Origin of the sequence: Micromonospora sp. NPDC006431 (assembly GCF_042870725.1) — a bacterium.
GTDB lineage: Bacteria > Actinomycetota > Actinomycetes > Mycobacteriales > Micromonosporaceae > Micromonospora.
The window spans coordinates 111,061-165,484 of the sequence record NZ_JBIAHQ010000016.1 but is presented as its reverse complement, the minus strand read 5'-3'; the positions used below and the strand labels follow the sequence as shown (position 1 = coordinate 165,484).

Sequence of the window (54,424 nt, the reverse complement as noted above, 5' to 3'; positions counted from 1 at the left end):
GCAGGGTGATCCGGGCGGTCACAGGGTGATCTCCTCGATCTCCACCCGGCGGCCCTCGCGCGCCGACAGCAGGCCGGCCTCGGCGAGCTGCACGCCGCGGGCGCCGGCCAGGAAGTCCCACGGGAACGGCTCGTCGTCGCAGACGTGGCGCAGGAACGCCTCCCACTGGACCTTGAACCCGTTGTCGAAGTCCTCGTTGTCGGGGACGGTCTGCCACTGGCCGCGGAAGTTCTCGGTGACCGGCAGGTCCGGGTTCCACACCGGCATGGGGGTGGCGCCGCGGTGCTGGATGCGGCACTCGCGCAGCCCGGCCACGGCGCTGCCGTGGGTGCCGTCGACCTGGAACTCGACCAGCTCGTCGCGGTAGACCCGCACGGCCCAGGAGGAGTTGATCTGGGCGGTGATGCCGCCGGCCAGCTCGAAGATGCCGTACGCGGCGTCGTCGGCGGTGGCCCGGTAGGTCTGGCCGGTCTCGTCGACCCGCTCGGGGATGTGGGTGGCGATGTGCGCGGTCACCGCGGTGACCGGGGCGAAGATCTGCTCCAGCACGTAGTGCCAGTGCGGGAACATGTCGACGACGATGCCGCCGCCGTCCTCGGCCCGGTAGTTCCAGCTCGGCCGCTGGGCGTCCTGCCAGTCGCCCTCGAACACCCAGTAGCCGAACTCGCCGCGTACCGACAGGATCCGGCCGAAGAACCCGCCGTCGACGAGCCGCTTGAGCTTGCGCAGGCCGGGCAGGAACAGCTTGTCCTGCACGACGCCGTTCTTGATGCCCTTGGCGGCGGCGAGCCGGGCCAGTTCCAGGGAACCGGTCAGCCCCTCGGCGAGCGGCTTCTCGGTGTAGACGTGCTTGCCCGCGTCGATCGCCGCCCGGATGGCCTTCTCCCGCTGGGCGGTGACCTGCGCGTCGAAGTAGATCTGGTGGGAGTCGTCGGCGAGCGCGGCGTCCAGGTCCGTCGTGTACGACGTCAGCCCGTGCCGGGCGGCGATCTCGGCGAGCTTGGCCTCGTTGCGGCCCACCAGGGTCAGCTCCGGCCAGATGCGGCTGCCGTCGCGGGCCGGCAGTCCGCCCTGCTCGCGGATGGCGAGCAGGGACCGGACGAGATGTTGGCGGTAGCCCATCCGTCCGGTCACGCCGTTGAGGATGATCCCGATAGACGTGCGCTCCACTGTGTTTCCTTCCCAGGTCCGGTGGTTATTCGGCGGTCGTCGTCGCACCCAGGAGGTCCCGGATGCGTCCCGTGGCGCGCGCGAACTCCGGCTCCGACATCGTCTGGCCGTAGTCGCGCTCGACGGGGAGGTCGACGTCGATGACCTCGGCGACGGTGCCGGGTCGAGGGGTCATGACGATCACCCGGTTGGCCAGGTAGACCGCCTCGGCGATGGAGTGGGTGACGAGCAGGACGGTGGTGCCGGTCTCCCGCCAGATGCGCCGCAGCTCGACGTTCATCTGCTCGCGGGTGAGGGCGTCCAGCGCCCCGAAGGGCTCGTCCATGAGCAGGACCGGGGGGCGGTGCAGCAGCGCGCGGCACAGGGCCACCCGCTGCTGCATCCCGCCGGACAGTTCGTTCGGGTACGCGTCCTCGAAGCCGGTCAGGCCGGTCATCGCGATCAGCTCGTCGACGCGCTGGCGTACCTGCGCCTTGGGCAGGCGCCGCATCTCGGCCTGGAGCAGGATGTTCTTCCGGGCCGTACGCCACTCCAGCAGGGCGGCGCGCTGGAAGACGTACCCGATGTCGCGCCGCGGCCCCCGCACGTCCTCGCCGTGCAGGCGGACCTCACCGGACGAGGGCCGCAGCAGGCCGGACACCAGCTTCAGCAGCGTCGACTTGCCGCAGCCGGAGGCGCCGACGATCGAGACGAACTCGCCGGGCTCGATCCGCAGCGAGACGTCGCGCAGCGCGGTGACGTCCTTCTTCTTGGTACGGAAGCGGACCGCGACCTGGTCGATCTCGACCGCGGCGCCGGTCGCCGTGGCGTCAGCGGGCCGCTTCGTGGTGGTGTTGCCGACCGTCATCTCGGGTTCATCCCTTCGGCGCGAAGCTCGCGTCCCAGTAGGTCGCCGGGGAATCGGCCTTGTTGATCACGCCGGCGTCGGCGAACACCTTGATCGTCTTCGTCCAGTCGGCTTCGTCGTTGATGCCGGGCGCCTGACCCTTGGTGGCGTCGGTGTGCAGCAGCTGCAGGGTGGCGTTGAACTGGTCGGTGAGCACCTTCTCCGACGGCAGCTGCTGGGAGGCGCCGGCCATCGCCGTGACGGCGCCGGCCGCGTCCTTCTCGGCGGCGGCCCAGGCCTCGCTGCTGGCCGCGACCATCCGCTTGACGAGGTCCTGCTTGTTCTTGATGGTGTCGGTGGAGGCGATCAGGCCGTTGCTGTAGAAGGTCAGGCCGTGCTCGGCGAACTTGAGGTAGGAGACCGGCTTGCCGGCCTTCTCCTGCATGGTCGGGCCCTGGTCGGTGGCGAAGCCGAGCAGCGCGTCGGTCTTGCCCGACATGACGGCGGCCATCTTGCCGGCCGGGTCGGTGTTCTGCAGGGTCACGTCGGAGGCGGCCAGGCCGTTGGCCTTGAGGAAGGCCGGGAAGGTCTTGCTCAGCGCGTCGCCGGCGGTGGAGGCGATGGTCTTGCCCTTGAGGTCGGCGGGGGAGCTGATGTTCTTGTCGCTGAAGAACTGCACCGACGACGGGGTGGTCTGCAGGAAGACGCCGACGCTCTTGACGTCCATCCCCTGGCCCACTGCGGAGAGCAGGGCGGGGGTGTCGGCCCAGCCGAAGTCGGTCTGCCCGGCGGCGGTGGCCTGGACGGTCTTCTGTGAGCCCTGGCCGGCCTGGATGGTCAGGTCGATGCCGTGCTTGGCGAAGATGCCCTGCTTCTGACCGTAGTAGAACGGGGCGTGCTCGCCGTACGGGTACCAGTTGAGGGTCAGGGTGACCTTGTCGTGGCCCTGGGCGGTCTTGGCCTGCTCGTCGGAGGACGAGCCGCAGCCGGCGGTGGCGGCCAGTATGAGGGCCGGCACGAGCGCGGCGGCGAGGGTGCGCAACTTCATGGGACGGGTCTCCTATTCAGAGCGACGTCGTAGCGGCGTCGGTACGGCGGCTGGCGTGCCATGGAAGGACGAAGTACTCGAGCAGTTCCACGACCACGAACAGGACCACGCCGAGCAGCGACATGATGAGCAGCCCGGCGAACAGCATCGGGGTGTCGAGGTTGCCGTTGGCCTGCAGGATCACGTAGCCGAGGCCCTCGTTGGCGCCAACGAACTCGCCCACCACGGCGCCGGTGACGGCCATCGTGGCGGCGACCTTGAGGCCGGAGAACAGGTGCGGCAGGGCGGCCGGGAAGCGGATCTTCCGGAAGGTCTGGCCGGGGCCTGCGCCCATGGTCGCCGACAGTTGCAGCATCTCCGGGTCGATCGACTTGAGGCCGGTGACCGTGGAGATGACGATCGGGAAGAAGGCCATCAGGACCGCGACGACGACCTTCGGGGTGAGCCCGAAGCCGAGCCACACGACGAACAGCGGCGCGATCGCGATCTTCGGGATGACCTGGGCGAACAGCAGCAGCGGGTAGAGGCTCTTCTCGACCGTCGGGGAGTACACCATCACGACGGCGGAGAGCACGCCGACCACGATGGCGATGGCGAAGCCGAGGATCGTCTCGTAGGCGGTGATCCAGGTGTGGTGGGCGAAGTAGCCGGTCTGGGCGAGGACGACGTCCAGCGTGGTGCCCGGCGCGGGAACCAGGTACGGCTTGACCAGGTCCGCCGCGGTGACCGCCCACCAGACGACGAAGATGGCCGCGAGGACCGCGGCGGGGCGCCAGGTGCTCCGGACGAACCGGAGCAGGCCGCCGCCGGCCCGACCCCGGCGGCGTGCGGCCCGCGCGGGGGTGCGGGCGGGAGCGGTCGGCTCCCGTTGCTCGATGGTGCTCTGCGCGGCCATGACCCTCCGTTCTCCCTGGCTGTCCGGCGGTTCCGGGTACTCAGCCGCTGGGTAGGCGCGTGCCGTCGGTAGGGCCGAGGACGTCCGGAAACTCCAGGTCTCGGCCCTGAATGCGCTTTCAGTAAGCGCTTTCAGGGTGCTACGGTAACCACGCCGAAATAATCCGGTCAAGAACTTCCGCAGGGGGAAAGTCCATGCAGCCACGGACGCACGTGACCCTGGAAGACGTGGCCAGAGCCGCCGACGTCTCGCTGGCCACGGCCTCCCGGGCACTCAACGGCATGCGGGTGACCCCGCAACTGCGGGACCGGGTGCTGGCGGCGGCGGAGCAGTTGGCGTACACGCCGAACGCGCACGCCCGCGCCCTGGCCGGCGCCTCCCACCGCACGGTCGGCGTGATCTGCCACGACGTCAGCGACCCCTACTTCGCCGCGGTCGCCGGCGGCGTCATGCGCATCGCCGGCAACAACGACCTGCTGGTGATGCTGGCCAGCACGTTCCGGGACCCGGAACGGGAGATCGCGTACGTGTCGATGCTGCGCGCCGAGCGGGCGCCGGCCATCCTGCTCATCGGTTCCGGGTTCGAGGACCCGCGCTGGGAGCGGGCCCTGGACGCCGAGCTCAAGCCCTACCTGGAGGGTGGCGGGCGGGTCGCCGTGGTCAGCCGGCACCGCAGCCTGAAGGTCGACAGTGTGCTGCCGGAGAACCGGGCCGGTGCGTCCGCCATGGCCCGCGCCCTGCTCGACCTGGGGCACCGCCGGTTCGCGGTGCTCGCCGGGCCGCCGGCGCTGACCACGGTCGCCGACCGGCTGGGCGGCTTCCGCGACGAGCTGAAGAAGGCCGGCGTGTCGCTGGACCCGGCCGACATCGTGGAAGGCCCGTTCACCCGCGACGGCGGGTACGGCGCCATGACCGAACTGCTGGCCCGCGGGTCGACCGCCACCTGCGTGTTCGCGCTGACCGACGTGATGGCCATCGGCGCCTGCGCGGCGCTGCGCGACCACGGCCTGTCCGTGCCGGACGACGTCTCCGTCGCCGGCTTCGACGACATCCCGATCGTCCGCGACCTCACCCCGCCCCTGACCACCGTCGCGCTGCCGTTGCAGCAGCTCGGGGAGAAGGCGATGGAGGTGGCGCTGACCGAGAACACCGGGCGGCGCCGGCGGATCCTGCGGATGGGCGGCGAGGTGGTCGTGCGGGCCAGCACCGCCAAGCTGACCTGATCCCACCCGTACGAAAGGCCCACCCGTGACCCCTCTTGCCACTGCCCTGGCCGGACTGACCATCGACTCGGTCGAGACGTACGCCGTCGCGCTGCCCACCGTGCGCTCGTTCGGAGTGTCCGGCGGGTCGGTCGCCGTCGCCGGCACGCCCAGCATCCGCGTCCTGGTCAAGGTCAGCGCCGACGGTGTCGCCGGCTGGGGCGAGGCGACCCCGATCCCGGCCTGGACGTACGAGACCGCCGAATCCATCGTCACCACCATCGACCGGTACCTCGCCCCGGCGGTGCTCGGCCGCCCGGCCTGGGACCTCGACGGGGTGACCGCCGCGTTCGACCGGGCCGTCAACCGGGGCTTCACCATCGGCGCGCCGCTGGCCAAGTGCGCCGTCGACGTCGCGCTGCACGACCTGCTCGGCCGGGCGCTCGGCGTGTCGGTCGGGGTGCTGTGGGGGCAGCGCCGCCGGGAGACCATCGAGCTGGGCTGGATCGTCTCCGGGCAGACCGCCGGCGAGGTGGCCGACGCGGTGGCGGAGGGACACGCCCTCGGCTACCGGGCGTTCAAGGTGAAGGTCGGCCTGCACCGCGAGGCCGAGGACGCCGCGGTGGTGCGGGCGGTCCGCGAGGCCGCGCCCGAGGCCGCGCTGTGGGTGGACGCCAATCAGGCGTACACCGTGGACGCGGCGTTGCGGATGGCCCGCCGGCTGGCCGACCTCGACGTCACCGCGTTCGAGCAGCCGCTGCCGGCCAACGACGTCGCCGGGCTGCGCCGGCTGCGGGAGGCCTCGCCGCTGCCGGTGGCGCTCGACGAGAGCCTGCGCCACCCCAGCGACCTGGCCACCTTCGTGAAGCTCGACGCGGTGGACGTGGCCATCGCCAAGGTGCAGCGCAGCGGCGGGTTGACGCTGTCGCGGCGGCTGTGCGCCCTGGCCGAGGACTCCGGCGTGCGGCTGATGGGCTCCGGGCTCACCGACTCCGACCTGGGTCTGGCCGCCTCGGTGCACCTGTTCGCGGCGTACGGCATCGACACGCCGGTGGACCTCAACGGGCGGCAGTTCCTGGAGTCGTCGTACGCCACCGGGACGACCGTGCAGGTGCGCGACGGTGTCGCCCAGGTGCCGACCGGGCCGGGGCTCGGCGTGGACGTCGACGAGTCGGTGGTGAAGGAACTCGCCGTCGACGTCCTGGCCAGGTAGCCGCCGGCCAGCCCCGGCTCAGCCGCGGGCGGCGCCGAGGCCCAGCAGGACGGCCAGCCCGAGGGCGCTGCGCGGGGCGTACGGCACCCGCCAGAGCCCGCCGTGCGCCGCCCCGTACGCCTCGTCCCGCCACGGGTGGTCCTGCGCCGGGCCGCCGCCGGTGCGCAGATCGTGCACGAGCAGCGCGGCCATCAGGGTGTTGCTGGTGGCCGGGTCGAACACCTCGATGCCGAACCGGTGCGCGCCCGCGTACGCGGCGGCGAGCGCCCGGTTGCGCAGCACCGAGCGGGTACGCGTCGGCGGCGCCACCGTGAACGACACCGTCGCTCCGGCGTCGCGTGCCACCGCCGCCCGCCACCGTTGCAGCCGCTTCGCGAGGGCGTAGTTCGGGCCCTGCTGCGGCACGAGGCTGTCGTTGATGCCCGGGTCGGCGCCGGGCGGGTAGTTGCGGTGCAGCAGCCGCCCGCCGGAGAGCAGCCGCAGCGACCGGCGGGCCAGGCCGCGGGCCGCGTACCCCCGCTCGGCGTACGCGACCGCGTCGGCGGGGACGGCGTACACGTCGGTGGGGGTGGCGAGGAAGGCCAGCGCCAGGTCGTCGCGGCGCTGCTGCAGGTGCCGGGTGAGCGAGTCGACGGCCATGGCGACCCGCACGTTGGTGGCGCCGTCGGCGTAGACGTAGTTGCCGAGCACGAGCCGGCCGTCCACGCCGAGCAGCCACTGCGCGGCCTGCGGCAGCCGGTGCAGCAGGTCCGCGCCGGCGCCCGCGGCGAGGGCCTCGTCGTCGTCGCCGGTGCCGGGGCGCACCGGCAGGTGCAGCCGGCCGCCGTACCGGTGGGCGGTGCGCAGCAGCCGCCGCCAGATGTCCGGCCGCGGCAGGTCGACCGCCACGACGTCGCCGCCCCAACGCAGCACCGACGGCAGGGGGCCCATCTCGGCGCCGGCGCCGAGCACCACGATCCGCTGGTCGCGCAGGTCGAGCCAGTCCGGGTTGGCGATGACCGCGCGGACCGCCTCGGCGCAGGACGGCTCGATCACGCCGGCGGCGACCCAGGCGTCGAGCCGGTGGTGCAGCCGATCGCCGCGCAGCCGTTGCCCGCGGTACGGCAGCGACAGTTCCCGCTCGGGCTCGCCGGTGCCGGTGACGGTGGCGGTGTCCAGCGGCGGCTGCCCGGCACCGGTGGCGAACACCTCGTCCAGCGGCAGCTCCGCGCCGCCCTCCGCGACGACCCGCATCCGGGCGTGCAGGGCGGCCAGGCCGTCGCGGGCGATGGTTACCGCGGCGTCGCGGGAGAGCAGGCCGGCCTCGACGAGCCGCCGGAAATGGACCAGATAGCCGTGCCGCCAGTTCGTCTCGTGTTCGGCCGAACGCGCGCCGACCGGGTCGACCGCGCGCAGCGCGTCGGCGACGACCGCTCGGCCGAGCGCCGTCGTGCTGCGGGTGCCGTCGGTCAGGGGGAACACCACCCCGGTCGGGCCCTCCACCGGCCACCGCCTTTCTGGCTCCGGCCGTACGCCGGCCGCCGGTGTCACTGTGCCCCATGCGCCGCCGGCCCGCAGCGGGCGGTCGTCGTGGTGGCGGCCGTCCGCGCCCGCGCGGTGCTCAGCGTGACAGGACGGCGACGATCTGGTCGTACCCGCGGTCGCGGGCGTGCCGCAGCGCGTCGACGCCGTCCTTGTCGGGCAGGTGGACGTCCGCGCCGGCGGCCACGAGGATCTCCGCGATCTGCTGGTAGGGCTTCGTCCCGTCGCCGAGGAGGACGCATTCCAGCAGGGCGGTCCACCCGAGGTTGTTGACGTGGTTGACGTTGATGCCGGTACCGACGACGCGGCGGACGTAGTCGACGTGGCCACGCTCGCTCGCCGGGATGATCGAGATGCCGCCGTAGCGGTTCACGATCGTGAGGTCCGGCCCCGCGGGCAGCAGAACCTCGAGCATCGGCACGCTGCCGGTCACGCCCGTCACCAGCCACGGGGTGTCGTGCTGGTCGTCGAGCGCGTTCGGGTCCGCGCCCGCGTCAACGAGCACCCGGGCGGCTTCGACGTGGTCGTTCGCGGCGGCCAGCAGCAGCGGCGTACGCTGCCGCGCGTCGCGGGCCTCGCGGTCCGCGCCGGCCGCCAGCGCGGCGCGTACGCCGGCCGCGTCGTCGGCGCTCGCCGCGGCGAGCAGAGCCTTGTCGGCGGGGGTGGTCATGGGGTCCTCCCAGGGGCGGGTCGGGCCGGGCCGCGGGCAACCGCCGGCGGCCACGGTGAGGGTGAGCAGGGCCCGCCGGCTCATCATGGACGGGCAGCTGCCCGAGCGGACCGCGGTGCGGCCCGAGGAGTTCGTGAACTCGTTCCGGCAGGACTACCCCGAGCCGGCCGGCGACGGCTTCGCCGTACACGTCGACGGCGCGCGGCTGCCGGAGTCCCACGAGGCGGGCGGGGAGGTCCGGTTGATGCGGGTCGGCCTGCAGACCCGCGCGGAGGACGCGGAGAGCCGTCCCGACGCCGCCCTCACCTTCGTCGTCGACGTCTCCGGATCGATGCGCGAGCCCGGGCGCCTCGATCTGGTGAAGGACGCGCTGCATACCCTTGTGGACCAGTTGCGCCGTACCGACTCGATCGCCGTCGTGGCGTTCAGCGACGAGGCCCGGGTAGTGCGGGAGATGACCCGGCTGTCCGACGCCGACGAACTGCACGACGCCATCGGTTCGCTGCGTACCCAGGACAGCACGAACCTCGAAGCCGGCCTGGTGCTCGGCTACCGGGTGGCCCGTGAGGGATTCCGACCCGGCGCGACGAACCGGGTGATCGTGCTCTCCGACGGGCTCGCCAACGTCGGCCGGACCGAGGCGGAGCCGATCCTGCGCCGGGTACGTGACGAGGCCGAGAAGGAGATCGCCCTGCTCGGCGTGGGGGTCGGCAGCGAGTACGGCGACGAGTTGATGGAGCAACTCGCCGACAAGGGCGACGGCTTCGTGGTGTACGCCAGCGAGCGCGACCAGGCCCGGAAGGTGTTCGTCCGGCAGTTGCCGGCGACGTTGAGCGTCCGGGCGCTCGACGCCAAGGTGCAGGTCAGCTTCGAACCGGCCGCCGTGCGGTCCTACCGGCTCATCGGGTACGACAACCGGGCGATCAGCGACGAGGACTTCCGCGACGACCGCGTCGACGGCGGCGAGGTCGGTCCCGGGCACAGCGTCACGGCGCTCTACGCCGTCCGGCTGGCCGACGGGCCGCCCCCGTCGGCCCGGGTCGCCCGTGTGCAGGTGCGCTGGACCGACCCGACGAACCGGGCGCCCGCCGAGGCGTACGAGTCGGTGACCGTCAGCGACCTGAGGCGGGCGTTCGGCGAGGCGTCGCCACAGCTGCGGACCTGCTACGCGGCGGCCTATTTCGCGCAGTCGCTGCAGGGCGGCCCGTACGGCCGGGAGGTGCGCCTGGGCGACCTGGCGACGATCGCGGAGCGGGCGGCCGCCGCCAGCGAGGACGCGGAGGTGGAGGAGTTGGCGCGGGTGATCCGGCTCGCCGGGAAAATCCGCTGATCCCCACACCGCATCCCCGTGCCCGCCAAGGTCAGGCGTCGTCCACGGGGATGTGATGGACCAGTTCGGGAGCGATCACCGCGGGAACCAGGTGCGGCTCGCAGGTCAGGAAGTACGCGTCGTGCCGCAGTGCCGCCCACACGGCGTGGGCACGGGCCAGGTCGCCCTTGGTCAGGCGCACCGTGGTGGCGGCCTGGGCCGCATCGGGAGCGGACAGCGGCAGCACCGCCACGCCCGGCAGGGTGGCCAGCACGCCGAGCCGGGCGGCCGCCGGTCGTTCGCTGGTCTGCGCGTACGCCTCGAGCAGCGCGACGGTGGGCAGGCCCACGTAGGCACCCTCGTCGGCGATGTCGACCAGCAGCTCACCGACGTGCACGTGGCCGCGGGAGTAGGACAGTATGGCGGAGGCGTCCAGGATCGCCCGGATCTCGATGTCGTCGGTGGGCATCAGGCAGCAGCCGCGGAGTCGGCCTCGGGCCAGGTGCCGTCCCGGAGCATGTCGCGGCGTCGCGCGTTCTCCGCCCGCTGCTCGGGGGTGAGGGGAGGCAGTTTTCCGTGTACCCGGGCCACGCCGTCGTCCGTCACGTCGATGCCGACGGCACGCAGCATCGCGGCCGTCGCAGCGGCCCGGTCCATACGGGCGCGCAGCGCGTCGGCGACCGCCGCCGAGGCGTTCTCCTCCCGCTCCAGGTAGGCCGCTACGTCGTCCGGCAGGCTGACCGTCACCCGCTTCGTCATACTCAGATCATACTGCCGTGCAGGCGAGCCGGAAGGCGCCACGCGCGTCCTGTCGCGGCCGGGTCAGCGCGCGGTCTTCGCGTACTCCCGCGGCCGGGTGCGCTCGGCGTCGACCCCGACCAGCTCGGCGAAGCGCGGGTCGACGGCGAGCAGCGGGCGCGGCCCGAACACCGCCATCGCGGTCAGCAGCTCGTCGGTGCCCCGCTCGCTCCACGCGGGCCGCCGCTCCGGTGCCAGCTCCGCGTACATGCGGCGCTGCCGGCGCAGCAGCCGCCGCGCGGCCGCACCGGTCTCCGGCACCTCGCACAGCCACCAGCCGCCGAGCACGGTGGCCAGGCAGCACAGCAGCAGCCCCACCACGGAGGCCGGGCCGCCGGCCATGCGCCCCTCGACCGCGCTGTCCACCAGCCGGGTCACCCCGACCGCGGCGACCGCGAACAGCGGCAGGGTGCCCAGCGCCAGGCGCCGCCGCTGGACCGGGGTGAGCAGCCAGCCGTCGCGGACCAGCCGGCCCACCAGCCGACGCAGCGCACGGCCCACGCCCGGATCGGCGAGCACGGCGGCCCAGGTCTGCGGCCGGCGCAGCGCGGCGTGCAGGGCGCGCACCAGCGGGGCGGACCCGGGCGGCGGTGGCCCGCCCACCGACAGGGTGGCCAGCTCACCGAGCTGCACCACCCCGGCCCGACGCAGCGCGGCCACACCCACCTGGCAGGCCAGTCCGGCCCGATCCGTGAGGTACGCCAGCTCGACGGTCGACAGCGGCTCGCCCCGGGTCCGCCATCCGACCAGCGCCCGCACGGACAGGGCTATCGCGAGGGCCCCGGCCACCCCCGCGACGTAGTCGAGGAGGAAGATCGGACCACTGACGCCCCAGAGCATGCCGACAAGTATTCACGGTGCCCGAGCATGCTCAGCCGGCGTGGCGTACCTCGGTGTCCCAGAGCTGCGACCACGGTCGCCGCAGCCCACGGCAGACGTAGACGGGCAGGCCGTTCTCGTCGTTGTCGACGTCGACCCGCTGGTCGATCCGGCCGGCCTCGGTGACCTCGGTGAACCAGCCCCGCAGCTGGTCGGGGCGGGCCCAGCCGACCGCGATCACCACATCGGCGTCCTCCGGCGGGCGGCCGAATCCGGCCATGCTGTTGTGCCCGGAGTACGCCCGCGGCAGGCCCCGTTGCGGCCCGTAGCGGGCCACCGCGCCCGCCTCGCCGTAGTTGCCGGTGAGGATCACCGCGCGGGTCCGCTGCTCCGGCGGCAGGCCGCGGTGCACGGCGGCGAGCGAGTCGGCGAACGCCGGCCAGCCGATGGTCTCGCCGGCGTCGTAGTTGACGTCGACCACGAAGCCGGGCAGCCGGTCGGCCGGCAGGGTGGGCAGCAGCAGGACGGCGCTGCCGGCAACCGCCACGGCCGCGCCGGCGGCGAGCAGCGCCCGCCGGGCGAGCACCACGCCCCGGCCGGCCCACTCGGCGGTGACGACCGCGCCGGCGGCGGTGACCACCAACAGCAGCGGCGCGTCGTAGTAGCCCTTGCCGCCGGCGAGCAGCACGATCGCGAACACCACCAGCCAGGCCCAGCCGATCGCCCGGTACGCCCGCCAGGCCGGCCGGCGCAGCAGCGCCACCAGCCCGGCGACCCAGATCGGCACCGCGTACGGGCTGATGATGACCAGTTGCAGCTGCAACGCGTCCAGCCGGCCGCTGTACGAGCTGTCGCCACCGGCGATCGAGGACGCCACGGACAGCTGGGGGAAGCCGTGCGCGGCCTGCCAGAGCAGGTAGGGAGCGGCGAGCACGGCGACGATGCCGGCGGCGGCGTACACCCACCGGTCGCGCAGCAGCCGGCGTGGCCCGCCGATCGCCACCCCGGCCAGCAGGCCCACGGCAAGCAGGGCGGGCAGCAGCTTGTTCAGCATGCCGACGCCGAGCGCCAGGCCGACGCCGAGGGCCCAGCGGGTGCCGCCGGTGCGCAGCATCCGCGCCGCGCACCAGGCGGCGACGAGCCAGACCAGCAGGTCGACGGTGGTGGTGCTGAGCAGATGCCCGGGGGCGAGCACGATGCCCGCCACCGCGGCGAGGAACGCGGCGAACAGTTGCGCGCCCCGGCCGCCGCCGAACTCCCGGGCGATCGCCGCGACCACCACGACCGCCGCCCCGGCGATCAGCGCCGACGGTGTACGCAGCACCACCAGGTTGCCGGGCGCGAGGGTGTCCAGCAGCCGGGCCAGGGCCGGCACCAGCGGACCCTGGTCGACGTACCCCCAGTCGAGGTGCCGGCCGCAGAGCAGGAAGTACAACTCGTCGCGGTGGTAGCCGTACCGGCCGGCGAGCAGCAGCAGCACGGCACTGACCGCACCGCCGACCAGCCACGGCCCGACGGTGCGGGGACCGGCCGGCGGTGGTGCGGCCACCTCGGGCGGCGCCTCGCTACGGTCCAGGTCGGTGGCGGGTTCGACCATGTGCCCATGATGGTGCAGGCTGCCGACGCGTGCGGCCCCGTCCACTGGCCGGCGGATCACAGTTCGAGCACGGGCGCCAGAAAACCGAGTCGCTGCGCGGCGGGCGGGCTCACTAGCGTGCCCGGCATGCTGATCCGGGAGTTCACCGAGGTCGACTGGGCGCAGGTCTGGCCCATCGTCGAGGACGTCATCACCGCCGGGGAGACCTTCACGTACGACCCTGCGTGGCCCGCGGAGGTCGCCTACGACGTGTGGGTGGAGCGGCCGCCCGGTCACACGGTGGTCGCCGAGGCGGACGGCACGGTGCTGGGCACCGCGAAGATGGGCACCAACCGGCCCGGCCCCGGCGCGCACGTGGCCACCGCCAGTTTCATGGTGGCCGCGCACGCCCGGGGCCGCGGCGTCGGCCGGGCCCTGACCGAGTACGCCCTGGCCTGGGCCCGCCGCCGGGGCTACGCCGCGATGCAGTTCAACGCCGTGGTGGAGAGCAACGTGCCGGCCGTTGAGCTGTACCGGCGGCTCGGCTTCACGGTGATCGGCACGGTGCCCGAGGCGTTCGCGCATCCGAGCCTGGGCCGGGTCGGGTTGCACGTGATGCACCGTCCCCTGTGATCGTGGGCGACGATGGGTGGATGAGAGCTGAACCGATCGAGCTGGCAGCCGCCCTGGGGCGCTTCGACCAGCTGTGGAGTCCGCGCATCGTGACCACCGTCAACGACTACGACATCCGGATCGCGAAGGTGGCCGGCGAGCACGTCTGGCATTCCCACGAGCACACCGACGAGTTCTTCCTGGTGCTCGACGGGGAGTTGCGGATCGCCCTGCGAGACGGCCGGGACGGCGCCGAGCGGGAGGTGGTGCTGCCGCGCGGCGCGGTGTTCGTGGTGCCGCGTGGGGTGGAGCACCGGCCGTCCGCGCCGGACGGCGCGTCGATCCTCATGTTCGAGCCGTCCGGGACGTCCAGCGTGGGGGACCGGCACGACGAGGTGCCCGACCACGTGGACGCGACCACCGGGCACCGGCTCTGACCGGTCCGGTCAGCGCCCCGCCGGCACCTGCGCCACGGGCGCGGGCGGGGCGTCGACCGGCCAGCGCATCCGGCGTACGCCGGGGACGGCGGCGGTGCCGGCGCAGGCGAGCAGCACCAGCACGCCGGCCACGGCGAGGGGCGTCGACGGGCCCCAGGCGCGGGCGGCGAGCGGGGCGAGGGCGTACCCGACCGGCATGGCGCCCAGCGACATCAGCCAGTCGTACGAGGTGACCCGGGCCAGTACGTCGGGCCGGAACTGGCCCTGCACCACGGTCTCCCAGACCGGGTTGAGGAAGCCGAGCGCGACCAGCGCGAGGCAGTACGCGGCGATGCTCACCGGGGCGGGCGCGGCGACGGCGAGCAGGAGCAGCGGCGCCGCGTACGTGGCCAGGGCCAGGTTGCCGAGCAGCACCGGCCGGGCGGGGCGTACCCGGGCGGCGAGCAGTGACCCGAGCAGCAGGCCGACCGCGCCGCCCTGCTGCAGCAGCACCCAGATCCCCTCCCCGCCGAGGCGGTCCACGGCGACCACCGGGCCGACGGTGAGCAGCACCGCCGCGGCGCCGTTCCACACGCCGTGCGCGAGCAGGCTGCTCCAGTACCAGTCGCGGGAGCGGACCTCCCGCCAGCCGAGCACCAGGTCGGCGCGGAGCGACCGGTGTGGGACGGCGACGTGCCGGACCTGGATGACCGACAGCAGGGCGGCGCTGACCGCGAACGAGGCGGCGTCCAGCACGAACGCCCAGCCCGGGCCGGCGGTCCAGACCAGCAGGCCGGCCAGGGCGGGGCCGGCGAGCCGGCTGGCGTTGGCGGTGACGCCCATCAGCGCGTTGGCCCGCTGCCGCCCTTCGGCGTCGACGGTGCCGGCGACGAGTGGGGACGCGGTGGGCATGGCGAAGGCCGAGGCCGCGCCGCCGACGGCGGAGGCGACCGCGATGTGGAGCAGCGCGGGGGCGTCGCCGAGCAGTTCGACACCGACGACCAGTTGGGCGGCGCAGCGCACCAGGTCGGTTACGAGGGCCACCCGGCGGGCGTCGAACCGGTCGGCGACCACGCCGCCGAGGGGGAGCAGCAGCAGTCGCGGCACCATGGCGCAGCCCAGCACCACCGCGAGGGCGCTGGTCGAGCCGGTGGCGCGGAGCACGGCCAGGGCGAGGGCGGTGGGGACGACGGCGTCGCCGAGGGCGGAGGCGGTACGGCCGAGGAAGAGCAGGCGGAAGGCGCGGAGCCGGAGGGGGTGTGTCACCCCCGTAGGATACTTCGACGTCGAACATTTCGACAACGAATATTTCGGCGACGGCGTACCGTGGGGCGGGTGACCGACCGCGACCGCACCGACCAGCACGTGGCGCGCTGGCTGCCCGTCCTGCCCGACCTCGACCCCGACGTGGAGGGCGCGGTCACCCGGATGTCGGTCCTCACCCGGCACCTGCGCGAGGTGAAGGACCGGGCCCTCGCCGACCTGGACCTCCAGGAGAAGGAGTACGGCACCCTGCACGCCCTGGCTGGACGCGGTGGCCGGGCCGCCCCCTCGGAGATCGCCGGTGACCTGCGCATGGCGCCCGCCTCGATCACCGCCCGGGTGGACGCGCTGGTCCACCGCGGGTTCGTCCGGCGGATCCCCTCGCCGCTGGACCGGCGGCGGATCGACGTCGAACTGACCGAGGCCGGCCGGACGGCCTGGCGGCGCGCGCTCGGGGTGGTCGGCGACGAGGAGCACCGGGTGCTCGGCGCGCTCACCCCGCAGGAGCGGCGGCTGCTGTCGGACCTGCTGCGCCGGGTCGCCCTCGCCGCAGAGCGCCCGCCGGCTCACCCCTGACCGGCGCATCCTGTCGGCGGGGCAACTCCCTGAGTCGAGGCGCGCGCAGCGGTCGAGGCGACGGCCCGCGACCGCACCATGCCGGTCCGTCAGAACGCCGGCCGCGCCTCCGCGGGCCGGTCGGCGGCCTGCGGTTCGCCCGCCCCATCCGCGGTGGGCGGGCGAAAGGCGTTTGACGGTGCGGTGAGGATCGAGCGGTGACGACCTGGACGACCAGTCCCACTCCACCCCACACTCCCGAGGCGGCGATCCTGCTGCGTGAGTACATGGCGGAGATGGTCCGCCGCTGGCACGGCCGGCCGGAACGGCCGGCCGAGGTGACCGAGGCGCTGGCCGAGATGCCCAGCGACGACCTCGCGCCGCCCACCGGGCTGCTCGTGCTGGCCCGCCGCGACGGGCGGCTCGCCGGCTGCGCCGGCCTGCGCTGGCGTCCCCGCTGGGCGGAACTCACCCGGGTCTACGTCCGCCCCGCGCACCGCGGCACCGGCGGCGGGGTTGCCCTGCTGGCCGCCGTCGAGGCGTACGCCCGGTCGAGCGGGGCGGACCGGCTCCGGCTGGACACCCGCGCCGACCTGGTCGAGGCCCGCGCCCTGTACGCCCGCCACGGCTACCGCGAGATCCCCGCGTTCAACGACGGCCCGTACGCCCAGCACTGGTTCGAGAAGCTGCTGCCGGCCCGGGTCGACGACCCGGTCGCCCCGCGCTGAACGGGGGTCAATCCGACTCACCGGTTGAGGCGTCCGGGGCGGAGGCGCCCACCGGTGTCTGCACCGGATAGAGCCGGGCCAGGGCGTGGGCGGTGGCGGCCAGCCGCTCCCGCAGCTCGGCCGGCGCCAGCACCTCCACCTCCGCGCCCAGCTTGAGCAGTTCGGTGTGGCCGTGCTTCACCGACTCGATCGGCACGCTGGTCTCCAGCCAGCCGTGCTCGTCCGGCTCGCCGGCCGCCGCCCGGGCCGCCCGGCTCATCTCGGGCGGGAAGACGTACTGCGCGAACTCCAGCGCGGCCACCGTCATCCGCACCCGGGCCTGCCCGCGGTAGACGTCCCGCTCGTACCGCGCGGTCCACTCCTGCCAGTACCCGGCCAGGTCGAAGTCCGCCGGCCGCGCGTACCGCTCGTCGCGCACCACCAGGTCGAGCACCGCGCCGACCCGGTAGGTGCGCAGCTGCTCGCCGCACCGGGCCACCAGATACCAGCGGCCCGCCTTGAGCACCACGCCCAGCGGGGCCACCACCCGGGTCACCTCGCGCGGGGCCCGCCAGCGCCGGTAACGGATCTCCACCAGCCGGTCCTCCCACACCGCCCGGGCCAGGGTGGCCAAATGCGGGGTGGGCTCGGGCTGGCGGAACCAGCCAGGCGCGTCCAGGTGGAACCGCTGCCGCACCTGACCGCTCCGGTCGGCCAGCTCGTCGGGGAGCGCGGCGAGCACTTTCAGCTCGGCCGCGGCCACCACTTGACCGAGGCCCAGCTCGGCGGCCGGGCCGGGCATCCCGGCCAGGAACAGCGCCTCCGCCTCCGGCGCGGTCAGCCCGGTCAGCCGGGTCCGGTAGCCCTCCAACAGCCGGTACCCGCCGGCCGGGCCGCGGTCGGCGTACACCGGGACGCCGGCGGCGCCGAGCGACTCGACGTCGCGGTAGACGGTCCGGACGGAGACCTCCAGGGCGTCGGCGAGCTCCTGGGCGGTCATCCGCCCGCGGGTCTGCAGGAGCAGCAGCAGGGACACCAGGCGGCTGGCACGCACCCGGTGACGGTATCCCGGACCGGAAAACCGCTGGTGGCCCGCCCAGGCGGCCGGCAGGCGGCGGAACGGTGTGATCTTCGTCGGATTCCGGTCGGGCGCGCCTCGTCGCGATTCCGCCCGCCGGCTGAGAGTCTTTCTCGCATGCTGCGTCCCGAGGTGCTGCCCCGCGGGTCGGTGCGGCCCGCCCTGACCGGCGGGCCGGCCGACTTCACCGAGGCGTGGCTGCGGAACCGGCGGCTGTCGGAGCACACCCGGGACGCGTACCGGCGCGACGTGGCCGGCTGGCTGAGCTGGTGCGCCGGCCGGGGCCTCGACCCGCTGCGGGCCAGCTTCCTCGACGTCAACGCCTACGGCCGGGAGTTGGAGGCCACGCTGGGCGTGCGCAGCGGCCGGCCGCTCACCCCGGCGACCGTCGCCCGCCGCCTGTCCGCGCTGTCCAGCTGGTTCGACTTCCTGGTCAAGCTGCGCGCGGTCGACGCCAACCCGGTCACCGCCGCCGACCGCCCGCGGGTCGACCGGGACCACTCCGCCACGGTTGGCCTGACCCCGGAGGAGGTCGACGCGCTGCTCGCGGCCGCCGAGGCGGACACCGGCCCGACCGCCGCTCGCAACCGGGCCGCCATCGCCCTGCTGGCCGACCTGGGCCTGCGGGTCGGTGAGCTGATCTCGCTGGACCTGACCGACCTGGGCGCGGAGCGCGGGCACCGCAGCCTCCGGTTCGTCGGCAAGGGGGGCAAGGTCCGCCGCCGCGCGCTCACCCCCGGCACCGCGTACGCGGTGGACGCCTACCTGGCCGCCCGGGCCGCCGCGCAGGGGGTGACCGTGCCCGAGCTGACCGGGCCGCTGCTGGTCACCGCCAGCGGCGCCCGGCTGGACCGGCACTCGGTGTTCCGGCTGGTGCGCCGGCTCGCCCGGGCCGCCGGGATCCCCGCCTGGGCGAAGCTGTCCCCGCACTCGCTGCGGCACGCGTTCGCCACCACCGCCCGCGCCGAGGGCGTGCCGCTGGAGGACGTGCAGGACGCCATGGGGCACGCCGACCCGCGCACCACCCGCCGCTACGACCGGGACCGGCACAACCTGGACCGGGATCCCGCGTACGTCATCTGGGCGGCCCGGTCCCGACGGCGGGGATAATCCCGTTGACGGAGTGAGTACTCACTCCGCACGCTGGATGCCATGACGGACCCTGAGACACCCCGGCGCCGCGCGCCGGGACTGAGCCCCGACGAGCGTCGTGCCATGATCGTGCGGGCCGCGTTGCCGCTGCTCGCCACGCACGGCGCCACGGTCACCACCGCCCAGGTCGCCCGCGCCGCCGGCATCGGCGAGGCGACCGTCTTCCGCGCCTTCCCCGACAAGGACGCCCTGCTCGACGCCTGCGTCGCCGAGGCGCTGCGCCCCGACACGGCCCTCAGCGAGGTGGCCGCGATCCCGCTCGATCAGCCTCTCGGCGACCGGCTCGCCGCCGCCGCCACGGCCCTGCGCGCGCACCTCGACCGGATCGGCGCGGTGCTCGCCGCCGCCCACGCCGCCGGCCGCCCCGGCCGCGGGCAGCGCGACGTCCCGCCGGTCCGCGACCGCGCATCGGCCCGGGAGGAGTCGGCCGACGCGGTCCGGGCCGCCGTCGCCGCGCTGCTCGCGCCCGAGGGGGACCGGCTGCGGCTGCCCGCCGACCAACTCGCCGCCCTGTTCCTGGCCGTCCTGGTGCCCAGCCGCACCCCGCTGGCCGGCGCAACGCCGACCCCGGCCGAACTGGTCGACCTGTTCCTGCACGGCGCGCTAGCGCCAGCCGAACCGGAGAAGGACCGATGAGCGTCACCCTCAACCACACGATCGTCCCGGCTCGGGACCACCGGGCGGCGGCGGGCTTCTTCGCCGACATCATGGGCTGCCGGTGCTTCCGCCGGCCGGGCGCAACGGCCACTTCGCCCCGGTACGGGTCAACGATCAGCTCACCCTGGACTTCATGAGCGTGCCCGCGCCCGAGGGCCACCACCTGGCGTTCGACGTGGACCCGGACACCTTCGACGCGATCCTGGCCCGGCTACGCGACGGTGGGGTGCCGTACGGCAGCGAGCCCGGCGTACCCGACAACGGACGGACCGACCATCCACTGTGCGCTCGGGGGCTGTTCTTCCGCGACGATTCCGGCAACCTCTACGAGGTGATGTCCCCGGCGTAGTGGGGGTGGCCAACCTGGCGGTCCGCGGTGAGCGACGCCACCGCCCAAGGGCCAGGTCACCCCCCGGCAGCTGGCCTCACGTGCTCGGCACCGCGGTGTCCGGTCCCGATCGCGGCGGCCTTGCGGTCGGTGTGCCCGCCCGGGTATCGGCTGACGAGCTCGGCGCCGATGCGGGCGAGCTCGTCCTGGACGGAGCGGGGTTCGATGACTTCGATCAGCGTGCCCCAGCCGGCGAGGTGTCGGGCGATGTCCAGCGGGGTCGGGGCGGCGAGGCGGACGCGGACCCGCCCCCGGTCGGGTTCGCCGTCGGTGTGGCAGTGCCGGCCGAACTGGTCACGCAGGATCGGCACGAACCGTTCCTGGACGAGCACGGTCGCCCAGGTCCTCGAACGCCGCTGTTCGATCTCGTCGACGACCTCCTGCCAGGCGGCGGTGAGGACGAAGTCGTCCGGGCGTTCGGCGGGCTGATCGGTCGGTGCGGCCTGGATGATCCGGTCGATGCGGAAGGTCCGTCGTCCTCGGTCGGTTCCCGCCAGCAGGTACCAGGTGTCGTCCTTGTCGACCAGGCCCCACGGATCGACCAGCCGCTCCGCCGGTTTCCGATCGCGGCCGGCGTAGGTCAGGCGGACCTTGCGGCGCCGGACCACGGTGGTCTGCAGCAGGTCGACCATCGCGGGCCTGGGACGGTCCCGCTCGCCCCAGCCTGCGGGGTCGGTCATCGTCGCGGCGGTGGCGGCCTCGGCGTCGGCCCGGAAGGTCCGCGGCAGCGCGCCCAGGAGTTTGCGCAGCGCCGCTCTGGCCTCGGGCGAGACGGCGGCGGGGCCGACGAGCAGGAACAGTGCCTGCGCCTCGGCCACCGTCAGGCCGCTGAGGTCGGTGCGGGCGCCACCGACCAGCGACCAGCCGCCACCGCGGCCGGGCTGCGGATAGACCGGGACGCCCGCCGCCGCGAGCGCCTCCAGGTCCCGGCGGGCGGTGGCGACCGACACCTCGAGGTCGGCGGCCAGCTCGGCCGCGGTCACGCGGCCACGGGTCTGCATCAGCAGCAGGACGGCCACGAGACGATCGGCGCGCATGATCCAGGATCCTCCCACAAAGTGCTCAGAAGGTGAGCACTTTGAAGCGGAGGATGGCTGGTGTCACCGACCAGGAAGGGAACCCTCCGATGCTGCGAGGCCTCACCACCGTCAGCTTCTTCGCCGACGACGTCACCGCTGCCGCCCGCTGGTACGCCGAACTGCTCGGCATCGAGCCGTACTTCACCCGTCCGATCCAGGGGACGCCCGCCTATGTCGAGTTCCGCATCGGCGGCCAGCAGCACGAGCTCGGCATCATCGACCGCCGTTTCGCCCCTCACCCGCGCCCGGGGGAGGCCGGCGGCGCGGTGATCTACTGGCACGTGGACGACGTCGAGGCCGCATTCGAGCGGCTGCTGTCCCTGGGCGCCACGGCGTACGAGAAGCCGGTCCAGCGCGGTCCCGGCTTCGTCACCGCCTCTGTGGTCGACCCGTTCGGCAACATCCTCGCCGTCATGTACAACGAGCACTACCTGCAGATGGCGGGCCGATGACGCACCTCGCGGCGACCGCCGGAGGTCAGCGCCGGCCGGTGCCTCGCTGCCGGGCGTCGTAGTCGCGGCGGGCCTGGTCGACCTGGTCGAGGTTGACGGCCGACCACTCGGCGAGGGTGGCGAACAGCGGCGCGAGGCTGCGCCCCAGCTCACTGATCTCGTATTCGACGCGCGGCGGGACCTCGGGGTGGTAGGTGCGTACGACCAGGCCGTCGCGCTCCAACTGCCGCAACCGTTGGGTGAGCACCTTCGGGGTGATGGTGGTCAGGCGGCGTTCCAGTTCCACGAACCGTTGCCGCCCGTACTCGTGCAGCGCCCAGAGGATCGGGGTGGTCCAGCGGCTGAACACGATGTCGACCACCGGCGCGATCGGGCAGACCTGCTCGGGGTCGAGCGCCACCGGGGGCACCGGCGTGGTGGTGCTGCTCACAATCGCCTCCCAGGCCATTACTTTCCTCTAGGTACCTACTATATCCAGGCAACTAGCGTCCTGAGGTGTCAAGAGAGCACACCGAAAGGAAGCAATCATGATCGTGGTGACGGGAGCGACGGGGAACGTCGGGCGGCCGCTGGTGCAGGCGTTGGCCGCAGCCGGGGAGCCGGTGACGGCGGTGTCGCGGCAGGTCACGGCGGCCGCCCTGCCGGCCGGCGTGCGGGCCGTGCCCGCTGACCTGGCCGCGCCGGCCGACCTGAAGCCGGCGCTGCACGGCGCGGAGGCGCTGTTTCTGCTGCTCACCGGAGAGTTGCTGGCGGCCGACCCGAGCGAGATCCTCGCCGCCGCCCGCGACGCCGGGGTGCGCCGGGTGGTCCTGCTCTCCTCCCAGGGGGTGGGCAGCCACCGCTACCCGCCGCAGATCGAGGAGGCGGTGACGGCGTCCGGCCTGGAGTGGACGGTGCTGCGGCCCAGCGGCTACCACACCAACGCCTTTGCCTGGGCGGAGACGGTGCGCCGCACCCGGGCCGTCACCGCGCCCTTCGGTGACGTCGGTCTGCCGTTCGTGGACCCGGCCGACGTCGCCGAGGTCGCCGCGGTGACCCTGCGGCACAACGGCCACGACGGCGCCACGTACGAGCTGACCGGCCCGGAGCTGGTCACGCCCCGCCGGCAGGCGGCGGCGATCGGCGACGCGCTCGGTGAGCCGGTGCGGTTCGCCGAGCTGAGCCCGGCGCAGGCCCGCGCGCAGATGCTGCAGTTCATGCCCGAACCGGCCGTGACCGCCACGCTCGGCATCCTGGGCGCCCCCACACCGGCCGAGCAGCGGGTCAGCCCCGACGTCGAGCGGTTGCTCGGCCGGGCGCCGCGCACCTTCGCCGACTGGGCGGCGCGCCACGCGGCCGCCTTCCGGTGACCGGCCCACCGGCTCGCCGGGCGGTGGTCGCCCGACGAGCCGGCCCACGGCTCAGCCCTGCGGGCGCGGGCAGATGCAGAACGGCTGGCCGATCGGGTCGATCAGCACGGTCCACCGCTCGCCGCCCGGCTGGAACTCCGGCCTGGTCGCGCCGGCCGCCACGAACTCCTTCTCGGCGACGGTCAGGTCGTCGACGTACACGTCCAGGTGGTAGCGCTTGTCGGCGGTTTCGTCCGGCCAGGCCGGCGGCGTGTATCCGTCGACCAGGCCGAAGCCGATCGACGTCCCGTCCTTGCTGATCATGGCGTATTCGGCCTGGCTATGGGTGACCTCCCAGCCCAGGACGCGGGAGTAAAACCCGGCGTGGGCGGCCGGGTCGGAGCTGTCGAGGTTGACCATCGCGAGGTCGGCGTGCACTGTCATGCCGGCCATCCTGTCGGCAGATCCTGACATCCTCTGGCAGGTACCGGTCAACTCTTTCAGCAGAGCAGCTCCAGGTGCCGATGGGCGTCGGCGGCGATGTCCTCGTGCCGCAGTCGGCGCCGGGCCCAGAGCCAGGCCGCCGTCTCGGCCTGCTCGTCGCCCCACGCGGCGTGCTCGACAAGCAGCGCGGCGGTGAGCGCGTACGCGGTGCGCAGCGCCAGCCCGCGCGCCCCGGCGACCACCTCGACGGCCGCCGGGTCGGCGGTCGCCTCGGCGAGCCGGGTGCGCAGCTCCTCGGTGACCGCCGCCAGGGTGTCGGCCAGGGCGGGGGAGAGCGGGCGGGCCAGGTCGACGGCGGCGGTCAGCCGGCGCAGCAGCGGCGCGCCGGCGTCCTCCCGGGCGACCGCGCGCAGCACGTCCAGGGCGAGCACGTCGGTGGTGCCCTCCCAGATCGGCAGCACCTGCGCGTCGCGCAGCAGCCGCGGCACTCCGGTGTCCTCGACGTAGCCGGCGCCGCCGAACGCCTCGACGTACTCGCTGGCGGAGGCCACGGCGAGCCGCCCGGTGGCGAGCTTGGCCAGCGGCGCGACCACCCGCAGCTCGGCGGCCGCATCCGGGTCGCCGCCGACCTCGACCCGCCCGAGCAGCGCGAACGCGTGCCCGGCGAGGACGAACGCGCCGGCCGCGTCCACGGCGAGGGCGCCGAGGGTGGCCCGGTGCAGCGGCGACTCGATGAGCCGCCCGCCGGCCACCTGCCGGCCCTCGGCGTACGCGCGGGCGTACGCCAGGCCGCGGCGCATGCCGGAGGCGGCGGCGGAGGCGTTGTGCACCCGGGTGACCACGACCAGGGTCATCGCCCGGACCAGCCCGGGCACGGCCGGGTCACCGAGCGGCAGCGCGTACGCGTCGCGCAGCCCGATCTCGGCGGTGGGCAGCGCCCAGGTGCCGAGCTTGTCCTTGAGCCGGTGCACGGTCACCCCGGGCGCCGGCGCGTCGGGGGCGGCGGAGGCGCCGGCCAGCGGCGAGTCGGCGGCGTAGCGGGGCACCAGGAACGGCGCGAGGACCCGACTGCCCCGACCGGCGCCGTCGGGCCGGGCCAGGGCCACCGCCATCGGCGAGTCGGCGGCGGAGCAGAACCATTTCTCCCCGGTCAGCCGCCACGACCCGTCGGCGGCGGGCCGGCCGATGGTGCTGGACCGGGACAGGTCGGAGCCGCCCTGCGACTCGGTCATCCACTGCCCGCTGACGATCGCGGTGTCCGGGTCGGTGGAGATGAGCCGGGGCAGCCAGGCCTCGCGCACGGCCCCGTCGACCTCGGGGAGGCTGAGCAGCGCGGCGGCGCCGTCGGCCATGGCGACCGGGCAGGAGAAGGTGGCCGACTCCGGGGCGTACAGGTGCAGCAGGGCATGCTGGACGACGCGGGCGGCGGCCCCCCAGGTGCCCCGCGCGGACTCCAGATAGGGCAGCGCGACCACGGCGTGCCGGGCGGCGGCGGCGCGCTGGGCCTGCCAGCCGGCCGAGGTGTCGATCCGGTCGACGCGGGCGCCCCACGGGTCGTACCGGACCAGGGTGGGCGGGTGCGCCTCGGCGTCGGCGTGCGCGGCCCGCAGCGGCCCGGCGACGTCGGCGGCCAGGTCGGCCAGCCGGCCCTTCGCCGCGGCGTGCCCGTCCGGGCCGAGGTGCCGCTCCAGCCAGGACCGCAGCAGCGGGTCCCCGCTGTACGGGTCGTCGGGGGTCGGTGCCGGCTGCACGTAGCGGGTCATGCTCACTCCTTCGAGGGGTGTGGGCCGACGGTAGACGATGCCGCCACCGACGCGACAGGGTCAATGTGGCTGCGCGGTGACGTAACGGGCACATACGGTCGATCCCGATGGGCAATGAGCAGGCGTGGAGCCGGCCGGCCCGGCCCCGCCGGCCGGTCCGCAGCGGTCTGGTGCTGGGCGGCCTCGGACTGGGCCTGTGCCTGATCGGCGTGGCCGGTCTGGGCGTCTGGAACGTGCAGATGATGCTGCAGGCCAACGGCCCGGTGCGGGACACCGCCGACGCGTTCCTGCGGGAGGTGGCGTCGGGGGACACCGACAAGGCCTACCAGAAGCTGTGCCGGGACGCGCGCAGCCGGTGGAGCGCGGTCGGCTTCGGCAGCTGGGTGCGCACCCCGCCGCAGGTCAGCGGCTACGAGATCACCGACGTGTCGGTGGCCACCGAGCGCGGCATCCCGCGCGCCACGGTGAAGGCGCGGCTGACCCGCGACGGCGGCGCCAGTGAGGAGCGCAGCCTGCGGGTGGTGCAGGAGGACGGCAAGTGGCGGGTGTGCGGGGACCCGTTCTGACGCCGCAGCCGGGGACGACACGGTGGGCGGCGGTGCCCTATCCGGGGCGCTCAGCCGCGGGGGCCGAGATCCCCGGAGCGGTAGTGCCGGCGGCAGAGCACCTGGTAGCGCACGTCGGCGTCGTCCACGGTGTCGCCGATGACGACCTGCTCGCCCTCGCGGACCACCCGCCCGTGCACGACCCGGGCGTTGAGCAGCCCTTCCCGGCCGCACCAGCAGAGCACCTCGACCTGGATGCGGGCCACCTCGTCGGCGAGTTCGAACAGCCGCTGCGCGGCCGGGAAGAGGCAGGAGCGGAAGTCGGTGGCCAGGCCGAACGCGTACACGTCGACGTCGTACTCGTCGACCAGCTCGGCCATCTGCTCGACGTGCTCCAGGTTGTAGAAGGAGGCCTCGTCGCAGATCAGGTAGTCGACGCGTACCCCGTCGGCGAGCGCGTCGCGGACCAGGTCGCGCAGGTCGAGCTTGTCGGTGACCTCGACGGCGGCGTGCGCCAGGCCGATGCGGGTGGTGACCTGCGGGCCGAGCGACCGGTCGATGCGGGTGGTGACCAGGCCGCGGCGGCCCTGCCGGGCGTGGTTGTAGTTCATCTGCAGGGCCATCGTGGACTTGCCGCAGTCCATCGGCCCCCAGAAGAACTTCAGCGCGGCGGCGTGCAGCGGCCGCCCGTCGCCGCCACGGGCGGCGGCGCAGCCGCCGGCACGGTCGGTGCCCGGGCCGGAGAGGGGCCGGGCCAGGCAGATCGGGGCGGCGGCGTTGTCGGTCACGTCGGGGCAGCCTAGTCCATCGACGCGAGAGGATCTTGCCGGTGCGCGGGCCGGGATGTCGTGCCCGGCCCGCGCATCCGGCCCGGGCTACAGCACCCGGGGCGGGGTGTTGCCGGCGGCGACGATGGCCCGGCGGATCGGCACCGCGGCGAGCAGCGCGAACCCGAGCACGAAGAAGATCAGCAGGGAGACCAGGCCCACCCGGTACGAGGCGGTGAGCTGGAACACCAGCCCGAAGGCGAGCGGCCCGAGCCAGCTGGTGCCCTTGTCGCTGATCTCGTAGAAGCCGTAGTACTCGCCTTCCTTGCCGGCGGGGATGAGCTGGCTGAACAGCGACCGGCTCAGCGCCTGGCTGCCGCCGAGCACCAACCCGATGCAGCCGCCGAGCACCATGAACGGCAGCGGCGCCTCGGCGGGCAGCCGGAACGCGGCGATGATCACGGCGGTCCACAGCACCAGGGACAGCAGCACGGTCTTCCAGGCGCCGATGCGCCGCGCGAGGGCGCCGAGGGCGAGCGCGCCGCCGAAGGCGAGGAACTGCACCAGCAGGATCGTCACGATCAGGGTGCCCTGTTCCAGCTTCAACTCCTGGGTGCCGTACTGGCTGGCCAGGGTGATGACGGTCTGGATGCCGTCGTTGTAGACCAGGAAGGCGAGCAGGAAGAACAGCGTCAGCGGGTACGCCTTTATCTCCCGCAGGGTGCGGCCGAGCTGCTTGAACCCGTCGGTCAGCACGTTGCCGCCGGCGTGCAGCGCCGCGGCGGTGGGGTGTTCGCGCAGCCAGCGCAGCGGCAACAGGGTGAACGCGGCCCACCACACGCCGGCCGAGACGATCGACCAGCGGGCCAGGTCCAGGGTGCGCTGCGGGTTGCCCTCCTCGCTGAGCATGCTGACCGCGACCAGGTTCAGCGCGAGCAGCAGCCCGCCGCCGAGGTAGCCGATGGCCCAGCCGCGGCTGGAGATGGCGTCGCGGTCGTCGGGGCCGCCGAGTTGCGGCAGGAACGAGTTGTAGACGACGACGGCCGCGCCGAAGGAGATGTTGGCGATCAGGAACAGCGCCCCGCCGAGCAGGTACCGCTCGCCGGTGACGAAGGCGAACGCGATGGTCGCCCCGGCGCCGGTGAACGCCGCGGCGGCCAGCAGCGGCTTCTTGTGCGCCGACCGGTCGGCGATCGCCCCGATCACCGGCAGCACGAACACGGTGAGGAACACCGACAGCGAGATCAGGTACGGGTAGTAGGAGCCGGCGGCGACCCGGATGCCCAGCGGGTGCACGTACCCGTGGCAGCTGTCGGCGCCCAGCTCGCAGCCGGCGGCCAGCTCGGTGACGGTGGTGAGGAACGGCCCGAGGAACACCGTGATCACGGTGGTCTGGAAGGCGGAGTTCGCCCAGTCGTAGAAGTACCAGCCGGTGCGTTCGCGGCGGGTGCTGCCCGGCTGGGCGGGCTCGGCGACGGCGGGGGTGACCGTTTCGGCCATCGGGGTCCTTCGTCTCAGGCGGCCCAGTGGCCGCGGCTGCGGTAGACGTCGCGCAGCACGCCGACGTGATCGGTCATGATGCCATCCACACCAAGATCAAGTAAGTCGTGCATGTCGGCAGGTTCGTCGATCGTCCAGACGTGCACCTGCAACCCGATCCGGTGGCAGTACGCGAGGAACCGCCGGTCGACCACGGGGATGCGCCCGTACCGGACGGGCACCTGGGCGGCGACCACGGACGGGGGCAGCCGCAGCGACCGCCCGTGCAGGGAGGCCATCCGCAGCCGGGCCACCCCGCGCATGCCGAGGCTGGTGGCGACCTTCGTCCCGGCGAGGGCGCGCAGCCGGGTCAGCCGGGCGTCGCTGAACGAGGCGAGCAGCACCCGGTCGCCGGCGCCGGCCCGGGTGACCGTGTCGACGGTCGGTGCGACGCCGCCGTCGGCCTTGACGTCGATGTTGAACCGGATCTCCGGCCAGGCGGCGAGCACCTCGTCGAGGCGGGGCACGAGGGCGGCGCCGCCGACGCGGACGGCGGCGAGGTCGGCCCAGCGCAGGTCGGCGATGCGGCCCCGTTCGCCGGTGACCCGGCGCAGGGTGGCGTCGTGGAAGATCACCGCCACGCCGTCGGCGGTGGCGTGCACGTCGGTCTCCACGTACCGGTAGCCGAGGGCGACGGCCCGGGCGAACGCGGCGGCGGTGTTCTCGTCGCCGTCGGCCGCGCCGCCGCGGTGGGCGAAGGCCAGCGGTGCGGGGGCGTCCAGATAGCCGTGACGGGGCTGCACGCCGGAAGTATGCCGGGCCTCGGTGGCGTCCCGGTGACCGGCCGACGTCACCACAACCAACTTCCCTATCCTTCCCCATCATGCCTAGGATGGGGCACGATGAGTAATGACATGTACTCGGTCGAGCAGGTGGCCGACCTGCTCGGGCTGCACGTACGCACCGTGCGCGGCTACATCCGCGCCGGCCGGCTGCGCGCGGCGCGGATCGGCAAGCAGTACCGGATCTCCCGCGCCGACCTCGACGCCCTGACCGGGCGGCCCGCACCGCCCATCGGTGCGCCGGCGCTGGAGGTGTCGAGCATCGTGCAGGTCGACGGCGTCGACCGGGCCGCCGCCGACCGGCTCGCCACGCTCGTGCTCGCCGGCGTCAACACCGGCCACGACCCGACGCGACCGCTGCGTGTCCAGACCGTCCACGACGAGGAGCGCCACCGTATGAAGATCATTGTGCTGGGCGACGCCGCCACCACCGCCGACCTGCTGCGCCTGCTCGACGCGGTCCTGCAGGGCGGCAACGGCCTGCTCGCGGGGGAGGTCCGGGATGCCTGACGTGCTGCAGGAGCGGGCCGGGGTGGCGGTGCTGGTGTGCGACCCGGCGGGCCCGCCGGTGACCACCACCGACGAGGCCCTCGACCTGATCGGCGGTGCGGCCTTCGGCGGTGCCGAGGTGGTGGCCGTGCCGGCGGACCGGTTCGACCCGCGCTTCTTCTCCCTCGGCACCCGCTTCGCCGGGGAGATCATGCAGAAGTTCGTGAACTACCGGCTGCGGCTGGTCGTCGTCGGGGACATCACCCGGCATCTCGCGGCCAGCGCGGCACTGCGGGCGCTGGTGGCCGAGTCCAACCGCCACGACCACGTCTGGTTCCTGCCCGACCTGGCCGCGCTCGACGCCCGGCTGGCCGCCGCCACCTGACCCCTGTGGCCCCGGGCGCTCAAGCGCCCGGTCACCGGCCCGGCCGGCGGCGACGGTGGGCGCGAGCCGTGTCGGCCGGGCGGCCGGGGTCGACGTGGCGGGGCCAGTACGGTTCGTCGGGGCGCAGCCGCGCCAGGTTGTCGGTGATCGCGTCGATGATCCGGTCGGTGGCCCGCCGGGCGGCTCCGGGCGTGCCGGGATTCAGGTGGCTCAGGACCACCGGGGTGCCGAAGTGCACCCGGATCACCGGTCGCCGCACGACCGCCCGGGCGACGGCGCGCAGCAGTCCCTTGGGCGCCCGGTACGGCAGCACCTCGTGGGAGCCCCACTGGGCGACCGGGACGACGGGGGCGCCGCTGGCGAAGGCGAGCCGGGCGGCGCCGGTCTTGCCGCGTTCGGGCCACATCCCGGGGTCCAGCCCGATGCGCCCCTCCGGGTACAGCAGCACCACCGAACCGCCGGCCACGGCCGCCGCGGCGGCTTCCAGGGACTGGTGCACGGCGCTGGTGCCCCGGTCGACCCGGATGTGCCCGGCGCGGCGCATCAGCGGGCCGACCACCGGGGCGCGGAACAGCCCGCCGGTGGCCATGATCCGCGGGGCGACGCCCCGGGACCGGCAGGCGGCGGCGAGGACCACGGGGTCGAAGGGGTTGATGTGGTTGGCGGCCAGGATCAGCGGCCCGTGGCGCAGGTCGGCCGGCACCTCGCCGGTGACCTCGAGGCGGCCGAGCAGGCCGACGACGCCGCGGGCGAGCAGCTGCGCGGCGCGCCACAGCAGCGGCGCCCGCCAAGGGGTGGTCGCGGTGTCCATCAGGGCTGGATGGTCGCACGCGTCGGGGTGGGCGCGAGACCCGATCCCGGGCCCGGCGGCACAGGTGATCAAGGTCATTGGTCCCGGGCCGGTTCAGGGCCGCCGGCCCTGCCGATTCGTCTACGACGCCGAGTAGTATTACTACGTCTCGTAGTACGCACGGCTGGGGGTTTCCGTGGACGCGTTGGACGTCGCCCGCTGGCAGTTCGGTGTCACCACCGTCTACCACTTTCTCTTCGTGCCGTTGACCATCGGCCTGTCCGTGCTGGTGGCGATCCTCCAGACCATGTGGCACCGCACCGGCAAGGAGCGGTACCTCAAGCTCACCAAGTTCTACGGCAAGCTCTTCCTGATCAACTTCGCGATGGGTGTGGTCACCGGCATCGTGCAGGAGTTCCAGTTCGGCATGAACTGGTCGGACTACTCCCGCTTCGTCGGCGACATCTTCGGCGCGCCGCTGGCCATCGAGGCCCTCGTCGCGTTCTTCCTCGAGTCGACGTTCATCGGGCTGTGGATCTTCGGCTGGGACCGGCTGCCCAAGAGGCTGCACCTGGCCGCCATCTGGGCCGCCGCGATCGGCACCAACCTGTCCGCGTACTTCATCCTCGCCGCGAACTCGTTCATGCAGAACCCCGTCGGATACCGGGTCAACCCGAGCACCGGCCGCGCCGAGCTGACCGACTTCTTCGCCGTGCTCACCAACAAGGTCGCCCTGATCACCTTCCCGCACACCCTGTCCGGGGCGTTCCTGGTCGCCGGGTCACTGATCGTCGCCGTCGGCCTGTGGCACCTCATCGGCAACCGCGGCAGCGCCGACACCGACGCCTACCGCTTCGCCACCAAATTCGGCTCCTGGGTGGTGCTCGTCGCCTCCGCGGCGGTGCTGTTCACCGGCGACATCCAGGGCAAGATCATGACCGAGGTGCAGCCGATGAAGATGGCCGCCGCCGAAGGCCTCTACACCACCGAGAGCCCCGCCTCGTTCTCCGTACTCACCGTCGGCAGCCTCGACGGCAGCCGCGAGGTCTTCGCCCTCAAGATCCCGTACCTGCTGTCGTTCCTCGGCACCGGCGACCCCAACGGCACCGTGCAGGGCATCAACGACCTGCAGGCCCAGTACGCCGCCCAGTACGGTGCCGGCAGCTACACCCCGATCATCCCGGTCACCTACTGGAGCTTCCGCTTCATGATCGCCCTCGGCCTGGCCGCCGCCGCGATCGCCCTGATCGTGCTCTGGACCCAGCGCAAGGGCCGCACCCCGTCGAGCCGGTGGCTGCTGCGCGCCGGCCTCGTCATGCCGCTGCTGCCGCTGCTGGCCAACTCCTTCGGCTGGATCTTCACCGAGATGGGCCGCCAACCGTGGATCGTCTTCGGCGAGATGCTCACCCGCAACGGCGTGTCCCGCACCGTCTCGCTGACCGAGGTGCTCACCTCGTTCACCGCGTTCACCCTCATCTACGCCACCCTCGCCGTGGTCGAGTTCAAGCTGCTGGTCCGCTACGCCAAGGCCGGCGTACCCGACCTCACCCCGCAACCCGCCGACGACGACACCGACGACGCCGAGCGCCCGCTGGCGTTCGCCTACTGACCCCGGAGCCCATCGTGGAACTGACCACCGTCTGGTTTCTCCTCGTCGCCGTGCTCTTCACCGGCTACTTCATCCTCGAAGGCTTCGACTTCGGCGTCGGCATGCTGCTGCCCGTCCTCGGCCGCGACGACCGGGAACGCCGCGTCCTGATCAACACCATCGGCCCGGTCTGGGACGGCAACGAGGTCTGGCTGATCACCGCCGGCGGCGCCATGTTCGCCGCCTTCCCCGAGTGGTACGCCACCCTCTTCTCCGGCTTCTACCTGCCGCTGCTGCTGATCCTGCTCGCCCTGATCGCCCGCGGGGTCGCCTTCGAGTACCGGCACAAGCGCCCCGAGGCGTCCTGGAAGCGCCGCTGGGACCAGGCCATCTTCTTCGGCTCGCTGCTGCCGGCGATCCTCTGGGGCGTCGCCTTCGCCAACATCCTGCGCGGCGTGCCACTGGACGCCGACCACGAGTACGTCGGCGGCCTGCTCGACCTGCTGCACCCGTACGCCCTGCTCGGCGGGGTGACCACCCTGGGCCTGTTCCTCACCCACGGCGCGGTGTTCCTCGCCCTGAAGACCACCGGCGACATCCGCGCCCGCGCCGGCGCCCTGGCCGTCAAACTCGGCGCCGGCACCGCCGTGGTGGCGGTGGCCTTCCTGGCCTGGACCCTGTCCGTCCGCTCCAGCGCGGCCGCCGTCGTGCTCGCCGCCGGCGCCGCCCTCGCCCTGCTCGGCGGTGTCGCCGCCGCTCGGGTACGCCGGGAAGGCTGGGCGTTCACCGGCACCGCCGTGGCGATCGGCCTGGCCGTGGCGACCCTGTTCGCCGCGCTGTTCCCCAACGTGCTGCCGTCCACCCTGGACGCCGCCGGCACCCTGACCGCCAGCAACGCCGCCTCCACCCCCTACACCCTGAAGATCATGACCTGGGTGGCAGTGGTGTTCACCCCGATCGTGCTGGCCTACCAGGGCTGGACGTACTGGGTGTTCCGCAAGCGCATCGGCGTGGCCAACATCCCCCAACACTGAGCCCGGACGCTTGGCCGGGGTGACCCGTCGCCCCGGCCCCGCGCATACAGTTAGCCGGTGACCGACGCACCGTGGACCCGCCTGTCCGGCAGCGCGAACCCGCTCGTCGGCGCCCCGATGGGCGGCGGCGCCACCACCCCGGCCCTGGTACGCGCCGTCACCGCGGCCGGCGGCTTCGGCTTCCTCGCCGCCGGCTACAAGACCCCCGACGCGGTCGCCGCCGACCTGGCCGACCTGTCCGCCACCGGCACCCCGTGCGGGGTGAACCTGTTCGTGCCCGGACCCCGCGAGATCGACGAGACCACCTTCCGCCGGTACGCCCGGCAGATCGCCGGCGAGGGCGAACCGTACGGCCTCGACCTGGCCGACGCGCCGCTGGTCCACGACGACGACCACTGGCCCGACAAAATCGACCTGCTGGTGCGGCACCCGGTGCCGCTGGTCAGCTTCACCTTCGGGCTGCCCGACCCGGCGGCGCTGGCCGCGCTGCACCGCGCCGGCTCCCGGGTGCTGGTCACCGTCACCTCGGTCGCCGAGGCGCTCGCCGCCCGCGACCTCGGCATCGACGGGCTGGTCGCCCAGGGCACCGAGGCGGGCGGGCACAGCGGCACCCACACCCCACGCCGGCCCGCCCCGCCCACCTCCACCCGACCACTCGTCCGCGACGTCGCCGCCGCCACCGGGCTGCCCGTGGTGGCCGCCGGCGGCGTCGCCGGCCCCACCGACGTACGCGACCTGCTCGCCGCCGGCGCGGCCGCCGTGGCCGTCGGCACGCTGCTGCTGCGCACCGACGAGAGCGGAGCCAGCCGCACCCACCGCGACGCCCTGGCCGACCCGGCCCGCACCAGCACCGTGCTCACCCGCGCCTTCACCGGCCGACCCGCGCGGGGCCTGCGCAACACCTTCATCGACCGGTACGAGCCGACCGCCCCGCTCGGCTACCCCGAGCTGCACCACCTGACCCGGGGCATGCGCGCGGCGGCCGCCGCCGCAGGCCACCCCGGCCGGGTGCACCTGTGGGCCGGCACCGGCTACCGGCACGCCGGCACCGGCCCGGCCGCAACCGTGGTCGAACGGCTGACCGCCGCGCTCTGACCGGCCTAGTGCGCCTCGCGCAGCTCCGCCAGCCGGGCCTCGATCTCCGCCAGCTCCGCACGCAGCTTCTCCGCCTGCTGCTCCGCCTCCGCCCGCTCCGCCGCCAGGATCTGCTCCACCGCCTCCTGCACCCCCGGCACGTCCACCAGCGCCACCATCCGCAACGCCTCCGCCGGCTTCACCACGTACGGCTTGGCAAGGGCCTTCGCGCCCTGCTGCGCCGCCACCGTCCACTCACCCTCGGCGTACGCCAGGGTGACCGTCAGCCCGGCCGGGCTCTTCGGCTTCGCCGCCTTCACCGCCCGACGCGCCGGCTTGGCCTCCACCTGCTGCTCCACCTTCGGCTCCTCCCGGCGCGGCGCCGGCACCCGCGGCGTGTCCAGCACGAACTCCGGCTCCGCCGGCGCCGGCGGCTCCTCGACCTCCGGCTTCGGCTCCGCCGGCTTGCGGCCCGCGCCGCGCGGCGCGATCGCCACGTCGGCGGGGGAGAAGGGCAGCTCGTCGCGGCCGAACCGCACCACCACGAACTCCTCGGACACCTCCGGATCGGTCAGCTCCACCACCTGGCCGGCCTGACCCGCCATCTGACCCGCCGCCGCCGTGAACACCACCTTCGGTTTACGGCCCGCGGCCAACGCCTCCCGAATTCCCTGCACCTCGTCAGTGGACAAACCCTGGCCCGCCATCACACGCCCTCTTCCGTACACACGTTTGATTGCAGCCTTGATACCAGCCGGCTGCGACACGACGAAGATCAGCCCCCCGTGTGATCTTCCCCTCCCCGCCGGCCAGGGCCGGCCACGGTAACGTCGGCCCAGCAGCCACAGCAGGGGAGAGGCAACAGTGGATCCGGTCACCGTCGTCACCGGCGGCAGCCGCGGCATCGGCGCCGCCACCGCCCGCCGCCTCGCCGCCGCCGGGCACCACGTCGCCATCGGCTACCGCCGCGACCACGACGCCGCCGCGGCCGTCCTCGCCGACATCCACGCCGCCGGCCGCCAAGGGGTCGCCGTGCCCGCCGACACCACCGACCCCGACCAGGTCGCCGCCCTCTTCGACGCCGCCGCCGACCTCGGCCCCCTCACCGGCCTGGTCAACAACGCCGGCGTCACCAGCCCGATCGGCCCGTTCACCGAGCTGCGCGTCGACGACCTGCGCCGGGTCGTCGACGTCAACCTCATCGGATACGTGCTGTGCGCGCAGCAGGCCGCCCGCCGGATGACCCGCGGCAGCGCCATCGTCAACGTCTCCTCCGCCGCCGCCACCCTCGGCAGCCCCGGCGAATACATCCACTACGCCGCCGTCAAGGCCGCCACCGACACCCTCACCGTCGGCCTGGCCAAGGAACTCGCCGCGCAGGGCATCCGGGTCAACGCCGTCGCCCCCGGCATCATCCGCACCGACATCCACGCCCTGTCCGGCGTACCCGACCGGCCCGACAGCGCCGCCGGCCGCATCCCGCTCGGCCGCGCCGGCGAACCCGACGAGATCGCCGGCGCCATCGCCTTCCTCCTCGGCCCCGACGCCTCCTACACCACCGGCGCCGTCCTGCGCATCGCCGGCGGCCTCTGACCCCACGCGCGCGCGGCCCTGCGGCAGCACGCCCCGGGCCGCCCGTCCCGATGCCTCAGCTGGTGAACAGCTTCGCCGCGGTGATCACCGTCTGCACCACCCCGTAGCCCAGCAGCACCGACACCACCAGCCAGGAGACCACCAACCGGGCCTGCTGCCCCCGCGGGTTGCCCTCGCTCATCGCGTACCGCTCCTCTCCGCCACCACATCCTCGACCACGTCCCGGCCCGCCGCCGGCTCGTGGAACCGCTGCGGCACCGGCCGGATCAACAGGTTCGCCACGAACCCCACCGCCAGCACCCCGACCATCGTGAACAACGCCGGCCGGTACGCCGCCGCCGTCAACGTCCCCGGCTTGCCCTGGGCGTCCAGGAACCCGTTCACGATCAGCGGCCCGGCGACCCCCGCCGCCGACCACGCCGTCAACAGCCGGCCGTGGATCGCCCCCACCTGGAACGTGCCGAACAGATCCCGCAGATACGCCGGCACCGTCGCGAACCCGCCCCCGTAGAACGACAGGATCACGCACGCCAGCAGCACGAACAACGCCGTCGCCGCGTGCCCGACCACGGCCAGCAGCACGTACAGCACCATCCCGACACCCAGATACACCAGATAGATCGGCTTACGGCCGATCACGTCCGACGTCGACGACCACACGAACCGGCCGCCCATGTTGAACAGCGACAGCAGCCCCACGAACCCGCCGGCCGCCGCCACCGACACCGATGACGTCCCACCGTCGCGGAAGAAGTCCTGGATCATCGGGCTGGCCTGCTCCAGGATCCCGATACCAGCGGTCACGTTGCAGAACAACACCACCCACAGCAACCAGAACGACCGGGTCTTCACCGCATTCGCCGCCGACACGCTCGCCGTGGTCACCAGCGGCTTCGCCGCCACCCGCGCCGGATCGAACCCCGCCGGCCGCCAGCCCGCCGCCGGCACCCGCACGTTGAACACCCCGAACATCATGATCACGAAATAGCCGACGCCCAACGTCACGAACAACCACACCAGTGCCGCTCCCGACGCCGTCGAGGCCGCGTTCGCCGGGTCGTACCGCGCGTCGTAGAACGACAGCAACTGCCGGGACAGGGGAGAGGCCACCATCGCCCCACCACCGAACCCCATGATCGCCAACCCCGTCGCCAGACCCGGCCGGTCCGGAAACCACTTGATCAACGTGGAGACGGGGGAGATGTACCCGATCCCCAGACCGATCCCACCCAGCACCCCGTACCCGAGATACAGCAGCCACAACTGCCGCGTCGCGATGCCCAACGCACCGACCAGGAACCCGGCCGCCCAGAAACACGCCGACACGAACATCGCCTTCCGCGGCCCGCTCGCCTCCACCCACGTGCCCGCCACCGCCGCCGACAACCCCAGCATCACGATCGCGATGCTGAAGATGACCCCGACCGCTGTCTGACTCGCCCCGAAATGAGCGATCAGCGAATTCTTGTACACGCTCGTCGCATAGACCTGCCCGATGCAGAGATGGATCGCCAACGCCGCCGGCGGAATCAGCCAACGGCTGTACCCCGGCGGCGCGACGGTGTGCCGACGATCGAGTGCGGAAAGCATGCTGCTTCCTCCCGGGAAGAGGCCGAGAAACGTCGCCCCTACATGCCCCCACCGCACTCCGCACCCAAACCCACCACGCGCCGGACGGTCGAAACCGTGAGCCGAACGGTCGGGGCGCTTCCGCTCATGGCGACATCGTGGCGGATCGCCGGCGCCCCTGACCCACCATCGCGATCCAGGAAGCCACGGCAGCGGCCAGCGGGGCGATCAGCAAGCCGAACACTGGCCGCCCCACCGCATCCACCAGCGCCCCGCCCGCCGCCGCACCACCCGCACTGCCGACCGAGAACGCGGTCGCCGCCCAGGCGAACGCCTCCGCCACCGTGCCCGCCGGTGCCGCCTCGTCGATCACCACGAAGGCGATGGTCAACAGCGGCGGCAACGCGACACCGCTGACCGCCATCAGCACCAGCATCACCGCTGGCGCCGGAGTCAGCAGCAACGGCAGGTAACCGACCGCGAACACGCCGATGGCGCGGGGGAGCGTGGCGTGCCGGCGCAGCCCGGCGAAACGCACGTACAGCAGGCCCCCGACCAACGCCCCGGTCGCCTGCGCGGCCAGCAGCCAGCCCGCCCAGGACCTGGCTCCGGCCGACTCGGCGTACCCGGCCACGGCGACGGTCACGCTGCCCACCGCCGCGCCGACCAGCAACAGCGCACCGAGAGTCAACCGCAGCCGGCCGGCCCGCAGCGGCCCCGCCCAGTGTCGCGGCGCCGGCTCGCCCCGCCAGCGCCGCACCGCGTCGGTCGTGGCGAACCAGACGGTGCCGACACCCTGCACGAGCGCAGCCGCGGCCAGACCACCGGCCGGACCGACCAACCCGACGGCGCCGAGCGTGACCACCGGACCAAGAATAAAGATCACTTCCTGCACGGCGATGTCCAGGGTGTACGCGGTCTGCACCTGGTGCGGGGGAAGCAGGTCGCGCCAGAGCACCCGCAGGCACGACTCGAACGGCGGCGCGCCCGCCCCGGCCAGCCCGGCCGCGAACACCGTCACCGCAAGATTGACGTGCGCGGCGGTGAGCGCGAAACCGACCGTCGAGGCGGTCATGGCCAGCCACAGCACCGGAGGCTGGCGCCAACGGTCCGCCATGCGGGCGAGCATCGGCTGCCCGACCGCGGTACCGGCGGTGAACGCGGCGACCAGCAGGCCCGCCACGGTCAGCGTCATCGTCTCCCGGGCGAACACCAGCAGGGCGAGCGGAGCCGCGCCGAGCGGAATCCGGCCGAGCATGCTGGCCGCCAGGACCCGGGCAGTCCGTGGCGCGCGGAGCACCGCCGCGGCCGAGGTGTCGGCCGGGCGTGGAGGGATTGCGGAGGAACCGCCCGCGGGCGGGATCAGGTGGGTGTTGTCGGACACGGGCATGACGAGACGCTCCCGGGAGGTGGGGAATTGACCGGACGGTGGGCGCAGGAGCAGGCCCGGTCAGGGAGCGAAGTCGGAGCGATCGTGGTCGCTGCCATACAGCGGCAGGTCCGGCGTGGTCCAGCGACCGTACGCGGCGGCGACGGCTTCGAGGGGGACCACGCGAGCAGTCTACGTCCCGACGCACGCGTGAGGAACCGGTAACCGAAGCCGACGAACTCGCCGGAACAGTCGGTACAGCACGACATCTGTCGTAACGGACAAGCGGCCCTCCGCTACGGATGGTCATTGACCCGCTCGATCAATATCGATCACGCTGTATCAACCATGTGTCTCTGGAGCTGACGGAGGTAGGGGCATGGGAGTTGTGCGGCGATTGCTAGCCGTCGGAACTGTCGTCGGGGTGGTGATCATGGGTGCGCCCGCCTCGGCGAGCGCGACAGCGGACACACCCGGGATCGTCATCGAAAACGGTGTGACCCAACCGGTCTTCTCGTACGCCGAGGCGGTCCAGGAGGTCGTCTACGTCGAGGCGCCGATGGACAGTGACGCCGACGGCCGCCGGGATCTGATCGAGGTCGACGTGATCCGGCCAGCCGAGACCAAGGCGGGCCTGCGGGTGCCCACCATCATGGAGGCCAGCCCGTACTACGGCCGGGACCCCGGCGACCCACTGCCAGACAAGACCCGCGGATTCCCCGGCTGGTGGGACGAGTACTTCGTCCCCCGGGGCTACGCCGTCGTCCAAGTGGAGATGCAGGGGACGTCGCGGTCCTTCGGCTGCCCGACCACCGGCGGACCCGAGGACACGATCAGCATCAAGGCCGTTGTCGACTGGCTCAACGGCCGCGCGCCGGGCTTCCACCACGACGGCAGCGCGGCGGTCGCCGACTGGAGCACCGGGAACGTGGGGATGCAGGGCGTGTCCTACGTCGGCACCCTGCCCAACGCGGTCGCCACCCAGGGCGTACCCGGCCTGCGGACCGTGGTGCCCATCTCGGCGATCTCCAGCTGGTACCGGTACGTGAACGACCAGGGGATCGCCTGGTCGACCTGGAGCGAGAACGTCAACTTCCGGTACACCGAGTACCTCGCCGACTACGTCTCCACCGGCCGGACGCTGCCGGGTGCCGCGTCGGCGCCGGCCTGCGAGTCGGTCATCACCGGGCTCGGCGACGCCGAGCAGGCCAGCGCCTCCGACTTCACCCCGTTCTGGCAGCAGCGGAACTACCTGCCCGACGCCAACAAGATCAAGACAGCGGAGACGTCCGTGTTCATGGTGCACGGTCTCACCGACTTCAACGTCAAGACCATGCACTTCGCCGATCTGTGGCGTGAGGTCGAGAAGCGCCAGATGCCGCGCAAGATCTGGCTCCACCGCGGCGCGCACGTGAACCCGACCAGCTTCCGGCTCACCGAGTGGCAGGCGGTCATGCACAGGTGGATGGACCACTGGCTGTACGACATCCCCAACGGGATCATGGACGAGCCGATGGCGGACATCCAGCGTCCCGACGGCACCTGGGAGACCCACTCCACCTGGCCGGACGCCGCCGCCGAGAAGGTGGACCTGCGCTTCGGTCCGACGATGGCCGACGCGGCGGGCACCCTGTCGCTCAACGCGCCGAAGGGCAACGCCTCGCAGAGCTTCGTCGACCAGATCGAGTCGCAGGCAGTCAAGATCGGTAACGCGGAGCAGACCAAGCCTGGCCGGCTCGCGTACGTGACCCCACCGCTCGCTACGGACGTACGCCTCTCCGGCACGCCGGAGCTGGCGGTCCGGATGTCGACGACGGCCGAGACGGCGCTGCTGTCGGCCCTCCTCGTCGACTACGGCGCGGGACCGACCGTCACCGTGGCGGGCAAGGAACCGCTGGAGGTGGTGCAGGAGTCCTGCGAGCCCGCGGACCTGGCCGATCGGACCGGGTGCGCCGAGCCGATGGAGGCGAGCGTCGCGATCACGCCGGAGCGCGTCCTGGCCTGGGGCCACATCGACGTGAAGAACTCGCCCGACCTTCGGCGGAGCCACGCCCTGACGCCGGGCGAGGAGTACAACGTGCGGTGGAAGACCCTCCCGTCCGAGCACGTCATCCCGGCCGGACACCGGATCGGCGTCGTCATCACCGGCAACTACAACGCGAACCCGACGTCCAACCGCCCGGCGCGCGACGCGGCCGCGGTGGGCAGCCAGGTCACCGTGTACCTGAACGGCAGTGCGCTGACGCTTCCCGTCGTGGGGGGCACGGGCCGCCTGGGCTTCTGACCAGGCGTTGTTGACTGCCTGAACGAGCGGTCCCTCACCTCGGTTGCCCTGGTGAGGGACCGCTCGCCAGGTGACGCGTCAGGCCTCCGGCAGGCGTTACGCCCCGCCTGATCCTGCTTCCGCTGACACTCGATAATGTACATTATGTCAAGTAACGAGGGTGAGCCCTCTCCTGCCGGGGGTTCGGCGCCCCGGCGCCCTGACGATCCGGTGGTAGGCGCTCGTGCCGGAGCCGCCGGGCCGCGGCTAGGACTGGTCGCAGCTCAACTGGCGTACACCCGCCCGCATGACCGTGCGGCGAGCGATCGTCTGTTCGTCGCCCCGCTGAGCTGGTTCTATCTGGCGCGCGGGCGGCCGGCCGAGCCCGGCGCGACGCGGCCGGGTCGCCATGCGAAGCGGCTCCAAGGCCCGTCGGCGGCACCTGACGTTATCTGCGCCCCTTCCCTACCCTTGTCCACCTGCCCACGGACGTGAAAATCGTGCATAATATGCCTTATGCATGACAAACCGGACGAAGCGGTAGCGCAACTGATCGAGGAGTTCCTGACCGCCCGGGCCACCCGCAAGCCCTCCCCCCACACCCTGGCGGCGTACCGGCGGGACCTCGCCACCGTCGCGGCCCTGGTCGGCGAGGACGAGACCACTCCCCTCCCCCTCGATCAACTGCCGATCACCGCCCTCTCCCCCCGGGTCATGCGGGCGGCGTTCGCCCGGTTCGCCGCCCCGCGCGCCGCCGCCTCCGTACACCGGGCCTGGTCCACCTGGAACAGCTTCTTCACTTTTCTGGTGGCGGAGGGGGTCGTACCGGGAAATCCGATGCCGGCGGTGGGGCGGCCCCGCACCCCGCTCCCCCAGCCCAAGCCGCTGCGCGGCGAGGACACCCCGGAGGAACTCCTCGCCGCGGTGGCCCGGGACGACGGCCGGCAGCGCGACCCGTGGCCCGAGCGCGACCTGGCGGTGCTGTCCCTGGCGCTGTGCGCGGGCCTGCGCCTGTCGGAGCTGCTGGCGTTGCGGGTGGCGTCGTTGGCCGGGCGGCCCGGCGAGCGGCGGGTGGACGTGGCGGGCAAGGGCGGCCGCCCCCGGACCGTGCCCATCGAGTCGGGTGTGGATCGGGTGCTGGCGGACTACCTGGACAGTCGCCGACGCCGATTCGGCGCGCGAAGCGTACGGCCGGACTCGCCGTTGCTGGTGGACCGGCGGGGTGAGCCGTTGCGTCGGGGTGGCCTGCAGTATCTGGTCGAGTCCTGCTACCGGCGGGCGGGGATCGGTGACCGGGTGCCGCGGGGGGCGCGGCTGCACGCGTTGCGGCACACGTTCGCGACGCGGTTGGCGGAGGACGGGGCGAGCGCGGCGGAGATCATGCGGTTGCTGGGGCATGCGTCGTTGGCGTCGTCGCAGACGTACATCGAGGTGACGGCGGGTCAGCAGCGGGCGGCGGTGCGGTCGAACCGCACGAATCGCGCGTTGGCGGTGCTGGTGGGTGGGCGCGGCGACGATTCCCGATCGGGCGGGTGAGCTTCGCCGGTTCGGGGTGTCGTCGGGGGCTGGGGCGTGATGCTGCACGTATGCGAGAGGTAGCTGATGTCCCGATCGTGGGTGGGCCGGCCGACGGGCGTACCGCGACGGTTGAGCTGGACGATCGCGGGGACCCGCCGGCCGAGTTGCATCCGGGAGAGGTCGACGTGGTGGGCGATGGCCTGTACGTGCGGGAGCCGGTGGTCGGCGCGGGGCCGCCGTGGACGTACCACTGGCAGGCGGCCTCGTGACCCCGGTCAGTGGCGGCGGTCGAGGGTGCGGCGGTGTCGTTGCCGCGCCCGTTCGTGGGCGTGGGCGAGCAGCCGATCGGTGTCGGTCAGGCTGGCGGCGCCGGGGTTGAGTACGCACGCCCATCCGTGGGTGCCGTAGACGGGGTGGGGCAGGATCTCGTCGAGGACGGTGGCGTCGAGTGATGGCCGGTGGTCGGTGAACCGGGCGGGTGGGTAGCCGAAGCGGCGTTCGAACTCGGTGCGGCCGAGGTCGAGGTTGAGCCGGTAGACACCGGGCCGGTCGAGCTGGGAGTCGTCGTCGAAGCCGGGCATGTCGTGCTCGCCGAGGGTGGCGAACGGTCGGCGGCGGTCGTCGCCGACGTGGAAGAAGCGCCATCCCCAGCTCGCCGGCGGGGCGCCGGAGCCTTCGTCGGCGACGACGACGGTGACGTCGGGTAGGGCGAGGATGCGGTCGGCGATCTGGTCGGCGGTCGGGGTGGGTACGGCGGTGGGCGTCATGACTTTAACCGTATCGTTGAACCGCCCTGTGAGGCTTTTCCGCTGTTCGGCCGGTGAATTCCGGCTAAACCTTCAAACTGCGGGCATGGCCAGGCGGCGCGGGTGGGAGCGGGCAGCGTGCGGCAGCGCCGGTACGGGCCGGACGCCGCCCGGGCTGCGCGGGCGGGCGATGCTGGTGGCGTCCGGCCGTCTCGCCGACTAGCTGGTGGCGGGGCGGGGCCGGCTCCCGTGCGTGCCGATGGTGGTGGCGGTGGTGACGGCGAACGCGCCGAGCAGCGCCAGTGCGGTGGCGGGGGCGAGTGCGGCCCAGGGGGCACGTTCGACGTATGGCATGGCTTCGGCGAGCAGGAGTCCCCATTCCGGGGTGGGTGGCTGGGCGCCGAGTCCGACGAAGCTGAGGGAGGCGATCGCCAGCGCGGTCCCGGGTAGTCGCAGGACGGCGTGTCGGGTGACCGCGGGCAGCACTCCGGGCAGCACCTGGGTGCGGAGGATGCGGGTGGGGCTGGCGCCGAGCATCCGGCTGGCCTGTACGTGGCCGCTGGCGCGTTCCTCCTGGACGAGGGCTGCGGTGTGGGCGGCCAGTGGTGCCCAGGCGGTGGTGGCGACCGCGATGGCGGCGCCGGTGGTGCTCGGCCCGAGGGCCGCCGCGACCAGCAGCCCGGCGATCACGGGCGGCAGGGTGTTGGCGACCTCGACGGCGCCGGTGGACAGTCGCGGGAGTAGGCCGGCGGCCAGGCCGGTGAGGAGGGCGAGGGCGCTGACGGCGGTGGCGGTGCCGATGGTGTGCAGTGCGCCGTGGCCGAGGCGGGCGAGGATGTCGCGGCCGAGCGCGTCGTGGCCGAACGGCGCGTCGAGGGTGGGCCCGGTGAGGCGGAGGTTCAGGTCGACGGTGGTCGGGTCGCCGGTGAGTCCGGCCAGGGTGGTTGCCCCGAGCAGGCCGGCGAGAATGGCCGGCAGCAGCCAGCGGCGGTGGTGGGTGGGCGGGTCCGGTGGCGGTGGTGCGGCGATCGCCGCGGCGGTGCGGGCCGGTCCGAGGGCCAGCCGGTGGGCCGTGGCGGCGAGCGCACCGGCCGTGGTGGCGACGGCGAGCAGTGTCAGCACGGCGCCTTGCAGCAGGGGCAGGTCCTGGGCGGTGGCGGCGCCGAGGGCGACGCGGCCCAGTCCGGGGATCGCGAAGAGGAGTTCCACGGCGACGGCGCCGCCGACCAGGCCGACGACGACGAGGGCGAGTTGCGGGAACAGTGGGGGCAGGCAGCGGCGTAGGGCGCCGTGGGCGAGGGTCCGCCAGGGCAGGCCGGCGGCACGCCAGGTGCGTGCCCAGGGTTCCCGGTACGCCCCGGGCAGGGCGTCGTCGGCGAGCCGGCCGAGCAGCCCGCCGGCGGGGATGCCGAGGGCGAGCGCGGGCAGTACGAGGTGTGCGGGGGTCGACCAGCCGAACGGTGGCAGCCACCGCAGCCAGACCGCCCCGGTGAGCAGCAGCAGCGTGCCGAGTAGGAATTCGGGTACGGCGGCGAGGGCGGCGCCGGTGCCGCCGGGGCGGGGTCGGGTGTGTCCGTGCCTGAGGCGGCGGCTGGTGAGCAGGGCGGCGACGGTGAGCGCGACGGCGAGGGCGGCGCCCATGAGGGTCAGCGACACTGCGAGGGCCTGCCACACGGTGGGGGCGACGGGGTGGCCGGACACCCACGAGGTGCCCAGGTCGCCGTGGGTGAGTCCGGTGAGCCAGCGGCGGGACAGCGTCAGCGGGCCGTCGTCGAGGTGCAGCCGGTCGCGGATCGCGGTGAGCGCGGCGGGGTCGGGTTCGCGTTCGCCGTACTGGGCGCGGAGGATGCTGCGGGCCGGGTCCCGGCCGGACAGCCAGGGCAGCACGCTGAGCAACGTCAGGAGCGCGGCGGCCGCGGCGAGTCGGGAGGCGGCGGTCAGCGTCGGGTGGGCGGTCATCGGGTGACGCGGGTGGTGCGGCCGACGAGGAGTCGCTCGCGGGGGTCGAACACCGCGTCGACGACGCCGGGCCGGTTGCCCTGGATGACGCGTTCGTGCAGCAGCGGCACGGCGGCGTCGGTCTCCAGGATGGTCTTCTCGGCGGCGAGGATCCGGGCGCGGCGGGTGGTGAGGTCGGCCTCCGCGCCGGCCCGGTCGACGGCCCGGTCGACGGCGGGGTCGCACAGTTGGGCGATGTTGAAGCCGCCGTGGCAGGTGAAGTCGCTGGTCAGGTAGGCGACGGGGTCGCCGGAGTCGAGCATGGTGGCGCGGGAGAGGACGAACGCGTCGAAGCGGCCGGCGAGCGCGTCGGCCTCGATGTGGGCGTATTCGCGGACCACCTGCTGGACGGTGAAGCCGGCGGCCTGCAGGTGCTGGGCGAGGGTGGTGGCGACTTCGGGCAGTTCGGGGCGGTCGCTGAAGGTGGCCAGCACGATCTTCCGGCCGGCTGCGGGGGTGGCGGGATGCTGGGCGCGGGCGGGTCGGTCGGCCGTCCAGGGCAGTGCCGGTCCGAGCAGCCCGACGGCGGGGTCGGCGCGGTTCTCGTAGACCCCGCGGACGAGGTCGTCGCGGCGGATCGCGGCGCGGGCGGCGGCGCGGACGGCGGGGTCGGTGAACGGCCCGTGTCGGGTGTTGAGGTAGAGGGTGTTGGTGCGGGGCATCGCCACCTCGCGGTAGGTGTCTGCGGGGAGCAGCATCGCCTGGGCGGCGGGCACCGCCTCGACGATGTCGGCGGTGCCGGTGCGCAGCGCAGCGGTGCGGGCGGTGCCGTCCGGGACGAAGGACACGTCGATGCCGGGCGCGGCGGCCGGCCCGGCCCAGTGCCCGGTGAAGCGTTGCAGGGTCGCGCCTTGCGTGCCGTGGAGGTGGGTGAGCACGAACGGGCCGGTGCCGGCTTGCCGCGGGTCGACGGTGTCGCCGGTGTACGCCTTGGCGGCCAGGATGGACAGTTGCGGGCTGGACAGGCGCTGCGGCAGCAGCGGATCCGGTGTGTCGGTGCGCACCACGAGCGTGGCCGGTCCGTCGGGGGTGACGGTGAGTTCGATGCCGTCGAGGATGCGTGGTTTCGGTCGGGCGGTTGCCGCCCGGGTGATGGAGTGGGCGGCGCGTTCGGCGTCCAGGGTGGTGCCGTCGTGGAACCGCACGCCGTCGCGCAGGGTGAACCGCCAGGTCCGGTCGTCGGTGTGGGACCAGGACAGGGCCAGGGAGGGCTGGGGTGTGCCGTCGGTGTCGAGGGTGGTGAGTGCTTCGGCGACGCCGAGGCGGGAGAGTTTGAAGGCGTCGTCGCTGAGCGGGGACAGCGCGGCGCGCGGTGGCAGCAGCATGACGACGCGCAGCCGCTGCCCCATGGTGTCGTTCGAGGTGGGGCCGGCGAGGCAGCCGGCGGCGGCGAGGGTGACGAGCGCGGACGAGATGGCGGCGGTGCGTCGGATCGGGTGCGGTACGGGCATGGGGCCTTCCTCAACATCGTGGGACGGCCCGGAGCATAGTTGGTAGCGGTTGTCGTTTTCATATCGTCGGGACGGCATGGGTAGGGGGTCGGGAAGGATCGGCGCAGAAATATGCGCCAAGCCGCGATCTTGTCCGTTAGGCGATCCTTCAACGGACACGGGCGGGGTCCGGCTCGCTCGTGACGCCTGTCAGGTCGCAGCAGTTGATCTGGCAGGCCCGGGCGTAGCTTCAGGTGGAACGTTCGGGGACGTGCCCGTTGCTATCGCTAGACAGCAGCGGCGGTAGGGGGTTCGCCCTGACCGGACATGACCTCCTCCACCAGCCGGACCACACCGTCGGGCTGCTCGTCGGGGGCGAGGTGACCGCCGTTGGGCATCGTGCGCAGGGTCAGGCCGAGACGGCGGGCTGCTGCGGGGCCAAGGCGTCCGGGCGGAAGAAACGTGTCGTACTCGCCAGTCGCCACGAGCAGTGGTGCGCCCCTGGCCGGGCGCAGGATCGCCGGGGGCAGCGGGGATGGCGCCAGACTGGTGCGGCATGCGCCGGCGACGAGCGTCATCCACTCGGTCATGAGGCGCGTGGGTTGGTGTCCCGGTCCGTGCATGAGCCGCAGTAGGCGGGCGCTGCGCTGCTCGGTCGGGTGGGCCAGCCACGGCACGGTCGCCGCCAGTACCGCAGTGTTGACCTTGAGCCGGGCAAGGCCGGCTGGCGCGATGAGGACGCGGCCGGTGATCTTCGATGAGTGACAGGCCAGGGCGATGCCGCCACCGAGCGAATGGCCGACCAGCACCACCCCGGCGGTGTCAGCCTGGTCGAGCACCTCGGCCAGCCATCTCCCATACCACGCGAGTCCTGTCCGGCGTGGACGTTCGCCGGCGGACAGGCCCGGCTGGCCGGGAACATCCAGAACCCAGGTGGGCCACCGCGCCGCCAATGCCTGGGCCAGAGGTAGGCAGGTCGCGGCGTTGAAGTTTGTGCCGGGGAGCACCATGACTGCCGGCCGCTGTTGCGGCGCGCACGAAAGGACGTGGGTGTCACCGACGCTGGTGGAGATGGCGAGTCGCTCGGCCGACAGCGCGGACCCAGCTATCTGGTCCGCACACCACTGCCGGACCTGCTCCCGCCCTGCGGCACTGCGATAGATCGAGATCACTTGAGCCATTGTCGCATTCCGGCAGCGACTCCATGCAGGCGTGTCGGCGGCTACCCGTCGTCTGTGGCGTCCAGGTCCCATGGGGGCACAGCGCCGGGTCCGCGGGGGTCGCCGCGGCGCGGTACGGCCGATGCGACCAGGCCGGTCCCGTAGCCGCCGATGATCAGTTTCGCCCGATCGCGCGGCGAGCTTGTCCCGCAGGCAGCCCACGTGGGTCTTCACCGTGGCCCGACTCATACTCATGCGGTGACGTTGCTCTGCGAGCCGTACCTGCTCGACCCGCAGCCGGACGGGATCCATGTGCTCTGGCACACCGAGCGCGCCGGCCGGTGCCAGGTCGTCCTGGTCGGTGCGGACGTGCCGGAGATGACCGAGCAGGAGGCGTACGCCGCCGCGACCGGCCCCGCCGAGTCCGGTGGCGGGTGGCGGCGGTTCGGCGCCGAGCCCCGGCCCCTGTCGCGGATGCGGGAGGACGCCGAATCGTCGGTGCCGGGCCGGACGTACGCCGGGGTGACCCGGCGCCCGGTGTACCGGCAGCTGGCCAGAGTCGGCGGACTGCCGGCCGGACGCACGCCGTACCGGGTCGTGTCGATCGACGACGACGGCCGGGTCAACGTCACGGCCACCTATACCCTTGCTCCGGCGGTGCCGCCGGGGCGACCGGTCCGGCTGCTGCTGACCAGCGATCACCAGCTCATGCCGATGGTCCCGGCGAACCTGGCCAAGGTCGGCGAGACGGCCGGCATCGCCCTGGACGGCGTGCTGATGGCCGGTGACATGGTCAACGTCGCGGATCGGGCCAGCGACTGGTTCGACAGCGCCCGCCGGCCGCTGGCCGGGTGCGCCGATCCTGCCGAACACCCCGCTGTACCCGGCCATCGGTAACCACGAGGTCATGGGGCGCTGGTCGGAGACCGGCTCGCTGGAGGAGCAGTTCAACGACGCCCTGCCCGACGACTGGGACGTCACCAGCTACGGGGAGCTGTTTCCGGTGCCGCGCAGCGACGCGGGCGGGCCGCGCTGGTGGTCACGGACGATCGGCGACGTCCATCTGATCAGCCTGTTCGCCACGGCGGTGTGGCGTTCGCCGAAGCCGATCGGGCGGGGCAAGTTCCAGGAGGCCGCACAGGACGTCGACCGCCCGCAGCGGTGGGGGCACGGCCAGTTCATCTTCGCTCCGATCGCCCGCGGCTCGGCGCAGTACCGCTGGCTGGCGAACGACCTGGCGTCGCCCGCGGCCCGGGCGGCCCGGTACCGGGTGGTGATGTTCCACCACCCGAGCCACGGGCTCGGTCACCACTCCGCACCGCCGTTCACCGACCCGGTGCCGACGGTGCGGCCGGGTGGGATCACCTACCACTACCCGCTCGGCGACGACCACATCCTGCGCGACGTCGAGCCGCTGCTCAGCGCGGCGCAGGTCCACCTGGTCCTCAACGGACACTCACACGTGTGGAACCGGTTCCGCAACGCGGCCGGGGTGCACTGGCTGGAGACCTCCAACGTCGGCAACAGCTACGGCGCCTACGACGTCACGTCCGGCCGGTCGCGTGAGCTGCCGCACGGGTACGTCCAGCAGGGCGACCCGGGTGGGTTGGCCCCGGTCGTGCCCACCGTCGCGCCGCTGACCGGGCCGGACGGCACCGCCCTGCCCTACGTGGCGAGCAACGAGATCACCGTGTTCACGCTGCTGGACACCGCCGACGGACTGGTCCGCTCGTATCGCTTCGACACCGCCGATCCGGCCGCCCGGGTGGTGCTGTTCGACGAGTTCCCACTCGCCGGGGCGTAGCCACCGGCCGCCGCCATGGCAGCATTGCCCGATGCGGGTGGGCGCGGCGAAGGCGGTGGCGGTCGACTGGGTACGCGAGCGGATGCGCCACGACCCGGCCGTGCGGGGCGCGTTCTTCAGCGGCTCCACGGTGGCGCTGCCGGACCCGGCGGTGCTGCCCGCGTCGTCCGACGTGGACGTCCTGCTGGTGCGCGACGGGCCGGGCGGGAAGCTGGGCAAGTTCCGCCACCGCGGGGTGCTGCTGGAGGTCACCGAGCTGACCTGGGCGGACCTCGGGTCGGCCGACGACGTGCTCGGGTCGTGGGTGTACGCGCCGATGTTCCGCACCGACACCGTGATCGCGGACCCCACGGGCCGGCTGGCGGCGATCCGGGATCGGGTGGCGGCCGGGTTCACCGACCCGGGGTGGGTGCGGCGGCGGTGCGCCGGGGTACGCCGGCGCGTCGAGGACGGGCTACGGCGGCTGGACGACACCGCGCCGCTGCACACCCAGGTGACCGCGTGGTTGTTCCCCACGTCGCTGACGGCGCTGCTGCCGGTGGTGGCGGCACGGCGGGACCCGACGGTCCGCCGCCGGTACGTGCTGGCCCGGCAGGTGCTGGCCGGGCACGGGCTGTCCGCCCGATACCGCGAACTGCTCGGCTGGCTGGACGGCGGTGGGGTGTCCCCCGCCCGGGTCCGGGAGCATCTGGCGGGGCTGGCGCGGACGTTCGACGAGGCGGCGCGCGTGGCGCGTACGCCGTTCGTCTTCCGTGCGGACATCACGCCGGCGGCCCGGCCGGTGGTGGTGGACGGCGGCGCGGAGCTGGTCGCGGCGGGCGCGCACCGGGAGGCGATGTTCTGGATCGTGGCGACGTACGCCCGCTGCCACACGATCCTGGCCGCGGACGCGCCAGCGCGGGAGGTGGCGTTGCGGCCGGCGTTCGAGGCGGCGGTGGCGGACCTGGGGGTGGCCTCGGCGGCCGACCGGCGGCGGCGGGCCGACGAGGTGCTGGCGGCCCTGCCCGGCTGGTGGGAGGTGTCGCGTGCGGTCGGCGGGTGGGATGTGGCAGGCTGAGCGTGACGCGACTGGCGGCACGGGGATGGCAGCAACCATCGGGGAGCTCGTCGCGGGGGTCGACCGCCTGGGCCTCCGCGGGCGAGGTGAGCCATGTCTTCTGTGGAAACGACCGCCCGGATCCTGTCCGGCAAACCGGTGGCGGACCAGGTGCTGGCGGAGGTCACCGAGGCCGTGCAGGCGCTGCGCGCCGACAGCGTGACCCCGGCCCTGGCGACCGTCCTGGTGGGCGACGACGACGCCAGCGCCGGCTACATCCGGATCAAGCAGCAGCAGGCGGCGGAGCTGGGGTTCGCCTCCCCGCACGTGCACCTGCCCGCCTCGGCGTCGCAGGCGGACCTGCACGCGGTGCTGGCGGACTTCAACGCCGACAAGGACGTGCACGGGGTGCTGGTGCAGCATCCGATCCCGGGGCACCTGGACTACGACCGGGCGTTGCAGGTCCTCGACCCGGACAAGGACGTCGACGGGATGCATCCGGTGAACATGGGCCGGCTGGCGTTGGGCCTGCCGGGCCCGCTGCCGTGCACGCCGGCGGGCATCGAGGCGCTGCTGGCGTACCACGGGGTGCCGGTGTCGGGCCGTGAGGTGGTGATCCTGGGCCGGGGCGCCACGTTGGGCCGGCCGCTGGCGATGCTGCTGGCGCAGAAGCGCCCCACGGCCAACGCGGCGGTGACGGTGGTGCACACCGGGGTGGCGGACTGGCCCCGCTACACGCGGCGGGCGGAGATCCTGGTGGCGGCGGCGGGCGTGCCGGGCATCATCCAGCCGGAGCACGTGCGCCCGGGCGCGGTGGTGGTCGGCGGCGGCGTGCGGTACGAGGGGCGGCGCCTGCTGCCGGACGTCGACGAGTCGTGTGCCGCGGTGGCGGGGGCGATCACGCCGCGGGTCGGCGGGGTGGGCCCGACGACGGTGGCGATGCTGTTCCGCAACGCGGTCCGGGCGGCGGAGCGGGCCGCCGGGATGGCCTGACGCCGCCCCACGTCAGGTGGCGGCGACGGGGCGGCCCAGCCAGCCGGAGAGCCAGTCGAACGCGGGATCCTCGGCGGCTTCCCAGACGGACATGCTGTGGCCGCCCCCGTCGACGTAGGCGGTGGTGACGGCCAGCGGCGCCCGGGCCAGGCAGCGCAGCGTCTCGGTGTCGTGGTGGGCCTTGCGGTCGGCGCGGCCGCTGGACAGGTAGAGGGCGACGGCCGGTGGGGGCAGGTGCCGCAGCCGCCACCGGTCGTCGTTGAGGGTGTGTTCGCTGCCGTCGCCGACGGTGATGCCGGGGTCGGCGTAGCCGGAGAGGCTGGCGGCGGCGGCGTACCGGTCGGGGTGGCGCAGGGCCAGGTTGGTGGCGCAGTAGCCGCCGGCGGAGTAGCCGATCAGCCCCCAGCCGGCCCGGTCGGTGCGCACCCGCAGCTGGGCCGCGGCGGCCGCCGGCACGTCGACGGTGAGGAACGTCTCCGCCTGCGGCCCGTGAACCAGGTTGGTGCATTCGGTGTCCAGCAGCGGGCTGGGGGTCTGCGGGGGGAACAGCACGACGGTGGGCGCCATCCGGCCCGCGCTGATCTCCTGGTCGAGGTGCCGGGCGGCGGCGAGGCGGTTGAGCCAGGCGGCGGGTGAGCCGGGGTAGCCGTGCAGCGCCTCGACGACGGGGAACCGTTCGGTGGGCTGCCGGTCGTAGGCGGCGGGCAGGTAGGCGGCGACGTGGAGGGTGAGACCGCTGGCGGCGCCGGCGACGGTGAGGGTGACGACCCGTCCCCCGCCGGGGCCGGCGGCGGGTGCGGTGGCGTCGGCGGCGGGGTCGCGGCCGAGCAGCGCCGACCAGCTGGTCCAGGTGTCGACCTGCCGGTTGACCCAGATCCCGGCGGCGGCGACGGCGGTGAGCAGGCACAGCAGCGCCGTGGCGGCGCGCCCGGCGACGCGGCGGGCCCCGGCCCCGCGGTCCCAGAACGCGGACAGCAGCACGGCGGCGGCCACCGCGACGCTGGTGGCGGTGAGCGCGGCGGCGAGGCTGTCGGGGGCCACGGTCACCGTCCGCCGGTCGGGGAGCCGGCCTGCGGGGGCGGCGGGATCAGCGGCGCGGGCCCGCCCAGGGGTGCGGGTGTCTGCCGGCAGGCCCAGCGCAGCGCGGTGGGCAGCCGGTCGGCGGGGCGGCCGGGCTGGTGGGTGGCCGCGCCGATGACGGCGACGGTCTCCGTGGCGGGCAGGTCGGCCGGCACGGCGACGCCGCCGGGCTCCGGCGCGTCGTCGACGAGGGCGAGGGCGGGATAGCGGGTGGGTGCGGCGCGGACCACGGCCCCGGCGAGCCCGGCCAGGTCGGCCGGGGCGATCAGCGCCCAGCTGTGGCTGGTGACCCGCAGGTCGCGGGCGAGGCCGGCGGGCAGGGCCTCGGTGAGGACGGTCGGGGCGGCGGTGGGCCGCAGGTGGGTGAAGACGACGATCACCGGGCCGGTGTCCGCCTGGACCGTGCGGGCGGCGGTGGCCTCCCCGGCGCCGGTGGTGTGGTCGGCCAGGACGGCGATCACCGGGTACCGGCGGGTGGGGTGCTGCGGGTAGTCGGCGGGGACGACCACGGTCGGGGTGGCGGTGACGGGCCAGCGACCGCCGCGCGGCGGGTGCCACGGGAAGGCGACCGGGGTGGTGGGGGCCGCGCCGGCCCGGCCGCTGATCCAGCGGTCGAGGCGCCCGGGCCGGGTGGGGTCGGTGTCGTGGCGGGCGACGCCGGCGGGCAGCAGGTCGCCCCAGGTGGGATAGAACCCTTCGGCGCGGTTGACGGCGAGGCCGACGGCCAGCAGGGCGAGGACCTCGGTGAGCAGGACGGCGACGGGTCGGGTGAGGGCCTGCCAGCGGCCGTGGCGGCGCCAGGTGCGGGCGGTGCCGGCGGCGGCGCCGGCGGCGATGACCCCGATCGTGATGAGCAGCGGCAGGCCGGTCAGCGACATGGCTGGCCCCTCCCCTCGACGTCCCATCGCTATCACGGGCGCCGGGCGGCCGGACGGGTTTGGGTGTTCCGTCGCGCCGCGCGCCTCCCCGACGGTAGAGGTGCCCCGCACGCCTCAGCCGAGGTCGACCAGCAGCGGCCGGTGGTCGGAGATGGTGGACAGCGGGGTGTCGACGGCGGTGACGGGCGGCAACCGGTCCCGGCCCTGCCGGTCGGCGAGGATGTGGTCGAGCTGGACGCGGGGCTGCCCGGCCGGGTAGGTGGGTCGCCGCCCGAGGGGACGCCACCGGGACAGCACGGCGGCGGGGCCGGCGGGCAGGTTCAGGTCGCCGAGCAGGATCCGCGGGGCGGGCAGGGTGCGCAGCGCCCGCACGACGCGGCGCAGTTGCAGCACGTTCCAGCCGGGGACGAACGACAGGTGGGTGGCCGCGACGGTGAGCGGCCCGTACGGGGTGTCCAGCACGGCGGCGAGGACCACCCGGGGTTCGTCGCGCAGCAGCACCAGCCCGCCGCCGGGCCCGGGAACGTAGACCGGGGAGCGTACGGGGGCCGGGCGCAGCCGGGTGACCTGCCAGGAGCGGACCGGGTGGCGGCTGACCAGCCCCACCCCGTAGCAGGGTTCGCCGTGGCCGTCGTCGTCGTGGGTCAGCGGGCGGAACCCTTCGCCGGGGGTGCCGACGACGGCGGCGGCGAACCGGTGCTCGGGGGCGTCGAGGGCGCGGGCGGCGATGGCGGTGAGGTCGAGCTTGCCGCTGCGGGACTGGTCGCGGTCGACCTCCTGCAGGGCGAGGACGTCGGCGTCGAGTGCGGTGACGGCGGCGGCGAGCCGGTCGGGGTCGACGAGTCCGTCGGTGAGGGACCGGCCGTGCAGCAGATTGAACGTGGCCAGGCGCACCTGCACACCCTACGTCGCCGTGGCAGGCTTGCCCGGTGCTGAAGGCGTTGGTCTGTTCGATCCTGGTGTTCGTGGCGGTGGCGGCGGCGGGCCTGTGGTTGCGGCGGCGCCGGGGTCGCTGAGCCGGCGGTGAGCCTGGCCACAGCGGCTCTCGTCGGG

At 73.6% G+C, this 54,424-nt stretch carries 58 protein-coding genes and 1 riboswitch (1 of these 59 cut by a window edge); of the genes, 26 read left to right on the top strand and 32 right to left on the bottom strand.

Features of this window, described 5'->3' with window-relative positions; genetic code table 11:
- The 5 genes in view from ACFYM6_RS25165 to ACFYM6_RS25145 are tightly spaced (at most 25 nt apart) and all read right to left on the bottom strand, a layout consistent with a single transcriptional unit that may run on beyond the window.
- Window positions 1-22 carry the 5' portion of a dihydrodipicolinate synthase family protein gene (locus tag ACFYM6_RS25165; RefSeq protein ID WP_387279261.1) on the bottom strand. It extends 1,142 nt beyond the left edge of the window, so only the first 22 of its 1,164 coding nucleotides appear in the window; its start codon is at window positions 20-22; the stop codon falls past the left edge of the window.
- Complete coding sequence (locus ACFYM6_RS25160; RefSeq protein ID WP_387279259.1) at window positions 19-1,170, bottom strand: Gfo/Idh/MocA family protein; 1,152 nt, start codon at window positions 1,168-1,170, stop codon at window positions 19-21. Before ACFYM6_RS25160 ends, ACFYM6_RS25165 begins: the two co-directional genes overlap by 4 nt.
- A 25-nt stretch (window positions 1,171-1,195) precedes the next feature.
- Entirely contained in the window at window positions 1,196-2,017 is an 822-nt protein-coding gene (locus ACFYM6_RS25155) for an ABC transporter ATP-binding protein (RefSeq protein WP_387279257.1), read from the bottom strand.
- Between the two features lie 7 nt (window positions 2,018-2,024).
- A complete protein-coding gene (locus ACFYM6_RS25150) occupies window positions 2,025-3,044 on the bottom strand; it encodes an ABC transporter substrate-binding protein (protein WP_387279256.1) in 1,020 nt (339 codons plus the stop codon).
- A 16-nt stretch (window positions 3,045-3,060) separates the two neighbouring features.
- Window positions 3,061-3,939, bottom strand: a complete 879-nt coding sequence (locus ACFYM6_RS25145) for an ABC transporter permease (RefSeq protein ID WP_387279254.1) — start codon at window positions 3,937-3,939, stop codon at window positions 3,061-3,063.
- 194 nt (window positions 3,940-4,133) lie between these two features.
- On the opposite strand from ACFYM6_RS25145, the gene ACFYM6_RS25140 reads away from it, so the two are divergent.
- Together ACFYM6_RS25140 and ACFYM6_RS25135 are read left to right on the top strand one after the other, a co-directional pair.
- Complete coding sequence (locus tag ACFYM6_RS25140) at window positions 4,134-5,162, top strand: LacI family DNA-binding transcriptional regulator (RefSeq protein ID WP_387279252.1); 1,029 nt, start codon at window positions 4,134-4,136, stop codon at window positions 5,160-5,162.
- A gap of 25 nt (window positions 5,163-5,187) precedes the next feature.
- On the top strand, window positions 5,188-6,354 hold the full coding sequence (locus ACFYM6_RS25135) for a mandelate racemase/muconate lactonizing enzyme family protein (protein WP_387279249.1): 1,167 nt from the start codon (window positions 5,188-5,190) through the stop codon (window positions 6,352-6,354).
- A gap of 18 nt (window positions 6,355-6,372) precedes the next feature.
- Here the strand turns inward: ACFYM6_RS25135 and ACFYM6_RS25130 are convergent, their stop codons facing one another.
- Together ACFYM6_RS25130 and ACFYM6_RS25125 are read right to left on the bottom strand one after the other, a co-directional pair.
- Window positions 6,373-7,836: a hypothetical protein gene (locus ACFYM6_RS25130; protein WP_387279247.1), complete on the bottom strand. Its 1,464-nt coding sequence runs from the start codon at window positions 7,834-7,836 to the stop codon at window positions 6,373-6,375.
- 118 nt (window positions 7,837-7,954) lie between these two features.
- Window positions 7,955-8,545 (bottom strand): ankyrin repeat domain-containing protein, encoded by a 591-nt coding sequence (locus ACFYM6_RS25125; protein WP_387279245.1) that lies wholly within the window; start codon window positions 8,543-8,545, stop codon window positions 7,955-7,957.
- A 61-nt stretch (window positions 8,546-8,606) separates the two neighbouring features.
- On the opposite strand from ACFYM6_RS25125, the gene ACFYM6_RS25120 reads away from it, so the two are divergent.
- Window positions 8,607-9,875 (top strand): von Willebrand factor type A domain-containing protein, encoded by a 1,269-nt coding sequence (locus ACFYM6_RS25120; RefSeq protein WP_387279244.1) that lies wholly within the window; start codon window positions 8,607-8,609, stop codon window positions 9,873-9,875.
- A gap of 31 nt (window positions 9,876-9,906) precedes the next feature.
- Here the strand turns inward: ACFYM6_RS25120 and ACFYM6_RS25115 are convergent, their stop codons facing one another.
- From ACFYM6_RS25115 to ACFYM6_RS25100, 4 genes are all read right to left on the bottom strand, one after another.
- Window positions 9,907-10,323, bottom strand: a complete 417-nt coding sequence (locus ACFYM6_RS25115) for a hypothetical protein (RefSeq protein ID WP_387279242.1) — start codon at window positions 10,321-10,323, stop codon at window positions 9,907-9,909.
- Window positions 10,323-10,613: a hypothetical protein gene (locus tag ACFYM6_RS25110; RefSeq protein ID WP_387279240.1), complete on the bottom strand. Its 291-nt coding sequence runs from the start codon at window positions 10,611-10,613 to the stop codon at window positions 10,323-10,325. Before ACFYM6_RS25110 ends, ACFYM6_RS25115 begins: the two co-directional genes overlap by 1 nt.
- Before the next feature lie 63 nt (window positions 10,614-10,676).
- Window positions 10,677-11,492 carry a TIGR04222 domain-containing membrane protein gene (locus ACFYM6_RS25105; RefSeq protein WP_387279238.1) on the bottom strand — a complete coding sequence of 272 codons (816 nt, stop codon included), beginning with the start codon at window positions 11,490-11,492 and terminating at the stop codon, window positions 10,677-10,679.
- Between the two features lie 31 nt (window positions 11,493-11,523).
- The gene (locus tag ACFYM6_RS25100) at window positions 11,524-13,068 is read right to left on the bottom strand and encodes a glycosyltransferase family 39 protein (RefSeq protein WP_387279236.1); all 1,545 of its coding nucleotides are present in this window, start codon (window positions 13,066-13,068) and stop codon (window positions 11,524-11,526) included.
- 126 nt (window positions 13,069-13,194) lie between these two features.
- Between ACFYM6_RS25100 and ACFYM6_RS25095 the strand changes: the two genes are divergently transcribed.
- Entirely contained in the window at window positions 13,195-13,680 is a 486-nt protein-coding gene (locus ACFYM6_RS25095) for a GNAT family N-acetyltransferase (protein ID WP_387279234.1), read from the top strand.
- Window positions 13,681-13,700: 20 nt separating this feature from the next.
- Window positions 13,701-14,096 (top strand): cupin domain-containing protein, encoded by a 396-nt coding sequence (locus ACFYM6_RS25090; RefSeq protein ID WP_387279232.1) that lies wholly within the window; start codon window positions 13,701-13,703, stop codon window positions 14,094-14,096.
- Between the two features lie 9 nt (window positions 14,097-14,105).
- Here ACFYM6_RS25090 and ACFYM6_RS25085 read toward each other — a convergent pair whose 3' ends face one another.
- Window positions 14,106-15,341, bottom strand: a complete 1,236-nt coding sequence (locus tag ACFYM6_RS25085; RefSeq protein ID WP_387279231.1) for an MFS transporter — start codon at window positions 15,339-15,341, stop codon at window positions 14,106-14,108.
- A 69-nt stretch (window positions 15,342-15,410) separates the two neighbouring features.
- On the opposite strand from ACFYM6_RS25085, the gene ACFYM6_RS25080 reads away from it, so the two are divergent.
- Window positions 15,411-15,914: a MarR family winged helix-turn-helix transcriptional regulator gene (locus ACFYM6_RS25080; protein WP_387279229.1), complete on the top strand. Its 504-nt coding sequence runs from the start codon at window positions 15,411-15,413 to the stop codon at window positions 15,912-15,914.
- Window positions 15,915-16,111: 197 nt separating this feature from the next.
- On the top strand, window positions 16,112-16,621 hold the full coding sequence (locus tag ACFYM6_RS25075) for a GNAT family N-acetyltransferase (protein WP_387279227.1): 510 nt from the start codon (window positions 16,112-16,114) through the stop codon (window positions 16,619-16,621).
- Window positions 16,622-16,628: 7 nt separating this feature from the next.
- Here ACFYM6_RS25075 and ACFYM6_RS25070 read toward each other — a convergent pair whose 3' ends face one another.
- Window positions 16,629-17,654, bottom strand: coding sequence for a helix-turn-helix transcriptional regulator (locus ACFYM6_RS25070; RefSeq protein WP_387279225.1), 1,026 nt, complete (start codon window positions 17,652-17,654; stop codon window positions 16,629-16,631).
- Between the two features lie 141 nt (window positions 17,655-17,795).
- On the opposite strand from ACFYM6_RS25070, the gene ACFYM6_RS25065 reads away from it, so the two are divergent.
- The 3 genes from ACFYM6_RS25065 to ACFYM6_RS25055 all read left to right on the top strand — a co-directional run bounded on the left by ACFYM6_RS25065 (window position 17,796) and on the right by ACFYM6_RS25055 (window position 19,836).
- The gene (locus ACFYM6_RS25065; protein WP_387279223.1) at window positions 17,796-18,788 is read left to right on the top strand and encodes a tyrosine-type recombinase/integrase; all 993 of its coding nucleotides are present in this window, start codon (window positions 17,796-17,798) and stop codon (window positions 18,786-18,788) included.
- Window positions 18,789-18,830: 42 nt separating this feature from the next.
- Complete coding sequence (locus tag ACFYM6_RS25060) at window positions 18,831-19,466, top strand: TetR/AcrR family transcriptional regulator (protein WP_387279221.1); 636 nt, start codon at window positions 18,831-18,833, stop codon at window positions 19,464-19,466.
- Between the two features lie 82 nt (window positions 19,467-19,548).
- On the top strand, window positions 19,549-19,836 hold the full coding sequence (locus tag ACFYM6_RS25055) for a VOC family protein (RefSeq protein ID WP_387279219.1): 288 nt from the start codon (window positions 19,549-19,551) through the stop codon (window positions 19,834-19,836).
- Between the two features lie 56 nt (window positions 19,837-19,892).
- On the opposite strand, the gene ACFYM6_RS25050 is transcribed toward ACFYM6_RS25055, so the two are convergent.
- Window positions 19,893-20,912: a helix-turn-helix transcriptional regulator gene (locus ACFYM6_RS25050; RefSeq protein ID WP_387279217.1), complete on the bottom strand. Its 1,020-nt coding sequence runs from the start codon at window positions 20,910-20,912 to the stop codon at window positions 19,893-19,895.
- 89 nt (window positions 20,913-21,001) lie between these two features.
- Here ACFYM6_RS25050 and ACFYM6_RS25045 point away from each other — a divergent pair, with 89 nt between their 5' ends.
- Window positions 21,002-21,406, top strand: coding sequence for a VOC family protein (locus tag ACFYM6_RS25045; protein ID WP_387279215.1), 405 nt, complete (start codon window positions 21,002-21,004; stop codon window positions 21,404-21,406).
- 25 nt (window positions 21,407-21,431) lie between these two features.
- Here the strand turns inward: ACFYM6_RS25045 and ACFYM6_RS25040 are convergent, their stop codons facing one another.
- A complete protein-coding gene (locus ACFYM6_RS25040; RefSeq protein ID WP_387279213.1) occupies window positions 21,432-21,836 on the bottom strand; it encodes a winged helix-turn-helix transcriptional regulator in 405 nt (134 codons plus the stop codon).
- A 97-nt stretch (window positions 21,837-21,933) separates the two neighbouring features.
- Here ACFYM6_RS25040 and ACFYM6_RS25035 point away from each other — a divergent pair, with 97 nt between their 5' ends.
- Entirely contained in the window at window positions 21,934-22,755 is an 822-nt protein-coding gene (locus ACFYM6_RS25035) for an SDR family oxidoreductase (protein WP_387279211.1), read from the top strand.
- A 51-nt stretch (window positions 22,756-22,806) separates the two neighbouring features.
- On the opposite strand, the gene ACFYM6_RS25030 is transcribed toward ACFYM6_RS25035, so the two are convergent.
- Together ACFYM6_RS25030 and ACFYM6_RS25025 are read right to left on the bottom strand one after the other, a co-directional pair.
- Window positions 22,807-23,178 (bottom strand): VOC family protein, encoded by a 372-nt coding sequence (locus ACFYM6_RS25030; protein ID WP_387279209.1) that lies wholly within the window; start codon window positions 23,176-23,178, stop codon window positions 22,807-22,809.
- Between the two features lie 56 nt (window positions 23,179-23,234).
- A complete protein-coding gene (locus tag ACFYM6_RS25025) occupies window positions 23,235-24,941 on the bottom strand; it encodes an acyl-CoA dehydrogenase family protein (protein WP_387279207.1) in 1,707 nt (568 codons plus the stop codon).
- A 107-nt stretch (window positions 24,942-25,048) separates the two neighbouring features.
- Between ACFYM6_RS25025 and ACFYM6_RS25020 the strand changes: the two genes are divergently transcribed.
- Window positions 25,049-25,507 (top strand): hypothetical protein, encoded by a 459-nt coding sequence (locus ACFYM6_RS25020; protein WP_387279205.1) that lies wholly within the window; start codon window positions 25,049-25,051, stop codon window positions 25,505-25,507.
- A 50-nt stretch (window positions 25,508-25,557) separates the two neighbouring features.
- On the opposite strand, the gene ACFYM6_RS25015 is transcribed toward ACFYM6_RS25020, so the two are convergent.
- From ACFYM6_RS25015 to ACFYM6_RS25005, 3 genes are all read right to left on the bottom strand, one after another.
- Window positions 25,558-26,274, bottom strand: coding sequence for a thymidine kinase (locus ACFYM6_RS25015; protein WP_387279203.1), 717 nt, complete (start codon window positions 26,272-26,274; stop codon window positions 25,558-25,560).
- Window positions 26,275-26,361: 87 nt separating this feature from the next.
- Window positions 26,362-27,753, bottom strand: coding sequence for an MFS transporter (locus ACFYM6_RS25010; RefSeq protein WP_387279201.1), 1,392 nt, complete (start codon window positions 27,751-27,753; stop codon window positions 26,362-26,364).
- A gap of 14 nt (window positions 27,754-27,767) precedes the next feature.
- Window positions 27,768-28,535, bottom strand: a complete 768-nt coding sequence (locus ACFYM6_RS25005; RefSeq protein ID WP_387279199.1) for a glycerophosphodiester phosphodiesterase family protein — start codon at window positions 28,533-28,535, stop codon at window positions 27,768-27,770.
- Between the two features lie 99 nt (window positions 28,536-28,634).
- Here ACFYM6_RS25005 and ACFYM6_RS25000 point away from each other — a divergent pair, with 99 nt between their 5' ends.
- A complete protein-coding gene (locus tag ACFYM6_RS25000; protein WP_387279197.1) occupies window positions 28,635-29,084 on the top strand; it encodes a helix-turn-helix domain-containing protein in 450 nt (149 codons plus the stop codon).
- Complete coding sequence (locus tag ACFYM6_RS24995) at window positions 29,077-29,448, top strand: DUF4180 domain-containing protein (protein ID WP_387279195.1); 372 nt, start codon at window positions 29,077-29,079, stop codon at window positions 29,446-29,448. The genes ACFYM6_RS25000 and ACFYM6_RS24995 overlap by 8 nt, the downstream gene beginning before the upstream one ends.
- Before the next feature lie 31 nt (window positions 29,449-29,479).
- Here ACFYM6_RS24995 and ACFYM6_RS24990 read toward each other — a convergent pair whose 3' ends face one another.
- The gene (locus ACFYM6_RS24990) at window positions 29,480-30,259 is read right to left on the bottom strand and encodes a lysophospholipid acyltransferase family protein (protein ID WP_387279193.1); all 780 of its coding nucleotides are present in this window, start codon (window positions 30,257-30,259) and stop codon (window positions 29,480-29,482) included.
- A 175-nt stretch (window positions 30,260-30,434) separates the two neighbouring features.
- Here ACFYM6_RS24990 and ACFYM6_RS24985 point away from each other — a divergent pair, with 175 nt between their 5' ends.
- The 3 genes from ACFYM6_RS24985 to ACFYM6_RS24975 are packed head-to-tail and all read left to right on the top strand — an operon-like array spanning window position 30,435 to window position 33,955.
- A complete protein-coding gene (locus ACFYM6_RS24985) occupies window positions 30,435-31,847 on the top strand; it encodes a cytochrome ubiquinol oxidase subunit I (protein WP_387279191.1) in 1,413 nt (470 codons plus the stop codon).
- Window positions 31,848-31,861: 14 nt separating this feature from the next.
- Complete coding sequence (gene cydB / locus ACFYM6_RS24980; protein ID WP_387279189.1) at window positions 31,862-32,860, top strand: cytochrome d ubiquinol oxidase subunit II; 999 nt, start codon at window positions 31,862-31,864, stop codon at window positions 32,858-32,860.
- A 57-nt stretch (window positions 32,861-32,917) separates the two neighbouring features.
- Complete coding sequence (locus tag ACFYM6_RS24975) at window positions 32,918-33,955, top strand: NAD(P)H-dependent flavin oxidoreductase (protein WP_387279187.1); 1,038 nt, start codon at window positions 32,918-32,920, stop codon at window positions 33,953-33,955.
- Between the two features lie 5 nt (window positions 33,956-33,960).
- Here ACFYM6_RS24975 and ACFYM6_RS24970 read toward each other — a convergent pair whose 3' ends face one another.
- Window positions 33,961-34,641 carry a hypothetical protein gene (locus tag ACFYM6_RS24970; protein ID WP_387279185.1) on the bottom strand — a complete coding sequence of 227 codons (681 nt, stop codon included), beginning with the start codon at window positions 34,639-34,641 and terminating at the stop codon, window positions 33,961-33,963.
- Between the two features lie 157 nt (window positions 34,642-34,798).
- Here ACFYM6_RS24970 and ACFYM6_RS24965 point away from each other — a divergent pair, with 157 nt between their 5' ends.
- Complete coding sequence (locus ACFYM6_RS24965) at window positions 34,799-35,527, top strand: SDR family oxidoreductase (protein ID WP_387279183.1); 729 nt, start codon at window positions 34,799-34,801, stop codon at window positions 35,525-35,527.
- A gap of 55 nt (window positions 35,528-35,582) precedes the next feature.
- Here ACFYM6_RS24965 and ACFYM6_RS24960 read toward each other — a convergent pair whose 3' ends face one another.
- From ACFYM6_RS24960 to ACFYM6_RS24950, 3 genes are all read right to left on the bottom strand, one after another.
- Entirely contained in the window at window positions 35,583-35,708 is a 126-nt protein-coding gene (locus ACFYM6_RS24960) for a hypothetical protein (RefSeq protein ID WP_274534520.1), read from the bottom strand.
- Window positions 35,705-37,117, bottom strand: a complete 1,413-nt coding sequence (locus ACFYM6_RS24955; RefSeq protein ID WP_387279181.1) for an OFA family MFS transporter — start codon at window positions 37,115-37,117, stop codon at window positions 35,705-35,707. Before ACFYM6_RS24955 ends, ACFYM6_RS24960 begins: the two co-directional genes overlap by 4 nt.
- A gap of 124 nt (window positions 37,118-37,241) precedes the next feature.
- Window positions 37,242-38,486, bottom strand: coding sequence for an MFS transporter (locus tag ACFYM6_RS24950; RefSeq protein ID WP_387279179.1), 1,245 nt, complete (start codon window positions 38,484-38,486; stop codon window positions 37,242-37,244).
- Window positions 38,487-38,961: 475 nt separating this feature from the next.
- On the opposite strand from ACFYM6_RS24950, the gene ACFYM6_RS24945 reads away from it, so the two are divergent.
- The 3 genes from ACFYM6_RS24945 (at window position 38,962) to ACFYM6_RS24935 (ending at window position 42,515) form a co-directional block, all read left to right on the top strand.
- Complete coding sequence (locus ACFYM6_RS24945; protein WP_387279178.1) at window positions 38,962-40,749, top strand: CocE/NonD family hydrolase; 1,788 nt, start codon at window positions 38,962-38,964, stop codon at window positions 40,747-40,749.
- Between the two features lie 495 nt (window positions 40,750-41,244).
- Window positions 41,245-42,264, top strand: coding sequence for a tyrosine-type recombinase/integrase (locus tag ACFYM6_RS24940; protein ID WP_387279176.1), 1,020 nt, complete (start codon window positions 41,245-41,247; stop codon window positions 42,262-42,264).
- A gap of 50 nt (window positions 42,265-42,314) precedes the next feature.
- Complete coding sequence (locus tag ACFYM6_RS24935; protein ID WP_143193875.1) at window positions 42,315-42,515, top strand: hypothetical protein; 201 nt, start codon at window positions 42,315-42,317, stop codon at window positions 42,513-42,515.
- 6 nt (window positions 42,516-42,521) lie between these two features.
- On the opposite strand, the gene ACFYM6_RS24930 is transcribed toward ACFYM6_RS24935, so the two are convergent.
- The 4 genes from ACFYM6_RS24930 to ACFYM6_RS24915 form a co-directional block, all read right to left on the bottom strand.
- On the bottom strand, window positions 42,522-43,013 hold the full coding sequence (locus ACFYM6_RS24930) for a DUF6194 family protein (RefSeq protein WP_387279174.1): 492 nt from the start codon (window positions 43,011-43,013) through the stop codon (window positions 42,522-42,524).
- A gap of 198 nt (window positions 43,014-43,211) precedes the next feature.
- Entirely contained in the window at window positions 43,212-44,951 is a 1,740-nt protein-coding gene (locus tag ACFYM6_RS24925; RefSeq protein WP_387279173.1) for an ABC transporter permease subunit, read from the bottom strand.
- Window positions 44,948-46,441 (bottom strand): ABC transporter substrate-binding protein, encoded by a 1,494-nt coding sequence (locus ACFYM6_RS24920; protein WP_387279171.1) that lies wholly within the window; start codon window positions 46,439-46,441, stop codon window positions 44,948-44,950. The genes ACFYM6_RS24925 and ACFYM6_RS24920 overlap by 4 nt, the downstream gene beginning before the upstream one ends.
- Window positions 46,442-46,707: 266 nt before the next feature.
- Window positions 46,708-47,592 (bottom strand): alpha/beta fold hydrolase, encoded by an 885-nt coding sequence (locus tag ACFYM6_RS24915; RefSeq protein ID WP_387279169.1) that lies wholly within the window; start codon window positions 47,590-47,592, stop codon window positions 46,708-46,710.
- Window positions 47,593-47,838: 246 nt separating this feature from the next.
- On the opposite strand from ACFYM6_RS24915, the gene ACFYM6_RS24910 reads away from it, so the two are divergent.
- The 4 genes from ACFYM6_RS24910 (at window position 47,839) to ACFYM6_RS24895 (ending at window position 51,413) form a co-directional block, all read left to right on the top strand.
- A complete protein-coding gene (locus ACFYM6_RS24910) occupies window positions 47,839-48,477 on the top strand; it encodes a hypothetical protein (RefSeq protein WP_387279167.1) in 639 nt (212 codons plus the stop codon).
- A gap of 10 nt (window positions 48,478-48,487) precedes the next feature.
- Window positions 48,488-49,384, top strand: a complete 897-nt coding sequence (locus ACFYM6_RS24905) for a metallophosphoesterase family protein (RefSeq protein WP_387279166.1) — start codon at window positions 48,488-48,490, stop codon at window positions 49,382-49,384.
- A 31-nt stretch (window positions 49,385-49,415) separates the two neighbouring features.
- The gene (locus tag ACFYM6_RS24900; protein ID WP_387279164.1) at window positions 49,416-50,441 is read left to right on the top strand and encodes a hypothetical protein; all 1,026 of its coding nucleotides are present in this window, start codon (window positions 49,416-49,418) and stop codon (window positions 50,439-50,441) included.
- Window positions 50,441-50,521, top strand: a riboswitch (ZMP/ZTP riboswitch). It overlaps the preceding gene by 1 nt.
- Window positions 50,522-50,534: 13 nt before the next feature.
- A complete protein-coding gene (locus tag ACFYM6_RS24895) occupies window positions 50,535-51,413 on the top strand; it encodes a bifunctional 5,10-methylenetetrahydrofolate dehydrogenase/5,10-methenyltetrahydrofolate cyclohydrolase (RefSeq protein WP_387279163.1) in 879 nt (292 codons plus the stop codon).
- Between the two features lie 12 nt (window positions 51,414-51,425).
- Here ACFYM6_RS24895 and ACFYM6_RS24890 read toward each other — a convergent pair whose 3' ends face one another.
- From ACFYM6_RS24890 to ACFYM6_RS24880, 3 genes are all read right to left on the bottom strand, one after another.
- On the bottom strand, window positions 51,426-52,460 hold the full coding sequence (locus ACFYM6_RS24890; RefSeq protein WP_387279161.1) for an alpha/beta hydrolase: 1,035 nt from the start codon (window positions 52,458-52,460) through the stop codon (window positions 51,426-51,428).
- On the bottom strand, window positions 52,457-53,371 hold the full coding sequence (locus ACFYM6_RS24885; RefSeq protein WP_387279159.1) for a hypothetical protein: 915 nt from the start codon (window positions 53,369-53,371) through the stop codon (window positions 52,457-52,459). The genes ACFYM6_RS24890 and ACFYM6_RS24885 overlap by 4 nt, the downstream gene beginning before the upstream one ends.
- Before the next feature lie 114 nt (window positions 53,372-53,485).
- Window positions 53,486-54,265, bottom strand: coding sequence for an endonuclease/exonuclease/phosphatase family protein (locus ACFYM6_RS24880; RefSeq protein ID WP_387279158.1), 780 nt, complete (start codon window positions 54,263-54,265; stop codon window positions 53,486-53,488).
- Window positions 54,266-54,424 lie beyond the last annotated feature (159 nt).

Bases quoted from the DNA above. Each gene is read 5' to 3' on its own strand.
- ACFYM6_RS25155 (WP_387279257.1), bottom strand. From the start codon at position 2,017: ATGACGGTCGGCAACACCACCACGAAGCGGCCCGCTGACGCCACGGCG.
- ACFYM6_RS25150 (WP_387279256.1), bottom strand. From the start codon at position 3,044: ATGAAGTTGCGCACCCTCGCCGCCGCGCTCGTGCCGGCCCTCATACTG.
- ACFYM6_RS25145 (WP_387279254.1), bottom strand. From the start codon at position 3,939: ATGGCCGCGCAGAGCACCATCGAGCAACGGGAGCCGACCGCTCCCGCC.
- ACFYM6_RS25140 (WP_387279252.1), top strand. From the start codon at position 4,134: ATGCAGCCACGGACGCACGTGACCCTGGAAGACGTGGCCAGAGCCGCC.
- ACFYM6_RS25125 (WP_387279245.1), bottom strand. From the start codon at position 8,545: ATGACCACCCCCGCCGACAAGGCTCTGCTCGCCGCGGCGAGCGCCGAC.
- ACFYM6_RS25115 (WP_387279242.1), bottom strand. From the start codon at position 10,323: ATGCCCACCGACGACATCGAGATCCGGGCGATCCTGGACGCCTCCGCC.
- ACFYM6_RS25110 (WP_387279240.1), bottom strand. From the start codon at position 10,613: ATGACGAAGCGGGTGACGGTCAGCCTGCCGGACGACGTAGCGGCCTAC.
- ACFYM6_RS25105 (WP_387279238.1), bottom strand. From the start codon at position 11,492: ATGCTCTGGGGCGTCAGTGGTCCGATCTTCCTCCTCGACTACGTCGCG.
- ACFYM6_RS25100 (WP_387279236.1), bottom strand. From the start codon at position 13,068: ATGGTCGAACCCGCCACCGACCTGGACCGTAGCGAGGCGCCGCCCGAG.
- ACFYM6_RS25095 (WP_387279234.1), top strand. From the start codon at position 13,195: ATGCTGATCCGGGAGTTCACCGAGGTCGACTGGGCGCAGGTCTGGCCC.
- ACFYM6_RS25090 (WP_387279232.1), top strand. From the start codon at position 13,701: ATGAGAGCTGAACCGATCGAGCTGGCAGCCGCCCTGGGGCGCTTCGAC.
- ACFYM6_RS25065 (WP_387279223.1), top strand. From the start codon at position 17,796: ATGCTGCGTCCCGAGGTGCTGCCCCGCGGGTCGGTGCGGCCCGCCCTG.
- ACFYM6_RS25060 (WP_387279221.1), top strand. From the start codon at position 18,831: ATGACGGACCCTGAGACACCCCGGCGCCGCGCGCCGGGACTGAGCCCC.
- ACFYM6_RS25050 (WP_387279217.1), bottom strand. From the start codon at position 20,912: ATGCGCGCCGATCGTCTCGTGGCCGTCCTGCTGCTGATGCAGACCCGT.
- ACFYM6_RS25045 (WP_387279215.1), top strand. From the start codon at position 21,002: ATGCTGCGAGGCCTCACCACCGTCAGCTTCTTCGCCGACGACGTCACC.
- ACFYM6_RS25035 (WP_387279211.1), top strand. From the start codon at position 21,934: ATGATCGTGGTGACGGGAGCGACGGGGAACGTCGGGCGGCCGCTGGTG.
- ACFYM6_RS25030 (WP_387279209.1), bottom strand. From the start codon at position 23,178: ATGACAGTGCACGCCGACCTCGCGATGGTCAACCTCGACAGCTCCGAC.
- ACFYM6_RS25025 (WP_387279207.1), bottom strand. From the start codon at position 24,941: ATGACCCGCTACGTGCAGCCGGCACCGACCCCCGACGACCCGTACAGC.
- ACFYM6_RS25020 (WP_387279205.1), top strand. From the start codon at position 25,049: ATGGGCAATGAGCAGGCGTGGAGCCGGCCGGCCCGGCCCCGCCGGCCG.
- ACFYM6_RS25010 (WP_387279201.1), bottom strand. From the start codon at position 27,753: ATGGCCGAAACGGTCACCCCCGCCGTCGCCGAGCCCGCCCAGCCGGGC.
- ACFYM6_RS25000 (WP_387279197.1), top strand. From the start codon at position 28,635: ATGAGTAATGACATGTACTCGGTCGAGCAGGTGGCCGACCTGCTCGGG.
- ACFYM6_RS24995 (WP_387279195.1), top strand. From the start codon at position 29,077: ATGCCTGACGTGCTGCAGGAGCGGGCCGGGGTGGCGGTGCTGGTGTGC.
- ACFYM6_RS24990 (WP_387279193.1), bottom strand. From the start codon at position 30,259: ATGGACACCGCGACCACCCCTTGGCGGGCGCCGCTGCTGTGGCGCGCC.
- ACFYM6_RS24970 (WP_387279185.1), bottom strand. From the start codon at position 34,641: ATGGCGGGCCAGGGTTTGTCCACTGACGAGGTGCAGGGAATTCGGGAG.
- ACFYM6_RS24960 (WP_274534520.1), bottom strand. From the start codon at position 35,708: ATGAGCGAGGGCAACCCGCGGGGGCAGCAGGCCCGGTTGGTGGTCTCC.
- ACFYM6_RS24955 (WP_387279181.1), bottom strand. From the start codon at position 37,117: ATGCTTTCCGCACTCGATCGTCGGCACACCGTCGCGCCGCCGGGGTAC.
- ACFYM6_RS24950 (WP_387279179.1), bottom strand. From the start codon at position 38,486: ATGCCCGTGTCCGACAACACCCACCTGATCCCGCCCGCGGGCGGTTCC.
- ACFYM6_RS24940 (WP_387279176.1), top strand. From the start codon at position 41,245: ATGCATGACAAACCGGACGAAGCGGTAGCGCAACTGATCGAGGAGTTC.
- ACFYM6_RS24935 (WP_143193875.1), top strand. From the start codon at position 42,315: ATGCGAGAGGTAGCTGATGTCCCGATCGTGGGTGGGCCGGCCGACGGG.
- ACFYM6_RS24930 (WP_387279174.1), bottom strand. From the start codon at position 43,013: ATGACGCCCACCGCCGTACCCACCCCGACCGCCGACCAGATCGCCGAC.
- ACFYM6_RS24925 (WP_387279173.1), bottom strand. From the start codon at position 44,951: ATGACCGCCCACCCGACGCTGACCGCCGCCTCCCGACTCGCCGCGGCC.
- ACFYM6_RS24920 (WP_387279171.1), bottom strand. From the start codon at position 46,441: ATGCCCGTACCGCACCCGATCCGACGCACCGCCGCCATCTCGTCCGCG.
- ACFYM6_RS24905 (WP_387279166.1), top strand. From the start codon at position 48,488: ATGGGGCGCTGGTCGGAGACCGGCTCGCTGGAGGAGCAGTTCAACGAC.
- ACFYM6_RS24900 (WP_387279164.1), top strand. From the start codon at position 49,416: ATGCGGGTGGGCGCGGCGAAGGCGGTGGCGGTCGACTGGGTACGCGAG.
- ACFYM6_RS24895 (WP_387279163.1), top strand. From the start codon at position 50,535: ATGTCTTCTGTGGAAACGACCGCCCGGATCCTGTCCGGCAAACCGGTG.
- ACFYM6_RS24885 (WP_387279159.1), bottom strand. From the start codon at position 53,371: ATGTCGCTGACCGGCCTGCCGCTGCTCATCACGATCGGGGTCATCGCC.